Raw genomic sequence first — 55,059 nt, forward strand, 5'->3', positions numbered from 1 at the left:
GCTCCGAGGCGCCGCTCAACGACCAGCCCCAGCTCGCCTACTTCCTGGCCAACGTGGTCGGGATGCTGGTGAGCTTCCGGGGCACCCGCGACTGGGCCTTCCGCAACCGCAGCACCCGGCACGGCGACGGCGGCCGGACCGCCTTCGTGGTGATCAACCTGGTCACGATGCTCATCCCGATGGGCTTCCTGATGATCAGCCGCAACCTGCTGGGTCTCGACGACCCCGTCTCGGACAACATCGCCGCCAACGTGCTCGGCCTCTTCGCCGGCACCCTGGTGCGCTTCGCGCTGCTGCGCCAGTACGTCTTCCCGCGCAGCTTCACGGTCACCGACCAGGCGAGGGTGAGCGCCCCGGAGCAGGTCTCAGAGACCTGACCACAGGGCGGGCCAGGCGACGCCCAGCCGGGCCGCCAGGTCGCGCAGCAGGGGCAGGCTGACCCCCACCACGTTGTGGTGGTCGCCCTCGATGCCGGCGACGAAGGCTCCGCCGAGGCCGTCCACGGTGAAGGCGCCCGCCACCTGGAGCGGCTCGCCGGTGGCGACGTAGGCCGCGATCTCCTCGTCGCTGACGTCCGCGAAGTGCACCGTGGTGCTGGCGGTCGCCTCGGCGGTGCGCCCGGTCGCCGTGTCGGCCAGGCTGTGGCCGGTGTGCAGCACCCCGCTGCGCCCGCGCATCTCCCGCCACCGGGCGGTGGCCTCGGGCGCGGTGCCCGGCTTGCCCAGGGCGCGCCCGTCGAGCTCCAGCACCGAGTCGCACCCGAGCACCAGCGCCCCGGCGGGCACCTCGGGCCGACCCAGCACCGCCGCGCACTTCAGCGAGGCCAGGCGCAGGGCCAGCTCGGCCGGCGGGAGCCCGGTGACCTGGTCCTCGTCGACGCCGGAGACGACCACGGTGGGCTCGATGCCGGCCCGGCGCAGCGTGTCCAGCCTTGCCGGCGAGGCCGAGCCCAGCACCAGCGCCCTCGCCGGCCCGGCGGCCGGCACGGTGGGGGAGCTCACCGGCTCAGTGGGGCAGCCCGCTGCTGCGCCAGCCCCCGGGGCCGTGCGGCAGGGTGCGCCGCACCAGCCGGGCCGGCGCCGACCACTGCGGCCGCTCGCGGGCGGCCACGGGCACGCCGCCCATGGCGGAGAGGACGGCGACCAGCGCCGCCACCTCCTCGGGCGTGGCGTCGGGGTTGACCACCCGCAGCACCGGGGCGGCCGGTGCCGGGGTGGCGTCCTGGTCGGGGGTCACGTCGGGGGTCGGGTCGGCCATCAGAGCGGGATGTTCCCGTGCTTCTTGGCCGGCAGGGTCTCCCGCTTGGAGCGCAGGAGCCGCAGCGCCCGGACGATCTCGATCCGGGTCTCGTGCGGCGGGATCACCGCGTCGATGTAGCCGCGCTCGGCGGCGACGTAGGGGTTGGCCAGAGTGGTCTCGTACTCGTCGATCAGCTCGGCCCGCTTGGCCTCGACGTCGCCGCCCTCGTCCTCGATCTTCTTCAGGGTCTTGCGGTGGACGATGTTGGCCGCGCCCTGGGCCCCCATCACCGCGATCTGGGCGGTGGGCCAGGCGATGTTCATGTCGGCTCCGAGGTGCTTGGAGCCCATCACGTCGTAGGCGCCGCCGTAGGCCTTGCGGGTGATGGTGGTGACCAGCGGGACCGTCGCCTCGGCGTAGGCGTAGATCAGCTTGGCGCCGCGGCGGATGATGCCGTCCCACTCCTGGTCGGTGCCGGGCAGGAAGCCGGGCACGTCGACGAAGGTCAGCACCGGCAGGTTGAAGGCGTCGCAGAACCGCACGAAGCGGGCGGCCTTCTCGGAGGCGTCGATGTCCAGGGTGCCGGCGAACTGCATCGGCTGGTTGGCGACCACCCCGACGGGGCGGCCCTCGACGCGGCCGAAGCCGACGATGATGTTGGGCGCGAAGAGCTCCTGGACCTCCAGGAACTCCTCGTCGTCGAGCACGGCGGTGAGCACGTCGTGCATGTCGTAGGGCTGGTTGGGGGAGTCCGGGATCAGGGTGTCCAGCGCCCGGTCGGTGTCGTTGACCTCGAGGTCGGCCGGGTCGTCGTGGACCGGGGCCTCGTCCATGTTGTTCTGCGGCAGGTAGGAGAGCAGCGCCTTGACGTAGTCCAGGGCGTCGGCCTCGTCGGAGGCCATGTAGTGGGCGTTGCCGGACTTGGTGTTGTGGGTCCGGGCGCCGCCCAGCTCCTCCATCGAGACGTCCTCGCCGGTGACGGTCTTGATCACGTCCGGGCCGGTGATGAACATGGCCGAGGTCTTGTCGACCATGATGGTGAAGTCGGTGACCGCGGGGGAGTAGACGTGGCCGCCGGCGCAGTTGCCCATGATGAGCGAGATCTGCGGGATGACCCCGGAGGCGTGCACGTTGCGCTTGAAGATCTCGCCGTAGAGGCCGAGCGAGACCACGCCCTCCTGGATCCGCGCCCCGGCACCCTCGTTGATGCCGATGATCGGGCTGCCGGTCTTGATGGCGAGGTCCATGATCTTGGTGATCTTCTCGCCGTAGACCTCGCCCAGCGAGCCGCCGAAGACGGTGAAGTCCTGGGAGAAGACGCAGACCTGGCGGCCGTCGATGGTGCCATAGCCGGTGACCACGCCGTCGCCGTAGGGACGGGTCTTCTCCAGGCCGAAGGCGGTGGAGCGGTGGCGCGCCAGCTCGTCGATCTCGACGAACGACCCCTCGTCGAAGAGCATCTCGATGCGCTCGCGGGCGGTCTGGCGGCCCTTGGCGTGCTGCTTCTCGATGGCCTTCGCCGACCCGGAGTGGACGGCCTCGTCGATCCGTCGGTCGAGATCGGCCAGCTTGCCCGCCGTGGTGTGGATGTCGATCTCGGGGGTGTTGGTTGCTTCGGCGCTCACCGGTAGGTCTCCTCGGCTGTGCTGGGTCGGGGGGTGTGCTCTCAGGCGGTGTGGGTCAATGTAGTCCTCATGTCCGAGCGACCCGCACCGCGCCCAGCACTCGATCCCGACCGCTTCCTCGCTCTGCCGCCTCCGCTGCGGGTCGAGGTGGTCGCCGAGACGCCCTCGACGAACGCCCTGGTGGCCGACCGCGCCCGGGCCGGGGAGGCCGCCGGCCTGGTCGTGGTCACCGAGCACCAGAGCGCCGGCCGGGGCCGGCTCGACCGGGTCTGGCACACCCCGCCCCGGGTGGCGCTCACGTTCTCGGTGCTGCTGCGTCCCGAGATCGGACCGGAGTCCTGGCCGTGGGTGCCGCTGCTGACCGGGTACGCCGTGCAGGCGTCGCTGGCCGACCGGCTCCCCGACGTGGCACTCAAGTGGCCCAACGACGTGCTGGTCGCGGAGCGCAAGATCGCCGGCATCCTGGTGGAGCGGATCGAGACGCCCACCGGGCCCGCCGCGGTGGTGGGGGTCGGGATCAACGTCAACCAGACCGCTGCCGAGCTCCCGGTGGAGACCGCCACCTCGCTCTGCGCCGAGCTGGGGGAGACCTTCGACCGCTCCGACCTGCTCGTCCAGGTGGTGCTGTCGCTGCACGCCCTGGAGCCGCTGCTCGCCGAGACCGCCGCCCTGCGGCCCGCCTACGCCGACGTGTGCGCGACGCTGGGGCGCACCGTCGACGTGCACCTGCCCGGTGGCGAGGTGGTACGGGGGGAGGCACTGGACCTCGACGCCTCCGGTGCGCTGGTGGTCAGCAGCGGCGACGGGACCTGGACGGTGAGTGCCGGCGATGTCGTCCACGTCCGAGCCGTCGGATGACATGATCGCGCCATGGCATTTCCCAGCAAGCTCCTGAACGACGGCGAGCGCGTCGTCGTCTCGACCCGGACCCACCCCAAGGCCCTCATCGGGCCCGTCCTGGCGGTGGTCGTGCTGGTCGCGGCGGTGGTGGTGCTGGGCGGCCTGGTCAACGACCTGGCCAACGACACCGTGGCGACCGTGCTGGGGGTCGCCGGAGGGGTCGCCGCGGTGCTGCTGTTCGGCTGGCTCACCCTGCTGCCGCTGCTGCGTTGGCTGACCACCACCTACACCTTCACCAACCGTCGCTTCATCAAGCGCAGCGGCATCATCGCCAAGGAGGGGCGGACCATCCCCCTCAACCGGATCAGCGGGGTGGACTTCGAGATCGGCGTGATCGACCGGATCTTCGGGTGCGGCACCCTGATCGTCAGCGACGCCAGCGCGCAGGGACGGGTCGACGTGCACGACGTCCCGCGGGTGGAGGAGATCCAGCTCCAGGTCGCCGAGGAGCTGCACCGGCTCTCCGACCGCCGTGACGACGGTGCCTGAGGCGGAGGAGCCGCAGATGAGCGACCCACAGCGTCCCAGCCGGGAGCGGCTGGAGGAGACCATCCTCGGGCGTGCCCCGGAGTTCACCGCCGTCGAGGTGGCCGCCGAGGCCGGCGTCACCCTCGACCAGGTCAGACGCCTGTGGCGGGCGCTCGGCTTCCCCGAGGCGGTGGGCGAGGCGATCTTCACCCGCTCCGACGTCGAGGCCGTCTCCCGTCTCTTCTCCACCGTCGACAGCGGGACCCTCGGCTTCGACATGGCGGTGGCGCTGACCCGGGCCCTGGGGCAGACCATGTCCAAGCTGGCCGACTGGGAGGTGGCCACCCTCGCCGGCCGGGTCGAGGAGCTCGAGCAGGGGGAGGACGCCACCGGCTCCCGGATGGGCTCGGCGATGAGGCTGGTCGACGAGGTCAACCCGGCCTTCGAGGACCTGATCATCTACGCCTGGCGGCGCCACCTGGCCGCCGCCGTCTCCCGGATGGAGGCGATCGGGGCCGGCGACGAGGACCTGCACACGACCCACGTCACCGTCGGCTTCGCCGACATCGTCCACTTCACGGCGCTCTCCAACAAGCTCACCCAGACCCGGATCGGCGACCTGGTGGAGATCTTCGAGGCCCGCTGCCACGACGTGGTCTCCAACGCGGGGGGTCGGGTGATCAAGTCGATCGGCGACTCGGTCCTCTTCGTCACCGACACCGCCGTGAGCGCCTTCGAGATCGCCGAGGGGATCATCGCGGTGATCGGGCGCGACCCGCGGATGCCCGACGTGCGGCTCGGCCTGGCCTCCGGCTCGGTGGTCACCCGGATGGGCGACGTCTTCGGGCCGCCGGTCAACCTCGCCTCCCGGATGACCGCGGTGGCCCGGCGCAACCGGATCATCGTCGACGCCGCGACCGCGGAGCTGCTGCCGGACTCGGAGTTCGAGACCCGCCGGCTGCCGGCCCGCCCGGTGCGCGGCTTCGGCGTGGTGGAGCCCCTCGCGGTCCGCCGCCGCTGATCCCGACTGGTCTGGACCACCGGGAACCAGCTGGTCGAATCCCCAGCGGATCGGGCCGGGATTTCCTACGGTCAGGAGGTGATCGTGGTGCAGGACGTCTGCCTAGACCCCGTCGCCCGGCGGGTCACGCGCGCCGGTGCGGAGGTCAGGCTCTCTCGGATGGAGTTCGACCTGCTCCATGCGCTGATCTCGCGCGCCGGCTGCCTGGTGACTCGGCAGGAGCTGATGCAGCAGGTGTGGGGGGCCACCTTCTACACCTCCTCGAAGACCATCGACGTCCACCTGGGGTGGGTCCGCCGCAAGCTGGGCGACGACAGCCGGAACCCGCGGCTGATCACCACGGTCCGGGGCCGGGGGCTCCGCTTCGAGACCGGCCAGGACGCCTCCGCGGACGTCCGCCCGGAGGGGCGCAGCGCCTCGGGCTAGGGTGCTGCCCGTGCCGACCCCGCTCGCTCCGACCCTCGCCGTCATCGGTGGTGGCCAGCTGGCCCGGATGATGGCCCAGCCCGCGATCGCGCTGGGCCTGCCGCTGCGGCTGCTCGCCGAGGCCGACGGGGTCTCGGCGGCCCAGGTCGTCGTCGACCACCTCGTCGGCGACCACCGCGACCTCGACGACCTCCGCGCGGTGACCCGCGGCTGCGCCGTGGTCACCTTCGACCACGAGCACGTGCCCACCGAGCACCTGCGCGCGCTGTCCGCCGACGGGCTCGCCGTCCGCCCCGGCCCCGACGCCCTGGTGCACGCCCAGGACAAGGCGGTGATGCGGGCCCGGCTCGACGAGCTCGGGATCCCGAGCCCGCGGCACGCGCTGGTGATGAACGCCGAGGACGTGGCCGGCTTCGGCTTCCCCTGCGTGCTCAAGACCACCCGGGGCGGCTACGACGGCAAGGGCGTGTGGGTGGTGCGCGGCCCCGAGGACGTCGCCGCGGCGTTCGACGCCGCCGACCGGGCCGGCGTCCAGGTGCTCGCCGAGGAGCTCGTGGACTTCCGCCGCGAGCTCTCCGCGCTGGTCGCCCGCTCGCCCAGCGGCCAGGCCGCCGCCTACCCGGTGGTGGCCTCCACCCAGGTCGACGGCGTCTGCAAGGAGGTCGTCGCGCCGGCCCCCGACCTCGACCCCGAGCTCGCCGGCCGCGCCCAGCAGGTGGCGCTGACCGTCGCCGGGGCCCTGGACGTCACCGGCATCCTCGCCGTCGAGCTCTTCGAGACCACCGACGGCCGGATCCTGGTCAACGAGCTGGCGATGCGTCCCCACAACACCGGCCACTGGACCCAGGACGGCGCGGTCACCTCGCAGTTCGAGAACCACCTGCGGGCGGTGATGGACCTGCCGCTGGGCTCCCCGGAGCCCCGGGAGCGGTGGACGGTGATGGTCAACATCCTGGGCGGCCCCCAGGACGCGGGCCGGCTCTACGACGGCCTCAACCACGCGCTGGCCCGGGACCCGCGGCTGCGGGTCCACCTCTACGGCAAGGACTGGCGGCCGGGTCGCAAGGTCGGCCACGTCAACGCCTTCGGGGACGACCTGGAGGACTGCCTGGAACGCGCCCGCCACGCCGCCGCGTGGTTCGCCGGAGAGCTGGGAGACGAGAGTGAGTGAGCAGAGCGTGGACGAGCAGAGCGTGGACGAGAAGGGCGCCGTGACCCCCCGGGTCGGCATCGTGATGGGCTCGGCCTCGGACTGGCCGGTGATGGAGGCGGCCGCGCTCGCCCTCGACGAGTTCGGCGTCGCCCGCGACGTGGAGGTGGTCTCCGCCCACCGCATGCCCGAGGAGATGGTGGCCTACGGCCGGGGTGCCGTGGAGCGCGGTCTCTCGGTCATCGTGGCCGGCGCGGGCGGGGCGGCCCACCTGCCCGGGATGCTGGCCTCCCTGACGCCGCTGCCGGTGATCGGGGTGCCGGTCGCGCTGCGCTACCTCGACGGGATGGACTCGCTGCTCTCCATCGTGCAGATGCCGGCCGGCGTCCCGGTGGCGACGGTGGCGGTGGGCAACGCCCGCAACGCCGGTCTCCTCGCCGTGCGGATGCTGGCGGCCGGTGACCCGGTGCTCAGGCAGCGGATGGTCGACTTCCAGGCGGCGCTGCGCGAGGAGGCGATGACCCGCGGCCGGGCGGTCCACGAGGCAGCCCGCGGCGACAAGCCCCGCGCCGGCTTCTGACGGCCGTGTCCCGCCTCGTCGGACTCGACGTGGCGCGCTGCCTCGCCCTGCTGGGCATGGTGGCCACGCACGTGCTCGAGCCGCGGACGCCGGACGGCGACCTCGCCCTCGCCCAGGAGCTCGCGGGAGGTCGAGCCTCGGCGCTCTTCGCCGTGCTGGCGGGGGTGAGCATCGCCCTGGTCACCGGCCGCCGGCGGCCGCCGCGGGGCGCCGCGTGGGCGTCGGCGGCGGCGAGCCTGGTGGTCCGGGCGGGGCTGATGGCCCTGGTCGGCCTCGTGCTGGCCGAGCTGGACAGCGGGATCGCGGTGATCCTGACCTACTACGGCCTCCTGTTCGTCTGCGCGCTGCCCTTCCTGGGGCTGAGCTCGCGGGCGCTCTTCGGGTGGGCGGCCGTCTGGGTCGTGGCAACGCCGGTCCTCTCCCACCTGCTGCGGCCCGCGCTGCCCCAGCGCGGGTGGGCGAGCCCGTCGTTCGAGCAGCTGGCCGACCCCGGGCAGCTGCTCGGCGAGCTGGTGCTCACCGGCTACTACCCGGTGCTGCCCTGGATCGCCTACCTGCTGGTGGGGATGGGCGTCGGTCGCCTGGACCTCGCCCGGGCCCGGGTGGCCGCGGGCGTCGCGGGCGCGGGCGCGGTGGCCGCCGTGGTGGCGTGGGTGGCCTCCGACCTGGCCACCCGGCGCGGCGACGTGGTCGAGGCGCTGCTGGCCGAGCCGTCGGCGCTGGGCCCGGAGCCGGCCTCCCGCGAGGCGCTGCTCGACCAGGTCGCGGGCGGCATGTTCGGCACCACGCCGACGGGCGCCTGGCAGTGGCTGCTGGTGCGGGCGCCGCACAGCGCCACCCCCTTCGACCTGCTCCACACGATCGGCTGCGCCCTGCTGGTGATCGGGCTGGCGCTGCTGGTGGTGGAGCGGCTGCCGGCCGCCGGGCGCCGGGGGGTGGCGGTGCTCTTCGGCGCCGGCACCGCGACGCTGACCCTCTATGCGCTCCACGTGGCGATGCGCTCGGAGTGGCTCTGGCCCGCCGACGGTCCGGACAGCTTCCGGTGGCACGTGCTGGTCCTGGCCGGTGCCGGGGCGGTGCTGGTGGCGCTGGGGCGGCGCGGCCCCCTGGAGGCGGTGGTGGGAGCCGCGGCCCGGGGAGCCGGTGCCACGGTGAGCGCCGTGGCGAGGCCGCGAGCGACCTGAGGGCGACGCTCCTGGCGGGGGCACGAATGGCCCGGGGGGTGCACGGGGTACGCAGGGGTCATGGATGCCAACCACGACGACAAGCCCCGCTCCGGCGAGGACGACAGCACCGAGGCCGAGTCGGGAGCCAAGCCTGCCGACCGGTCCGAGGGCCAGTCCGAGGGCCAGGTCTCCGAGGTCAGCTCGATGGCCGAGGCGGGGGAGGTCTCGCCGGGCGACTCGGTGGCCGGCGCCCCCGACCACTCCGCCGGCGACGACCGGGCCCAGGAGGGGACGCAGGGACCGGACGCGCCGCCGCGCCACGGGATCCCCGAAGAGTCCAACGAGTCCTCCCGGTGACCCGACCGTGAGCGAGAACCGGCGGGTCCTCGAGGCGCCGCCCGAGCAGGTGTGGCGGGTGCTGTGCGACGGGTGGCTCTACCCCCTCTGGGTGGTCGGCGCGTCCCGGATGCGCGAGGTCGACGACGGCTGGCCGGCCGCGGGCACGCAGCTCCACCACTCCGTGGGCAGCTGGCCGCTGCTCATCGACGACAGCACCGAGGTGGTGGAGTGCGAGGAGGGGCGCCGCCTGCTGCTCAAGGCGCGCGCCTGGCCGGCGGGTGACGCGATGGTGGAGATCGAGCTGCTCCCGGCCACCGGGACCTCCGGGCCGGCCACCGAGGTGGTGATGCGCGAGGACGCCCGCAGCGGACCCGCCGCGCTGGTGCCCTCGGCCGTGCGCCAGCCCGCCCTGGTCTGGCGCAACACCGAGTCGCTGCGCCGCCTGGCCTACCTGGCCGAGCGCCGCCGCTAGCCTGCCCCCATGAGCGGATCTGAGGTGGCACCGACGCTCCCAGCCGGCCGGGGCTGGGACGCCGTGGTCGTCGGTGCCGGCCCCAACGGGCTGGTGGCGGCCAACCGGCTGGTGGACGCCGGCTGGCAGGTGCTGCTGCTGGAGGCCCAGCCCACGATCGGCGGCGCGGTACGCAGCGACACCGACGTGCACGACGACTTCGTGCACGACACCTTCAGCGCCTTCTACCCCTTGGCGGGGGTCTCGCCGACGATCCGCTCCTTCGGGCTCGAGGAGCACGGGCTGACCTGGCGGCACGCCCCGGCCGTGCTGGGGCACCTGGTGGGGGACCGCTGGGCGCTGCTGCACCGGGACAGGGAGGTGACCGCGCGCAGCCTCGAGGCGTTCTCGCCCGGTGACGGCGCCGCCTGGCTGGCGCTGTGCCGGGAGTGGGACACCGTCGGCGACCGGCTCGTCGACGGACTGCTCTCCCCCTTCCCGCCGGTCAGGGCGGGCGTCGGTCTCGCGGCGCGACTGCCCCGCGTCGGGGGGCTGGAGATGGTGCGGACGCTGCTCACCCCGGCGCTCGACCTGGCCCGTGGACGGTTCGGCGGGGCGGGGGCGCAGCTGCTGCTCACCGGCAACGCCGGGCACGCCGACATCCCGCTGGACGCCCCGGGGTCGGGGCTGATGGCCCTGATGATGTCGATGATGGGCCAGACGGTCGGCTTCCCGGTGCCGGAGGGCGGGGCCGCGAAGCTCGCCGAGGCGCTGCACCGGCGCTTCACCTCCCGTGGCGGCACGACCCTGGTCTCGGCGGAGGTCTCCCGGGTGCTGGTCGAGGACGGACGCACGGTGGGCGTGGAGACCCTCGACGGGACGCGGCACCCGGCCAGGGCGGTGCTGGCCGACGTCGCCGCCCCGCACCTCTACGGCCGGCTGGTCGCGCCCGAGCACCTGCCCGAGCGGGTCCACCGGAGGATGCGGGGCTTCCAGCTGGACCCGGGGACCGTCAAGGTCGACTGGGCGCTGTCGGGGCCGATCCCGTGGCGCACCGAGCCCGAGCACGCCCCGGGCACGGTCCACGTGGCCTCCTCGGTGGAGGAGATGACCCGGGCGCTGACGCAGGTCCAGACCGGGGCCGTGCCGGCCCGACCGTTCATGCTCACCGGTCAGATGACCACCACCGACCCGACCCGGTCGCCCGCCGGGACCGAGTCCTTCTGGGCCTACACGCACGTGCCGCAGGACGTCACCTCCGACGCGGGGGAGGACGGCCTGACCGGGCGGTGGGACCACGACGAGAACGAGCGCTTCGCCGACCGGATGCAGGCCCAGCTCGAGGAGCTCGCCCCGGGCTTCGCCGACCTGGTGGTCGCGCGCCGGGTCCTCGGCCCGCACGAGATGGAGGCCCGCAACGCCAACCTCATCGGCGGGGCGCTCGGCGGGGGGACGGCCCAGCTGCACCAGCAGCTGGTCTTCCGCCCGGTGCCGGGCCTGGGGCGGGCCGAGACACCGGTGAAGGGGCTCTACCTCGCCTCGGCCTCCGCGCACCCCGGCGGCGGCGTCCACGGCGCCTGCGGCAACAACGCGGCGCGGGCCGCGCTGGCCCACGCCCGGGTGCGGTCGCTGCTCCCCTTCGGGCGCTGAGCCCGGCCCGCGGTCACCCGCGGGCCCGCCACTCGATGGCCGGGCAGGCGTCCATCACCATGGGGACGCCGGCCCGGGTGGTGCGCTCGAAGGCGTCGTGGTCGACGACGCCGAGCTGGAACCAGACGCCCCTGGCGCCCACCTGCACGGCCTCGTCGGCGAACCGCCCGGCCGCCTCCGAACGCCGGAAGACGTCGACCACGTCGATCTCGAAGGGCACCTCGGCCAGCGAGGCGTAGCCCTGCTCGCCCAGCACGACGGGGGCGTCGGGGTGGACGGGCACGATGCGCTTGCCGCGCTGCTGGAGCAGCGCGGCGATCGAGTACGCCGTGCGCGAGGGGTCGCCGGAGAGGCCGACGACGGCCCAGGTCTGGCACTCGTCGAGCATGAGGTCGACGTGTGCGGGATCGATCCAGGGGACGCTCATGGTTCCGAACCTAGCGGGCCGGGTACGGCTCGGGGACGAGGCGGAGAGCCCAGCTGACCAGAGGAGCCGACGATGAGCGACCAGGACACCGACCGGGAGCGGGTGCTCGAGATCGCCCGGAAGGCCCGGATCGCCATGGTGACCAGCCGCAGCGCGGACGGCCAGCTGCACTCCCGGCCGATGACGCCGCAGCTGGTCGACGACCAGGCAGCCATCTGGTTCCTCGCGGCCGCCGACACCGAGCTGGCTCGCGACCTCGCGACCGCCGCCGAGGTCAACGTGGCCTTCGCCGAGAGCGGGGCGTGGCTGTCGGTGGCCGGACGTGCCGAGCTGCTGGAGGACCGGTCGCGGATCGAGGAGTTCTGGAGCGCCGCCTCGCAGGCGTGGTTCCCCGAGGGGCCGGACGACCCTCGGCTGCGCGTGCTGAAGGTCGCCGGCGTCTCGGCGGAGTACTGGGCGGCGCCGGGAGGCCGGGTTGCCACCGTGGTCTCGTTCGTCAAGGCGAAGATGACCGGCGACACCCTCGACGCCGACCACGAGGAGGTCGACCTCTAGGCCGGGCACGCGGCGTCCGCGTGCCCGGGCCCGCGCTGCTCAGGCGTCGACGACGATGGCGATGATGAGCGGGCTGCGGCGGAACTTGCGGTGTGCCCACCGGCCGACCTCGCGGGTGATCATCTGCTCGAGGCGGTGGGCCTCACCGATGCCCTCGGCCGCGGCCCGGGCCAGTGTCTTCTCCACCACCGGGACCGCGTCGCGGAAGCTCTCCGGGTCGTGCACGAAGCCGCGGATCATGAAGTCGGGCTCCTCGGCCAGCTTGCCGGTGTCGGCGTCGACCAGGGCGAGCACCGTCACCACGCCCTCCTCGGCGAGCGTCCGCCGGTCCTTGAGGGTGTTCTCGGTGGCGCCGCCGACCGTCTGGGCGTCGACGTAGACGTTGCCGGCCGGGACCTTGCCGGTGATCGTCGCGTGGCCCTTGACCAGGTCGACGACCACGCCGTCCTCGGCCAGCACGACGTGGTCGGCCGGGACGCCGGTGCTGATCGCCAGGTCGGCGTTGGCCTGCAGGTGCCGCCACTCGCCGTGGATCGGCATCACGTTGGTCGGACGGACGATGTTGTAGCAGTAGACGAGCTCGCCCGCGCTGGCGTGACCCGAGACGTGCACCTTCGCGTTGCCCTTGTGCACCACCTTGGCGCCCCACCGGGTGAGCCCGTTGATCAGGCCGGAGATGGCGTTCTCGTTGCCGGGGATGACCGAGCTGGCCATCAGCACCGTGTCGCCCGGCGCCACCCGGATCTTGTGCTCACGGTTGGCCATCCGGGCGAGGGCGGCCATCGGCTCGCCCTGCGAGCCGGTGCAGACGATGGCGACCTTCTTCGGGTTCATCTTCTCGAGCTGCTCGAACGGGACGACGAGGCTCTCGGGGTACTTCAGGTAGCCGAGGTCGCGGGCGACGCCCATGTTGCGGACCATCGAGCGCCCGACGAACGCGACCTTGCGGCCGTGCTCCTGGGCGGCGTCGAGCACCTGCTGGATCCGGTGCACGTGGCTGGCGAAGCTGGAGACGATGATCCGGCGCGGAGCGGTGCGGAAGACGGTCTCGATCGCGGGGGTGAGGTCGCGCTCGGACATCGTGAAGCCGGGGACCTCGGCGTTGGTGGAGTCGGTCATGAACAGGTCGACCCCCTCCTCGCCGAGGCGGGCGAAGCCGCGCAGGTCGGTGATGCGCTCGTCGAGCGGGAACTGGTCCATCTTGAAGTCCCCGGTGTGCAGGACCAGCCCGGCCGAGGTGCGGATCGCCACCGCGAGACCGTCGGGGATGGAGTGGTTGACCGCCAGGAACTCCAGCTCGAAGGGCCCGAAGGTGATCCGGTCGCCCTCCTTGACGTGCTCGAGGACCGGCTTGATCTGGTGCTCCTTGAGCTTGGCCTCGATGAGGGCCAGCGTCAGGGTGGAGCCGACGACGGGGATGTCCTTGCGCTCGCGCAGGAGGTAGGGGACGCCACCGATGTGGTCCTCGTGACCGTGCGTCAGGACCACGGCCTCGACCTGGTCGAGGCGCTCCCGGATCCAGGTGAAGTCGGGGAGGATCACGTCGATGCCCGGCTGGTGCTCCTCGGGGAACAGGACCCCGCAGTCGACGATGAGCAGCTTGCCGCGGTGCTCGAAGACCGTCATGTTGCGACCGATCTCACCGAGGCCGCCGAGCCCGATGATGCGCAGGCCGTCCTTCGGGAGTCGCGGGGGCAGCTTGAGTTCGGGGTGGGGATGGCTCACAGCGTCACGCTAGCCGAGACGTTCTCCGGAGCACAGCCTGACCCCCACGCCTCCGCGGGTCGGGGGAGTGGACGCCCCGGGCGTCGGAGCGACCCGGCGGCGCCGCTCGCCCGGTCAGCAGGAACGTTCAAGCCACCGGCCCCCGCGGGGCGCGAGGGTTCTCGGCATGAAGACACTCACCCGCGCCGCCGCCCTCACCGCCGCCGCCCTCGCCCTGACCGCCACGACCTCCACCAGCGCCTCCGCGGTCCACCTCCCCGGCCACGTCGCCGTCCGCCCCACCCAGCTGACGGAGCCGTCGGTGGTCCTGTCCGGCGCCGCGCAGCAGCGCGAGCCCGCGGCCGCGCCCCGGATGGTCAGCAGGGTCGACTACGTCCGCTCCTGCGACGACGGCGGCATCTACCTGACGTACAAGAAGTCCCAGGACGGCCCCGCCTTCATCGAGGGGACCCGGGAGAAGTTCATCAACGTGGAGAAGGGCTACTCCGGGCCCGAGAGGCTCTACACGTGCGGCTTCGTGGTCATCGGCAGCCCCGAGGTCACCGGCACCGTCCGGAGCATCCGCGTCCCCCGTTGACCCGCCCCCCTCGCACCCCGCCGGTCCCCGGCGGGGTGCGAGGCCGTCTCAGGGGCAGGAGGTCAGCCACTCCCGGAACGGCATCTTCGTCGGGGTGAACCCGTTGAGGGTGCGTGCGGTCCGCGTGAAGTGGGCGCTGTCGGCGAAGCCGGCCGCGTGGGCCGCCTCCGTGGCCGTGGCTCCGGCGGAGAGCTCCCGCATCGCCAGCATGTAGCGGTGCCACAGCACGTAGCGGCGGATCGGCACGCCGACCTGCTCGCGGAACACGTGCTGGAGGCGGCTCTCGCTCATGTGGGCGATCCGGGTCAGGTCGCCGACCCCGGTGAGCACACCGCGCAGCGCGTCGGTCGTCTCCTCGCCCAGCAGGCACCAGGGGGCTCCGCGCAGGAGGTTCTCCCTGAGCAGGCGCCCCGTCCGGCTCTCCGACTCCACCCAGCCGATCGCCGTCAGCGCTCCCGCGCAGTCGAATCCGTGCTCGGCGGCGGTGTCGATGAGGAGTCCCGGCGCCTCGCGCCAGGACCCGGCATCAGACGCTGCGGACCAGCAGCAGGGCCAGGTCGTCGGCCAGGTCGTGACCGTGGAAGGCCCGCACCTGCGCACTGATGGCCGCGCCGAGCTCGGCGGGGGACAGGCCGCGGTTCTCCTGCAGGAGGAGGGCCAGCCGTTCGGTGCCGAACATGTCGCCGTCCCGGCGGGCCTCCACGAGGCCGTCGGTGAAGACGCAGAGCACCTCGCCCGGCGCCAGGTCGTAGGTGCTGTCGTGCAGCTCGGCCACGTCGAGCAGCGCGAGCGCCGTCCCGGTGACCCCCACCTCCTCGACCTCGCCGGTGCGGCGCAGGATCAGCGGCGGGTCGTGCCCGGCGAGCGCGAGCGTGACCCGGGTCCCGTGCTCGGAGGGGCACAGGTGACCGAAGACCAGGGTGCAGTGGCGCTCGCTCTCGGTCTGGGCGAGGAGCAGGCTGTTGACCTCGTGGAGGGTGTCGGAGGGAGGCCGGTCGGCGGCGGCCACGGCACGCAGGGTGTAGCGGGCGGCGGCGCTGACCGCGGCCGCCTCGGCGCCCTTGCCGCTGACGTCGCCGAGCACGAACCCCCAGGCGTTGGGGCACGAGCCGGTCGCGCCCAGCTCGAAGACGTCGAGGAAGTCCCCGCCGACCTCGCTGCCGTCGCCGGCCGGCTCGTAGCGGCTCGCCAGCTCGACCCCGGGGACCTCCGGCAGGCGGGGCGGCACCATGCTCGCCTGCAGGGACGCCGCGATCCGCGACTTGGCGGCCAGCACCCGCTGCAGCCTCTCCCGGTCGCGGACGCGCTGGGTGACCTCGGTGAGCACCACGACCTCGCCGGCCACCCGGCGGGAGTCGTCGCGCAGCTCGCTGCGCGAGACGTCGAAGGTCCGGGGCATCGACCCGGGCGGCACGTCGGTGAGGATCAGCTCGCCGGGGGTGGGCCCCGGGCCCAGGGCCCCCGGGAGGACGTCCTCGAGGCGCCGGTCGAGGATGGCGGACCGGCGTCCGGAGGTGAGGGCCACGGCGGCGGGGTTGGCGTCGACGACCCGGCCGAAGGCGTCGAGGACGAAGACGGCGTCGGCCATGCTGTCGAGCACCGCGCCGCGGGCCAGGGGCGTGAGGTCGACCAGCCGTTCGTGGAAGAGCCCCCACACCAGCAGCCCGCCCGTGACGGTGAACGCGAACGGCGTCAGGTCCATCCGGGCGAACCACCCGACCTGGAAGTTGTGCAGCAGGTTGGAGATCCACGGCAGCATCGCGCTGGCCAGGAGGACCAGGGCCATCCGGCGGTAGGTGCGGGCCAGCCGCACCATGCTGACCACGAAGAGCGCGGTGGCCCCCACCAGCAGCAGGTTGTTGTAGATCAGGACGCCCCAGAACGCCGGCCCGGTCTCGACCACGGGCAGCTCGTCGACCGAGGTGGTCTCCGGGTAGGAGCGGACCAGGTCGTGGGTGGCGGGGATCGCCAGCAGGGTCAGCACGACGACCGGCTCGACGCAGAGCAGCGCCAGCAGGCGCTTGGTCACGAGCCGGCCGTGGCCGGTGTACTGGAGCACGAAGGTGAGCCAGGCCGGAGCCAGCGTCTGGATGCCGACGTACTTCAGGATGCCCCAGAGCGTCTTGTCGGCCACGTCGTCGACCGAGAGCTCGACGGCGTAGGCGAGCCCCCACCAGGCGACCGAGACCAGCAGGACGGCGAGGCTCCAGCCCATCCGCGACTCCCGGCGCCACGCCACATAGGACGCGAGCGCGGCGGTGACGAGGCCGGCGAAGGCCATGAGCGCGGCGAACAGGAGGGTCAGCACTCGCGACTCCTCCCGAAGCGAAAGTCTTGTGCCACCTGTGCCCCAGGGACCCGAGCGGCCAGGCGCCCACGCTAGCGAGCGCCGGGGCCAGTGTCCCGCTCTTTGCCGGGCGGGGCGGACAGGACTCCGCGGGACGGCTCCCCCCGCCCGCTCACCGGGCGGAGGGAGCCGTCGGGCTCACGGCCGGTCGAAGCCGAACGTGTAGGTGCCGCGGCCCGAGTAGGACACGACCCGCCAGGAGTAGGTGCCGGCGGTGCCGGTGTAGGTGACCCGCTCGTCCGGCGCGGTGCTGGTGCCCCGGGCGACCACCACCCACGCGGAGCCGTTCCACCGCTCCAGGTAGAGGTCGAAGTCGACGCCCGTGGGGCCGTCGAGGCAGCCGACGTGGGTGCCGGCGACCGCGGTGAAGCCGCTGCTGCCCGGGAAACGGTCGAGGTCGCCGGCGCCGGTCAGCGAGCCGGTGGCCGTCTCGGGCAGGGCGGCGCAGCCCGTCGGTGTCGGCGTCGGTGTCGGCGTCGGCGTGGGCGTCGGGGTGGGCGTCGGCGTCGGGGTGGCGCCGCCGCCGCCGATGTTGAGCAGCCGGTTGGGCGAGCCCGTCCCGACGTTGGTCAGCACCCCGGTGGTGGCCGCGGAGACGAGCGCGCTGCTCACCGTGGCCGGGGAGGCGCCGGGGTTGGCCTGCAGGTAGAGCGCGGCGGCGCCGGCGACGTGCGGGGTGGCCATCGAGGTGCCGCTGATGGTGTTGGTGGAGGAGTCGCTGCTGATCCAGGCCGAGGTGATGCTCGAGCCCGGCGCGAAGAGGTCCAGGCAGGTGCCGATGTTGGAGAAGCTCGACCGGGCGTCGGTGCTCGTCGAGGAGCCGACCGTCAGTCCGGCGGCGACCCGCCCGGGGGAGCCGTTGCAGGCGTTGGCGCCCGAGTCGTTGCCGGCGGCCAGCGCGTAGGTGACCCCGTCGGCGATGGAGCGGCCGACCGCCTGGTCGAGCGCGGTGGAGACGCCGCCGCCCAGGCTCATGTTGGCCACGGCGGGGGTGCCGGCGGCGTGGTTGCTGGTGACCCAGTCGACGCCCGCGATGACCCCGGAGTTGGTGCCGCTGCCGTTGCAGTCGAGCACCCGGACCGCGACGAGGGTGACGTCCTGGGCGACGCCGTAGGTCTCGCCGCCGACGGTGCCGGCCACGTGCGTGCCGTGGCCGTTGCAGTCGTTGGTGCCGCGCCCGTCGTTGATCGCGGTGTAGCCGGACCGCGCCCGCCCGCTGAACTCCGCGTGGGTGGTGCGGATGCCGGTGTCGATGACGTAGGCGGTGACGCCGGCGCCGGAGGTGTTGTAGGTGTAGGAGTTGTTGAGCGGCAGGCTCCGCTGGTCGATGCGGTCCAGCCCCCAGGTGGCGGGGGACTGGGTCTCGGCGAGGGTGACCGGCAGGTCGGGCTCGATGTAGGCGACGCGCGGGTCGGAGCGCAGGGTCTCCAGCGCCTCGTCGGAGAGCTTGGCGGCGAAGCCGTCCAGGACGGTGCGGAAGGTCCTGGTGACCTTCGCGCCCTGGCTGCGGACCGCGCTGCGGACGTTGTCGACCTTGGTGGCGCTGACGCCGTCGTCGAAGACCACGATGTAGCGGTCGTCGGCGGCCGCCCCGAGGACGGGGGCCTTGGAGTCGTCGACGGCGGCTGCGGGCGTGGTGGTGGCTGCGGTGGCGCCGACCGGCGCCAGGCTCAGCCCGACGCCGGTGGCCACGGCCAGGAGGCCGAGGTGGAGGCGGGACGTGCGTGGGGACATTGTGGATCCTTCCCGAGGAAGACGGACGCGTCGAGCGTCGTCCGGCTCGGGCGAGGCCACAAGGGCGCCGGAGGGGTTAACAGTTAACTGGCCGCCCCTACCCGGCCGGCGCGGCCACTGCCGCGGCGAGCGGTTCGCCGTCCGGCTCCCAGCTCCACTCGATCCCGGTCGCCTGGCGGCAGGCGGTGCCGACCAGGTGGACCCGGTGGGCGCTGTCCAGGAAGAGCGGGGCCTGCTCCTGCGCGGTGCCGAAGGTCGAGCAGGAGGCCGGCAGCGCCGCACCGGAGAACTCGACCTCCAGGACGTATGCGGTGACCGGGAGTCGGAACTTGCGCCCGTACGACGCCTCGGACGGGCCGTCGGCGCCGGCGACGACCTCGTACTCGACGATCGCGGTCTCCCCGCGCAGCAGGGGCCGCAGGAAGACCAGCTCCGCGCCGACCACGCCCCGGTCCGGGTCACTGGCGGTGCGCCCCAGCCGGCACCCCCGCAGCGCCCGGATCGTCGGCAGGGTGGCCGACCTGTCGTCGTAGAAGTGCAGCACCACCCGGCGGTCCGGCCCGTCGGAGCGGGCCCGCAGGACCTGGCGGACGGTCAGCGAGACGTGTCGCCGGTCGGGCCCGACCAGCAGCCGGTCGTGGATGCTGAGCCGGTCGAGCTCGGTGTCCCAGCCGGGGTCCAGCCGCTCCAGCACCCGCTCGTGGCGCGCACCGGGCCACAGGGTGTCCAGGTCCACCGCGGGCGAGCGGCGGCGTCGGGCCGCCGGCATGCCGAGGGTCGCGTGCAGCGTGCCGGGCGCCAGCTCGAGCACCGTCTCGAGGTGGGGCAGCGCGGCCAGGGAGCTCTTCCGCTCCGGACGGCTCCGCCCGGACTGCCAGTAGCTCAAGGTGGCGACGCTGACCGAGACGCCGCGTTGCTGGAGATGGTCGCGGATCCGCTCGAGACCGAGCCCGCGACGCTCGATGGCGTCACGGAGCACGTCGGCGAAGCTGCCTCCCGAGGACACCCGGACATTCAAGACGCCCTCGACCGGAGCCGCAACGCCGACCGGTGGGTCGGCGAGGTCATGCTCCGCGAGGAACCAAAGCCCGGGCCCGCGCGTTGAGCGCCTCGACATCTCCTCACCGTGAAAAGAGCCATGGAGCCTCAAAGTACGACCCCCTCCCGTCCCAGACCCGTCCTCGTGCAGGACACCGTGACCCGAGGGTCGAGCAGGTGAGCGCGCTCCTGACGCTGGCAGCCGGGCTCCTGGTGGTGCTGCTGATCACCGTCGTCACGGGCTACTTCGTGGCCCAGGAGTTCGCCTACATGTCGGTGGACCGCTCCCGGCTGGGCGCCCGGGCGGCCGACGGCGACGCGGCCGCCGGCCGCGCCCTCCAGGTCACCGGGCGCACCTCCTTCATGCTCTCCGGTGCACAGCTCGGCATCACCGTGACCGGACTGCTGGTGGGCTACGTGGCCGAGCCGCTGATCGGGCGGTCGCTGGGCACGCTGCTCGGCGGCGTCGGCGTGCCCACCGCGGTCGGGGTGGCGGTCGGCACGATCCTGGCCCTGCTGCTCTCCACCGGGATCCAGATGGTCTTCGGGGAGCTCTTCCCCAAGAACCTCGCGATCGCGCGGCCCGAGCCGGTCGCCCGGTGGCTGGCCACCTCGACCCTGGTCTACCTCAAGGTGGCGGGCTGGCTGATCTGGGTCTTCGACCAGTCCTCCAACGTGCTCCTACGGATGCTGCGGATCGAGCCGGTGCACGACGTGGAGCACTCGGCGACCGCCCGCGACCTCGAGCACATCGTGGCCGCCTCGCGGTTGACCGGCGACCTCCCGCCGGAGCTGTCGATGCTGCTGGACCGGGTGCTCGACTTCCCCGGCGAGACGGTGGAGCACGCGATGATCCCCCGGGTCCGCGTCGACACCGTGCCCGCGGGGGCGACCCTGGCCGAGCTGAGGGAGCGGATGGCCGGCGGCCACTCCCGCTACCCGGTGCTGGACGAGGACGAGCGGATCGTCGGCGTCGTCCACCTGGCCGACGTCCTCCGCGTGGACGGCGACGGCGGGGACGGGTGTGCTCGCGACCTGGCGCGGCCCGCGTTGATGGTGCCGACGCTGATGCGGCTGCCCGACGCGGCGCGCGAGCTCTCCCGCACCCGCAACCAGCTCGCCTGCGTCCTCGACGAGTACGGCGGGTTCGACGGCGTGCTGACGGTGGAGGACCTCGCCGAGGAGCTGGTCGGCGAGATCACCGACGAGCACGACCGCGCCCCCGCCCCTCAGGTCACCTCCGAGCCCGGCCGCCAGGCGTGGACGGTGCCCGGTGGGTCCCACGTCGACGAGGTCGAGCGCTCCCTGGGCCGCGACCTGCCCGGCGGCGACTACGAGACGCTCGGCGGGCTGGTCATCGCCCACCACGGCCGGTTCCCCGAGGTCGGCGACGTGGTCCGGGTGCCCCTCCCCATCGACCCGGGGAGCTGGGCCGGGCCCGAGGACCCCGTGATCGAGATCGCGGCGCTCGAGGTGCTCGAGGTCGCCGACCACATCCCCACCCTCGTCCGGATCACCCTGGACCACAGCGCCGTGGAGGCAGAGCAGTGACCGACAACCCGTGGATCGTGGTCGCGGCCACGGTCGCGATCATCGCCCTGAGCGCCTTCTTCGTCGCCGTCGAGTTCGCGCTGATCGCGGCGCGCAAGAACCGCATCGAGGACGCCGCCGCCACCAGCAGGTCGGCGCGCGCCGCCCTGCGCAGCCACTCCGAGCTGACCCTGCTGCTGGCCGGCTCGCAGCTGGGGATCACCGTCTGCACGCTGGCGCTCGGCGCCCTCACCAAGCCCGCCGTCCACCACTGGCTCACCCCGGTCTTCGAGGGCTGGGGGCTGCCCGCGTGGGGTGCCGACGCGACGGGGTTCGTGCTGGCGCTGGCCATCGTGACCTTCCTCCACCTGGTGGTCGGTGAGATGGCCCCCAAGTCGTGGGCGATCGCCCACCCCGAGCGCTCCGCCATCATGCTGGCGCTCCCCATGCGGGCGTTCATGTGGGCCACCCGCCCGGTGCTGCGCGCCCTCAACGAGTCCGCCAACTGGTGCCTGCGCCGGGTCGGGGTCGACCCCGACGAGGACGCCTCGACCGGACAGGACCCGGCGGCGCTGCGCCACCTGGTGGAGCACTCGGTCAACGTGGGCGCCCTGGACGCCAGCTACTCGGTCCAGCTCGCCGGCGCCCTCGACCTGGAGACGATGACGCTCGCCGACCTGGTGGAGCCCGCCCCGCTCAGCTGCGTGGGGGCCGACGCCACGGTCGCGGACGTGCAGGCCGTCTCCCGGGAGTCCGGCCACCTCCGGATCCTGGTGCGCGGCCCCGGCCCGCAGGGCGAGGAGTACGCCGGCATGGTGCACGTGCGCGACACCCTGGTCCGGCCCGGGACGGAGCCGGTCGCTCCGCTGGTGCGCCCGGTGCGGACCCTGCCCCGGACGACGAGGATCTACGAGGCGCTCGCCCACATGCGACGTACCAGCAGCCAGCTGGTGCTGGTGGAGCGGGACGGCGCCACCGTGGGTGTGATCACCATGGCGGACCTGCTGGCCCGGCTCTTCCCCCACACCCGGAGCGCCTGAGCTCCCGGGCCGCACCTCACCCGTGGGTGGGCGGCCCGGCGATCTCGCGGAGCGCGGGGAGCATCTCCTCCAGCGACCGGGTCGTGCGCAGCACCACCAGGGACCCGGCCGGCCCGGGGGAGGGGTCCGGGGCGGAGCCGTGCAGCCGGAGCACCTCGTCCATCGCGGCCCGGAACTGAGCCTCCACCGCGGGCCGGTCGAGCTGACCGCGCAGCCAGCGCCGCAGCACGTGGTTGTGCGCGGTCACCACGGCGTTGGCCATCAGCTCGGCCCGCAGGGCGGTCTCGGGGGTGCTGCCGAGCCAGTCGTGGAAGAAGTCGCGGAAGGTCTGCTGGTACTGCCGCTGGCTGGCGATCTCCCGGGCCCTCAGCGTCGGCACGCTGCGCGTGAGCCGGTAGCGGATGCGTGCCCGGTCGCCCTCCTCGAGGTAGTGCTGGAGGACCAGGCGGGCCGCCTCGGTGACCGCGACCGGCGCGGTGGCGTCCGTCGCGGTGGCGAGCCTGTCGCGCACCGCTCCCAGGACCACCGCGTGGTCGGGGAAGATCACGTCCTCCTTGGACTTGAAGGCCCGGAAGAAGGTGGTGCGCCCGACCCCGGCGCGCTCGGCGACGTCGTCGACGGTCGTCTCCTCGAAGCCTCGCTCGTCGAAGAGGGCGAAGGCGGCCTCGATCAGGCGCTCCCGGCTTCTGCTCATGGATCCATCCTGGGGGGCGGTACTCAGTACCGTACCATCGGGATGCAGTCCCTACCTGAATGAAGAGAGACCCATGAGCAACCCTGACTTCGACCTCTACCAGCTCTCCGAGGAGCACCAGGCGATCCGCGACGCCGTCCGTGCCGTCTGCGAGGCCAAGATCGCGCCGTACGCGGCCGAGGTCGACGACCAGATGCGCTATCCCCAGGAGGCGCACGACGCGCTGGTCGCCTCCGACTTCTTCGCCCCTCACGTGCCGGAGGAGTACGACGGCGCCGGTGCCGACGCGCTCGCCACCTGCCTGGTCATCGAGGAGGTCGCGCGGGTCGACGCGTCGGCCTCCCTCATCCCGGCGGTCAACAAGCTCGGCTCGATGCCGCTGATCCTCGGCGGGGACCACGACCTCAAGAAGCGCTACCTGACCCCGCTGGCCCAGGGTCGGGGCGGCTTCTCCTACGGCCTCTCCGAGCGCGACGCCGGCTCCGACACCGCCGCGATGCGGACCCGCGCCCGGCTCGACGGCGACCACTACGTGCTCGACGGCCAGAAGTCGTGGATCACCAACGCCGGGGTCTCGGAGTACTACACCGTCCTCGCGGTCACCGACCCCGAGGGCTCGCGCGGCAACAACGTGAGCGCCTTCATCGTGGAGAAGTCGGACGAGGGATTCACCTTCGGGGAGAAGGAGCGGAAGCTCGGCATCAAGGGCTCCCCGACCCGCGAGCTGCTCTTCGACGGGGTGCGGATCCCCGCCGACCGGATGATCGGCGAGCCCGGCACCGGCCTCAAGCTCGCGCTGCGCACCCTGGACCACACCCGCGTCACCATCGGCGCGCAGGCGGTCGGCATCGCCCAGGGCGCGCTCGACTTCGCGGTCGGCTACGTCAAGGAGCGCAAGCAGTTCGGCAAGCACATCGCCGACTTCCAGGGCATCCAGTTCATGCTCGCCGACATGGCGATGAAGCTCGAGGCCGCCCGGCAGATGGTCTACGTCGCCGCGGCGAAGTCGGAGCGCGACGACGCCGACCTGGGCTTCTTCGGGGCGGCCGCCAAGTGCTTCGCCTCCGACGTCGCGATGGAGATCACCACCGACGCGGTCCAGCTGCTCGGCGGCTACGGCTACACCCAGGACTTCCCGGTCGAGCGGATGATGCGAGACGCCAAGATCACCCAGATCTACGAGGGCACCAACCAGGTGCAGCGGATCGTGATGGCGCGCAAGCTGCTCGCGGGCTGACCCGGTCGACGCCCTGACGTGCGCCCGCGCACGTCAGGGCGTCAGGGGGTGGCGACTCAGTCGACCACCGAGCCGACGATCTCGGCGATGCGCTTCTCGGTGTCGGCGTCCACCGTCTCGAAGAACCACGCAGCCGGCATCAGCTGCCCGTCCGCGCCGCCTGCCGCGCGGAAGGGAGCCTTCTCCGTGATCGCGAGGTTCAGCCGCTCGTCGTTGCGCAGCGTGACCAGCGCGGGCGTGCTCGCCGACTTCGCGTAGGCCGGCATCCCGTACCAGAGGCGGGGCTTGAGGGCGGGGGCCGCCGTCATGATGACCTCGTGCACGCGCTGCATCGTCGAGCGCGTCGGCTCGTCCATCTCCGCGATCTTGTCGGTCACCTGCGTCAGGTTCTTCTCGTCCTTGGGGGACATGTCAGGTCCTTTCCGTCTGCCGGTGCCGGGGCACCGGTGGAGTCATGTCGGCGCAACAGGGCGCCGCACCCCATCCGGACATGTCCTGGGCCCGGTGCTCGCCACCTGCCCAGTGCTCTCCGCGATGATTCACGTGGTCTGCCACGTGGAAGCGCGGTCGGTGATACCAACCTCGGTCAGGCTAACCGATCCCACCGTGCCGGTCCTGCCGTTCGTCCATCGTCGTCCGGGTCGCCTGTGTGCACCGCCTGCGTAGGGTCGTGCGCATGCACACACGGACCCTGGGAACCTGGCAGGTCGGCGCCGTCGGGCTCGGCCTGATGACCTTCACGCAGAGCGGGGAGCAGCCGCGCGAGCAGCTGCTCGACACCCTCCGGACGGCGCTCGACAGCGGCGTCACGCTGCTCGACACCGCGGATGCCTACGGGCCGAGCGAGGCCGGGGAGCAGGCGCAGGGCGTCAACGAGACGCTGGTCGCGAGCCTGCTCGACGAGCTCGGCGTCCGGGACCAGGTGGTGCTGGCCACCAAGGGCGGCCACCTGCGCACCGACGGGGGCGGGTGGGCGACGAACAGCCGCCCGGAGCACCTGCGGGCCGCCGTCGACGCCAGCCTGCGCCGGCTCGGGGTCGAGCAGATCGCCCTGTGGCAGCACCACCGTCCCGACCCCCAGGTGCCCTACGCCGAGGTGATCGGCACGCTCGCCGAGATCGCCGCCAGCGGCAAGGTGGCGAGCATCGGGCTCTCGAACGCGGACCCGCAGCAGATCCGCGACGCCCACGCCGTGCTGGGCGACTCGCTGGTCAGCGTGCAGAACCAGTTCAGCCCGGCGTTCCGCTCCAGCCGGCCCGAGATCGAGGTCTGCGCCGAGCTCGGGCTGGCCTTCCTGGCGTGGAGCCCGCTGGGGGGCCTGGGCGGCGCCAAGGAGCTCGCCGCCCAGCACCCGGCCTTCGCCGAGGTGGCCGAGCGACGCGGCGTCTCCGCGCAGCAGGTCGCCCTGGCCTGGGAGCTGGCCCAGGCACCGGTCGTCATCCCGATCCCGGGGGCGAAGCGGCCCGAGTCGATCAGGGACTCCGCCGCGGCCGCCGACCTCGTGCTGGAGCCCGAGGAGATCGCCGCGCTGGACGCAGGCTGACGGCCTGACCGACTGTCCAGGGCGCATCGCGCGCTGGCGGTGATCGAGGCCGCACGCCGGGGCCCCTCCCCCCACGGACTGGGGCCCCGGCTGGTGGTGCGACCTCGACCACCAGGCTCAACGAGCCAGGGCGGGAAAGGCTACGGGCGACCTCTGGACCAGCACAGCGGCTGCGTTCCACGCCGTCACCAGGCAGGAGGCGGCGTCGGTCGCGGCCTCACGTAGGCATCGCCCGGGCCAGCACGGCGTCCAGGTCGAGCCCTGGCGGCAGGGTGCCGAAGACGTGGCCCCAGTCGCGGTCGAGCCGTGAGGCGCAGAACGCGTCGGCGACCGCGGCCGGGGCATGCCGCACCAGCAGCGAGCCCTGGAGCACCAGCGCGAGCTGCTCCACCACCCGACGGGCCCGCAGCTCCAGGTCGTCGGCCGACGAGAGCTCCTTCTTGAGCCGGGCCAGCGCGTCGTCGAAGCGGGAGTCCGCCCCGCCCGCCTGCTCGACCTCGGCGAAGTACGCCTCCACCGTGTGCGGCTCGCGCGCCATCGCCCGGAGCGCGTCGAGCGCGGCGACGTTGCCCGAGCCCTCCCAGATGGAGAGCAACGGCGCCTCCCGGTAGATCCGGGCCAGGTCGAACTCCTCGATGTAGCCGTTGCCGCCCAGGCACTCCAGCGCCTCGCCGACGGCGTACGGCGCCCGCTTGCACACCAGGTACTTCGTGACCGCCAGCGCCAGCCGGCGCAGCGCCGCTTCGCCCTCGTCGCCGCGCACCGCGCGGTCGGTGGCGCCGGCGAGGCGGGTCATCACCGTGGTCGCGGCCTCGGACTCGACGGCCAGGTCGGCGAGCACGTTGCGCATCAGCGGCTGGTCGAGCAGCGGGCGGCCGAAGGCTGAGCGGTACCGGGCGTGGTGGGTGGCGCGGACCAGGGCGTTGCGCATCGCCGTGCTCGAGCCGATCACGCAGTCGAGCCGGGTCATGTTGACCATCTCCACGATGGTGCGCACGCCGCGTCCCTCCTCGCCGACCAGCCAACCGACCGCGTCGTCGTACTCGATCTCCGAGGAGGCGTTGGAGCGGTTGCCCAGCTTGTCCTTGAGCCGGATCAGCCGCATCGCGTTGCGCTCGCCGCCGGGCAGCACCCGGGGCACCAGGAAGCAGGAGAGCCCGCCCGGGGCCTGGGCCAGGGTGAGGAAGAAGTCGGACATCGGGGCGCTGGTGAACCACTTGTGCCCGACCAGCCGGTGGGTGCCGTCGGGCTGCGGCGTCGCGGTGGTGGTGTTGGCGCGGACGTCGGAGCCGCCCTGCTTCTCGGTCATCGACATGCCGGCGATCAGCCCGCCCTTGGTGGCGGGGTCGCGCAGCGAGGGGTCGTAGGTCCGGGTGGTGAGCAGCGGCTCGTACGCGGAGGCGAGCTGTGGGCTCTCGCGCAGGGCCGGGACCACCGCGTAGGTCATCGAGATCGGGCAGCCGTGGCCCGCGTCCACGTTCCACACCATGAACTTCGCCGCCCGGGCCACGTGGGCGCCGGGGCGGTCGTCGGCCCAGGGCGCGGCGTGCAGGCCGTGCTCGACGGCGGTGCGCATCAGCTGGTGGTAGCTGGGGTCGTAGACCACCTCGTCGATCCGGTGGCCGTAGCGGTCGTGGGTGTGCAGGACGGGGGAGTGGCGCTCGGCCTGCCGGCCGAGCTCCTGGGACTCCGCGGTGCCGGCCAGCCGGCCGAGCGCGGAGACCTCGGGCAGCGCCCAGCCGGCGCCCTCCCGCTCCAGGCCCTCACGCAGGGCGGGATCGGCGCTGGTGTCGTGGCCCTCCAGCGGCGGCACCTGGTTGGTGACCTCGTGGGTGGTGGTCATGGCGGGCTCCCTCCGGCGGTGCGCTGACGCCTCACGACTCCGATGAGGAGTGTGGGCTCAAACGTAATGTCTGCCCCTCGATCCGCCCGCTGTGGTGGGCGACACAGGCCTGTGCGTCGCGTGCCGGGCGGGGGAGTGGGTACGACGCGGGTCCACCGCTCCGCCCAGCCGAGAGGGACCACCATGGCCGCCACCGCCACCCCCGACGTCGTCGACCTGCTCCTGGAGCAGCACCAGCAGATCCGCGACCTCTTCGCCGCCGTGCGGGCCACCGAGGGTGAGGAGAAGCAGGACAACTTCGAGCGCCTGCGCCGGCTGCTCGCCGTCCACGAGACCGCCGAGGAGCTGATCACCCACCCGCGCGCCCGGCTCACCGAGGGCGGCAACGACGTGGTCGACGCCAGGCTGGAGGAGGAGACCGCCGCCAAGAAGCTGCTCGCCCGGCTCGACGGGATGAAGGTCACCGAGCACGACTTCGACGGGTTCTTCGCCGAGCTGGAGACCGCTGTCCTCGACCACGCGGCCGCGGAGGAGCAGGAGGAGTTCCCGCTGCTGCGCGCGGAGATCGACCCGGCCCAGCTGGAGAAGATGGCCACCGCCGTCAAGATCGCCGCCGCGCTCGCGCCCACGCACCCGCACCCGTCGGTCGGCTCCTCGATGACCACCAACCTGATGGCCGGCCCGATCGCCTCCCTGGTCGACCGCACCCGCGACGCCGTCAACCAGGTGCTCGGCCGCCCCGCCTGAACCGACTCCCGCCAGACCCGGGCGCCGGCCCCGGCCGCCGGACCCGGGCGCCGGACCCGGGCGCCGGCCGGGGAGTCGTGGATCACGCCCGGTCCCGCCCGGGGGTGCCCCGGCCGCGGCTAGGCTTCGTGCCGTGCAGGCTGCCGCTCTCGTGCCCGCCCCGGGAGGCCTCGTGCTCTGGGGCCGGGCGGGCGTGCTCGGCGCCGCGGCCCTCGGCACGGGTGTGCTCTCCCACGTGGCCGGCGGAGGGCGCCTGCCGTCGGCCGCGACCCTGGGGCTGCTGCTGGCCGGTGCGGTGCTGCTCGCCTCCCGGCTGGTCCGGGTCCGGCGTACCCCCGCCGGCCTGGTGCTGCTGGTGCTCGCCGGGCAGACCGCCGGCCACGCCCTGCTCTCCGGGCTCGCCGGACACCAGGGCGACGCGGCGCCGGCGGCGTCGGTGACGGTCCCGGTGGCCCCGGTGCCGGGCGAGACGACCGGGAACCTGCTCGACCTCTACACCGCGAGCTATGCCCCGCCGCCCGGAATCGCCGAGGGCTCGGCGCTCCCGGGCGGGTGGCTCGGCCACCAGCTCGACCACCTCGTCGCCCAGGGCCCGGCCATGGTGCTCGCGCACCTCGCCGGTGCCGCGGCCCTCGGCCTCTTCCTCGCCGTCGGCGAGGGGGCGCTGTGGCGCCTCCTGCTGCTCGCCGGCGCCCGTGCCCAGGTCGCCGTCGCCGCCTGGCGCCTGGTGCTGGCCGCCGACGGCGTGCGCCTCGGCGTCGGCGTGGCCGGCTCCCGGCTCGGCCCGTGCCCCCCGCAGCCACGCGTCTCCCAGGTGCTGGCCCGGCACGGCCCGCGCCACCGGGGGCCACCTCTCCTCCTCGCCGCCTGACCCCCCGGGACGTCCGTCCCGGCGGCCAGGCACGCCACGCCCGACCGCGTCCGCGGCCGGGGGATCCAGCCAGCGCGTCCGCGAGGAGAGCTTCGATGAACCACCTGCCTACCCACCACGCCCACCCGGCCGGCCGGCTCGGGCCGATCCGCCGCTCCCGGCTGCGCCGCACCGTCCCGGTCTCCCTGCTGGCGGTGCTGCTCGGCGCCGGGCTGACGGCCTGCGGCGAGGACGACGGGGACGCCGCCGACCCGGTGAGCCAGTCCCAGGCCGCCACCCCGGCCGCCGAGATGCTCGAGGTGCAGGACCCCTGGGTCCGCGGCACCGTCGGCACCAAGGACCCGTCGATGACCGCGGCCTTCATGGTCCTGGACAACGCCGGTGACACCGACATCACCGTCACCGGCGCCTCCAGCCCCGTCGCCGGCCGCGCCGAGCTCCACGAGATGGCCGCGGTCGACGGCGAGATGGTGATGCGCCGGATCGAGGGCGGCCTGACCCTGGCCCCCGGACGCGGCCAGCTGCTCCAGCCCGGCGGCAGCCACGTGATGCTGATGGACCTCACCGAGGAGCTCGAGGCCGGTGACGAGGTCGAGGTGGTCCTCGAGCTCTCCGACGGCTCCACCCTGGAGGTGAGCGCGCCGATCAAGGAGTTCACCGAGGAGGCCGGGAACTACCACGACCACGGCAGCCACGACCACGGCGACGACGGCCACGGCGACGACGGCCAGGGCGAGGGCGACCACCACGGGGACAAGAGCCCGTGAGCTCCGCCATCGGCCGCCGCCGGCTGCTGGGCTACGCCGGGGCCGCGGTCGCCGGGGCCGCCGCGGGCGCCTCGGCGGGGGTGGTCGGCGTCCAGGCGCTCGACGACGGCCAGGAGGCGGGCGATGCCCGTGGCCGGGGGTCGGGCTCCGACGCGTTGCCGCGCGTCATCTCGCCGCACGGCGAGCACCAGCCCGGGGTGGCCGTCCACCTCTCGGGGGCGACCGAGCTGGTCGCCCTCGACCTGCTGCCCGAGCTGCGCCGCAGCCGGGACCGCGACGCCCTGGCCCGGCTGATGCGGGTCTGGACGGGCGACGTGGAGTCGCTCACCGCCGGGCGCGGCGCCCCGGGCGACACCACCCCGTGGCTGGCGGCCGTGGCCGACCTCACCGTCACCGTCGGGCTCGGCCCGTCGCTGCTGGGCCCCGGGTGGGGCATCGCGGCGCCGGCCGGGTTCGCGCCGGTGCCGCCGATGCGCCACGACCGGCTCCAGGAGGAGTGGAGCGGGGGAGACCTGCTGCTGCTGGTCACCGGCGCCGAGGCGACCACCGTGGGTCACGCCGTACGCCGGCTGGTCGCCGACGCGCGTCCCTTCGCCACCCTGCGGTGGCGCCAGCAGGGCTCCTGGCGTGGTCGCGACGAGCGGGGCCGTCCGGTCACCGGCCGCAACCTCTTCGGCCAGGTCGACGGCTCGGCCAACCCGCGACCCGGGACCGCCCTCTTCGACTCCACGGTGTGGATCCGCGAGGGGGCGTGGGCCGGCGGCACCACCCTGGTGGTCCGCCGCATCCGGATGGAGCTGCCCACCTGGGACGAGCTCACCCGCGACGAGCAGGAGGCCTCGGTCGGGCGCCGCCTCGACGACGGGGCGCCGCTGACCGGCGGGCACGAGCGCAGCGACGTCGACCTGACCGCCCGGGACGGGGACCGCTGGGTGGTCGCCAAGGACGCGCACGCCCGGCGTACCCACCACTCCACCCACGGGGGGCGGCGGATCTTCCGCAAGGGGGCCAACTACGAGCTGGTCGGGCCGGGGGGCTCCGAGACGGGGCTGCTCTTCCAGAGCTTCCAGCGCGACCTCAGCGACCAGTTCGTGCCGATCCAGCAGGCGATGGACGTCTCCGACGCCCTCAACGAGTGGACCACCGCGGTCGGTTCGGCGGAGTTCGCGATCCTGCCCGGCTTCGAGGAGGGCCAGTGGCTCGGCCACCAGCTCCTCGGCTGAGCGGGGCGCCCGTGGTTGGGGCGGCGGGGGAGCATGGTGGGGTGGATGACGCATCGAGCACCGCTCCGCCGCCCCCCGGTCACCCCCTGCCGCCCGAGGGACCGATCCCGATGCCGGTCGGGGTGCGGCTGGTCGGGGCGGTGATGCGCCGCGGCAAGGCCTTCTCCGTCGCCCACATGGACGAGGCGGCCCTGGCGCGGGTGCAGCGGCTGGCGCTCCCCGACCGGGGGCCCGCCAACCTGGTGCTGGGGCGGCTGCCGCGCGACGTCCAGGTGGAGCGAGCCTCGCTGCCCGGGCCCCAGGGCGACCTGCCGCTGCGGATCTACCGTCCGCGCGGGGCCACCGGGACGTTGCCGGTGGTGGTCGCCTTCCACGGCGGTGGCTTCTCCCTCGGCAGCGCCCGGCAGGGCGACTGGCTGCACGGCCGGGTCAGCGCCGGCGTGGGCGCCGTGGTGGTGGCCGTCGACTACCGGCTCGCGCCGACCCACCGGTTCCCGGCCGCGGTGGAGGACTGCTGGGCGGCGTTGGAGTGGACCCACGCCCAGGCCGCCGAGCTCGGCGCGGACCCGGACCGGCTGGCGGTGATGGGTGACAGCGCCGGCGGCAACCTGACTGCGGTGACCTCCCTGATGGCCCGCGACGCCGGCGGCCCGCCGATAAAGCACCAGACCCTGATCTATCCGGCCACCGACCTGACCGAGAGGCTCAAGGACGACCGCTCCTACCGGGAGAACACCCTGGCGGTGGTGCTGAGCAACGAGGACCTCGAGGTCTTCCACGGCCACTACGTCGACGACGGCGCCGACCCCGACGACTGGCGGCTCTCCCCGGTCCTGGCCCCCGACCACTCCGGTCTCCCACCCGCCCTGGTGGTGCTGGCCGGTCGGGACCCGCTGCGCGACAGCGGCCTGCGGTACGCCGAGAAGCTGGCCGCCGCGGGGGTGCCGGTGCGGGTGGAGGAGTTCCACCGGATGCCGCACGGGTTCCTCGCGATCCCCTACCTCGCGCGGGACGCCCGCGCCGCCGCTGCCGCGATCGTCGCCGCGCAGCGGGAGGCGCTGAGCCGCTGAGCCTGCTGGGAAGCAGGCCCTGGACCCATGTCGGTCCCCGGCCCCACGGAGCGGCACAGCGGCCGCACCGTGGGGCCTCGTGTGGTTCGGGTCAGCTGCCCTTGACCGTGAAGGGCGACGACGTCGCGATGCCCAGGTCCTGGATGCTGGAGACGGCGCGCAGCGTCGTCTTCCCCTTCCAGGTGTGCTTGTAGCGCAGCTGCGCCTTGCCCGAGCTCTTCGTGTAGCCCTTCGCCTTCGGCACCGAGACCCACTTCGAGCCCTTCTTGCGCTGCAGGTAGACCCGGGCGCCGTCGGTGCCGAAGTAGCCCCCGGTCGGGCGCTCGTCGGTCACCGAGACGTTGACCTTCACCTTCTTCCCGCGCTTCACCTTCTTGGTCGGTGTCTTGGCGGTGACGGCCGTTCCGGGCAGCCGCATGTCGAAGGTGAAGGGAGGGACCTCGGTGGTCGTCGTGACGGGTGCCCCGGTGCGGTTGGGCCAGAGGGTGAGCGAGTAGGAACCGGTGACCGTGTAGGTGCCGGGGATGTCGGTTCCACCGCAGAACTGCTCCGTGTCGACGCCGGTGGTCGGGTCGCCGTGGCTGATGTAGAGGGAGCCGGCGGCGGTGCCGTCCGGGGCCTGGACGGTCAGCGCGATGTTCCAGCTCAGGTTGTCCAGCGGCGGGGAGATGGAGTAGCTGAAGGGGTGGTCGACACAGTCGGTGAAGAGCACGCCGGGTCCGGCGCTCACGGTGACCGCGTTGGGGTCCGCCTGGGCGGGGGCGCTGAAGGCACCCGCCGCGAGGACTCCGGCGAGGAGGGCGGATGAGCGACGTAGCAACCTAGGCATGGAGGAGCCCTTTCAGACGGAGTGAGGACCGGGGCATACCCGGGTGGGCCAGGGGCAAACCTGCTTTGCCCGGACGGTCTAGCCGGGCGGTGAGGCGCCTCGACCCTGGAGCCGCGGCAGAGCGGCCTCCTTGCGACACCTAGTCAGGCGACCGGATCGCGGCCCAGCCGGTGATGTCGCACTGAGCGTGCTGGTTGCTTCCGGCAGCGACGACGGTTCCGTCCGCTTGCAGTCCGAGGGTGTGGGTGGATCCGGCCGCCACTGCCACGATCCCGCGCCAGTCGGCCACGTCGCACTGGCCGGAGTCGTTGCCACCCACGGCCACGACTCGGCCGGCGGTGGTGACTGCGACGGTGTGGTGGCTCCCAGCTGCCACTGTCACGACGTCCCGCCAGGTACCGACGTCACAGGCGCCCGTCGATCGGTCCCCGACCGCGAGGACGCGTCCGTCGTCGGTGAGACCGACGGTGTGAAGGTAGCCCGCGGCGACGGCGGCAACGTCACGCCAGGTGTCGACCGCGCACTGGCCCCGGCGATCGTTCCCCACGGCGACGGTCGTCCCATCGGCCCTGAGGCCCACCGAGTGCCAGTCGCCACAGGCCAGGGCGACAGCCTCACGCCAGCGGCTCACGTCGCACGCTCCGTCGCGGAGCCGTCCCGCAGCCACCACGGTGCCGTCACCGAGGAGCCCCAGGGTGCGGCGCCAGCCCGCGGCGACAAGGGTCACGCCGCGCCATGACGCGACGTCACACTGTCCGTCGCCGTTCCAGCCCGTCGCCACCACAGTGCCGTCCGCGCGGAGGCCGACGCTGTGCGACCGTCCGGTGTTCGACGCCGTGTGCACGTCTCCCGCAGCTACGCCGACCACCTGGACCCAGTCCTCGACTCGACACTCACCGGACGCCCCCGTGCCGGCCGCCACCACGGTGCCGTCAGCACACAGACCCAACGAGTGTCGTGGTCCACCGGCGAGGACAGGACTGCTCACCGGCACAGCATGACGGATCACCGGACGTCGGGCGGTCCACCCCGCTCCAGGCCCCAGGACCGATTTCGCATGCTTGTCCGGTCTCTGAGAAGTGCGCGTTCAGGGGAGCCTGCTTGTCGGTGGTCGTCTGTTGACTGGTGGGTGTCGGGAGGGCATCGGGGTCCTCCGGTACGGCACGGGGAGGGGGTCCGCGATGTGGGAGCAGGCAGGTGGTGGCCACCCGATCACCCGGGCGGTGGGGCTCATCGACGCCGCCCTCGACCTGGCCGCGGCGGCCGATCCCATGTACCTGTCGGCGCTCGCGCAGCGGGAGGCGTTGCTGGACCTGACCCGGCTGGTCGACGGGGTCGAGGCGCTGCGGATGCGGGTCATCGGCACCGTCGGCGCCCCCGGTGGGGTGGCTGAGGGCGACGGTGCGAGGTCGGTGGCGGGGTGGCTCGATGCCCGGGCCAGGACCGGGTACGCCGCCGGCCGGGCTGCGGAGAAGCTCGCCGACGCGGTCTCCTCCCGCTGGCACCTGGTCGGCGCCGGTCTCACTCGGGGAACGGTGAACCTGCCCCAGGCCCGGGTGATCGTGAAGGCCCTCGACGACCTGATCACCGACCCGCTACCCGGCGAAGAAGTACCCGCCGACGTCCTTGCGAGCGCGGAGGCGCATCTCGTGGACGCCTGCGCCCGGTTCAACCCCCGCGAGCTCGAGGCCCTCGGGGCGAAGATCCTGCACACCGTCGCCCCCCAGACCTGCGAGGAGCACGAGCGCAGGCTGCTGGAACGCGCCGAGCAACGCGCCAACGCCGCGACCCGGCTCACCATCCGCCGCCGCGGCGACGGGGCCTCCACCCTGTCCGGCGTGATTCCCGACCACGCCGCAGCCCGGCTCAAGACCTATCTGTCGGCCTGGACCTCACCCACCCAGGACGACGGCAAGGACGCCGGCGCCGCCACAGGGTTGCACCCCTTCGCCCACGTCGATCCGGCCACCGGGATGCGGTTGCCGCAGGAGCGGTTGCACGGGATGGCGTTCTGCGCGTTCCTCGAGGCCGCCGACCCGAAGCGGATCCCCGCCCACGGCGGCGCCGCCACCAAGGTCCTCGTCACGATCGACTACGAGAAGCTGCGTGACCTCACCGGCACCGGGCAGATCCTCACCAACGGTGAGGACCTCACCGAGGTCACCGCCCACAACGTGCGGCGGCTGGCCTGCCAGGGCGACATCATCCCCGTCGTGCTCGACAGCACCGGGGTGCCGTTGGACATGGGGAGGGCCACCCGGTTCTTCACCTCCGCTCAACGCGACGCCCACATGCTCAAGCACCACACCTGCCAGACCACCGGCTGCTCGGTGCCCGCGCCCTGGTGCGAGGCCCACCACGGCGGCCCCGACCCCTGGGCCGGCGGCGGCCGCAGCGACCTCAAGGAGCTCGTCCTCCTCTGCCCCTGGCACCACCACCGCGCCCACGACCCCGGCTACGCCACCCGACGTCACGCCGACGGCGACATCCGGTTCCACCGCCGGACCTAGGAGGACCAAGCACGGGTTCAACGCCGTCGTGACCAGTTCCTCCTGCGCCAGGTGCCGTCCGCGACGCGGACCCGATGGTGTGGGGCAAGGCGGGGCCTACGACGACCCCGTCCGGGCACGTCCGGCACACTCCAGGAGTGTCCGACCCGCTGCGCGACCTGCTCGCCGCACCGCCCGACCTCCCGGTCGCGGCGGGCCTGGCCGCCCTCGTCGAGGCGCTCCGGACCAGCGGAGTCGCGGTGGTCCAGGCACCGCCCGGCACCGGCAAGACGACCTTGGTCCCACCCGCGGTCGCCGACGTGGTCACCGGGCGGGTCGTCGTCACCCAGCCCAGCCGCATCGCGGCTCGCGCCGCCGCCCGTCGACTGGCACAGCTCCTCGGCGAGCCGGTGGGGGAGACGGTCGGGTACGCCGTCCGTGGGGACCGGCGCACCAGCGGGCGCACCCGGGTCGAGGTCGTCACCACCGGACTGCTGCTCCGGCGGATCCAGCGCGATCCCGAGCTGGGCGGCGTCGGCGCCGTGGTCCTCGACGAGGTGCACGAGCGACACCTCGACGCCGACCTGACCCTGGCGCTGCTCATCGACGTCCGGGCCAACCTGCGAGACGACCTGGCCCTGGTGGCGATGTCGGCCACCGTCGAGGCCGAACGGACGGCCACCCTGCTGGGAGGTCACGCTCACGCGGGGTCCGACCCTGCGCCAGCAGAAGGCCGAGCCGCGCCGGTGGTCCGCGTCCCGGGCGCCTTGCACCCGGTGCGGGTGGTCTGGTGCCCGCTGCCGGCGGGGATGCGCCGTACCGACGACCGCGGGATCACCCCGGCCTGCCACGACCACGTCGCGGCGACCGTGCGTCGCGCGCTCGCCGAGCACGAGGGTGACGTGCTGGTCTTCGTGCCGGGGGTCGCGGAGGTCGGGGCGACCGTACGTCGCCTGGCCGGCGTGGACGCGGCCGTGCACGCCCTGCACGGACGTCTCTCCGCCGCCGAGCAGGACCTGGCGCTGCGCGAGGGACCGGGGCGACGGGTGGTCGTCTCTACCGCCGTGGCCGAGTCGTCGCTCACGGTGCCGGGGGTCCGTGTGGTGGTGGATGCCGGGTTCTCCCGCGAGCCGCGCACCGACCACCGTCGCGGGCTGGCGTCGCTGGTGACCGTCGCGGTGAGCCGGGCGGCGGCCGAGCAGCGAGCGGGGCGGGCCGGACGGCTGGGGCCGGGCGCCGTGCTGCGCTGCTGGTCGGAGGCGGAGCACGCGCACCTGGCCGCCCACCCGGAGCCCGAGATCGCCACCGCCGACCTGACGGCCTTCGCCCTGGAGGTGGCGTGCTGGGGGAGCCGCGACGTGCGTGACCTGGCGCTGCTCGACCAGCCGCCGGCGCACGCGCTGTCGGCTGCCAAGGACGTGCTGGTGGACATCGGGGCGATGACCGAGGACGGGAGGGCCACCCCGCGGGGGCGGGTGATCGCCGGCGTGCCGGCCGACCCGCGGCTGGCGCGGGCCCTGATCGACGGGGCACCTCTGGTCGGGGCCAGGCGGGCCGCCGAGGTGGTCGCGATGCTCAGCGAGGACGTGCGTGCCCCCGGCGGAGACCTGGTGGCTGCCCTCCGGTCGCTGCGCGCTGATCGACGTGCCGGGTCGTGGCGCACCCAGGTCTCCAGGCTGGAGGCGATCGTGCAGCAGCAGGGTGGCGAGCAGCAGGGTGGCGAGAAGCAGGGTGGCGCCCGAGCGCTGACCGATGACGTGGCCGTCGGGCTGGTGGTGGCCCTGGCGCACCCGGACCGGATCGCCCGCAAGCGCGCCGGCGCCTCGAGCTACCTGATGACGTCCGGGACGGGCGCGGCGCTCGATCCGCGTGACCCCGGGCCGTTGGCCGGCCTGGAGTGGCTCGCGGTCGGTGACGCGGAGCGGCGGGCAGGCCAGCGTGACGCCCGGATCCGGGCAGCAGCCCCACTCACCGAGGACCTGGCGCTGGAGGCGGCGGGGTCCCGGTGGACCGAGGTGGACGAGGTCTCCTGGACCGGCGGGCGGGTGCTGGCACGCCGACGTTCGTTGCTGGGGGCGATCGAGCTGGGTTCCGTCCCGCTCAGCGACCCACCGGTGCAGGCGGTGACCGACGCCATCCGCGAGGCCCTGAGGAGCGAGGGGATCGGTCTCCTCAGCTGGTCGGAGTCGGCCACGGCGCTGCGCGCCCGCCTCGCCTTCCTGCACCGTGCTCTCGGCGACCCGTGGCCCGACGTGAGCGAGGAGGCGCTGACGCAGCACCTCGAGTCGTGGTTGGGGCCCCAGCTGGCGCGGGTCCGCTCGGCGGCGGACCTGCGCCGCATCGACGTCGGCGCGGCGCTGCGGAGCCTGGTGCCGTGGCCGCAGGCAGGCCGGCTCGACGAGCTGGCCCCCGAACGCGTGGAGGTCCCCAGCGGGTCGAGCGTGCGGATCGACTACGGCCACGAGCAGCCGGTGCTCGCCGTCCGGCTGCAGGAGGTCTTCGGCTGGACCGACGTGCCCGTCCTGGCGGACGGCCGGGTCCCGCTGCTCCTGCACCTGCTCTCACCCGCTCGGCGTCCGGCCGCCGTCACGGCAGACCTGGAGTCCTTCTGGGACAACGGCTATCCCAGCGTGCGTGCCGACCTGCGCGGGCGCTATCCCAAGCACGCCTGGCCCGAGGACCCACGCAGCGCGCCGGCCACCGCACGGCCGAACAGACCCCGACGGTGAGCGCTGAGAGCCACTAGCCTCGACGGTCCCGGCCGCCGTACCACTCGACGCTCATGGGCGTCGAGAAGGAGGAGCTCCGCGTCATGGTCAGTCCCACCACCGAGCACCACGTCTCCGTCCCGCTGCTGCGGACCTCGTGGGAGGCGCTCACGTTCGTCCACTGGCGCGTCGCCCCGGAGTCGGTCCAGGCGCTGCTTCCCTCCGGGTTGGAGGTCGACGTCTACGACGGGTCCGCGTGGGTGGGCCTGACCCCGTTCGTGATGGGCAACATGCGCCCCCTGGGTCTTCCCGATCTCCCGGGCGACCTCCGTCTTCCGGGATCGCCGAGGTTCCCCCGCCTGGCCGACGTGACGAGCACGCCGGAGACCAACCTCAGGACGTACGTGAGGGGACCTGACGGACGTGACGGCTTGTGGTTCCTCTCCATCGACGTCGGCAGTGCCGCCGTCGCGGCCGCCGTCCGAGCGGCGGTCGGGGCTCCGTACCACGCCGCCCGGATGTCGGTCGACCGGGACGAGCGCTCAGTCACCTACACGGGCTCCCGGAGGCGCTCTCCCGTGGCCTTCCGGCTCCAGGTCGAACCGGGGGAGGCCGTCGTGCCCTCGGACCTCGACATCTGGGTGACCGGTCGTTGGCGCGCCTACACCCGTCACCTCGGTCGCCTGCTGGTCACGCCCGTCGAGCACGAGCCGTGGCCCCTGCGCGAGGCGAGCCTGCGGTCACTGGACCAGAACCTCGTCCGCTCCGTCGGCCTGCCCGACCTGGGCGAGCCGGCGCTCGTGCACTACTCCGACGGGGTGCAGAAGGTTCGGCTGGGCCGACCCGCGGTCGTCGGCTAGACCCGTCGCCGCGGAGCCTGTCCCCGGGTGAGCCGGGGGCTGGTCGCGCGCCCCGGGTGCGGTCACGATGAACAGGTGCTCGGACTCGAGATGGTCGTGGTGCTGGGAGTCGCGCTGGTGGCGTGCGGCTCGCTGGCGCGCCGCTACCCGATCGCCCCGGCGGTCCTGCTGGTGCTCGTCGGCGTGCTCGTGGGGTTCGTGCCGCGGCTGCGCGAGGCGCACCTGCCGCCGGAGGTCGTCCTCCTGCTCTTCCTGCCCGCGTTGCTCTACTGGGAGAGCCTGACCACGTCGCTGCGCGAGATCCGCAGCAACCTGCGCGTCGTCGTCCTGTCCAGCACCGCGCTGGTGCTGGCCACCGCCGGCGCGGTCGCCTGGGCGGCGCACGCCCTGGGGATGGAGTGGGGCCCGGCATGGGTGCTGGGCGCGGCGCTCGCGCCGACGGATGCGACGGCGGTCGGCGTCCTGGCCCGCGACCTGCCTCGCCGTACGGTCACGGTGCTGCGCGCCGAGAGCCTGGTCAACGACGGCACTGCGCTGGTCCTCTACGGCCTGGCGGTCGGTGTCACCGTCGGCGAGGAGACTCTGACCGGCTGGCACGTCACCTGGCTCCTGGTGCTCTCCTACTGCGGCGGCGTGCTGGCCGGGGGACTGGTCGGTCTGCTCAGCTGGCAGGTCCGCCGTCGGCTGGACGACCCGATGCTCGAGGGCATCGCGATGCTGGTGACCCCGTTCGCGGCGTTCCTCGCGGCCGAGGCGATCGGAGCATCCGGGGTGCTGGCCGTCGTGGCGTGCGGGCTGTTCATGAGCCAGGTGGCTCCCCGGATCACGAACGCGGCCACCCGGCACCTCGTCACGCCGTTCTGGACGCTCTCCACGACGGTGCTGAGCAGCTCGCTCTTCGTGCTGATCGGGCTCTCGGCGCAGTCGGCGTTCCGCGGGCTCACCAGCACCTCGGTGCGCGAGGCGCTGGTCTACACGCTCGTGGTGGCCGCCGTGGTGATCGGCGTGCGGTGGGTGTGGACCTACACCACGCCGTACCTCGTCCGGCTCGTCGACCGCCGGCCTGTGCAGCGCGCCCGGCGGGTCGGGGCACGGCAGCGGACGGTCACCGCGGTGGCGGGCTTCCGCGGCGCGGTCTCCCTCGCCGCGGTGCTCGCGGTGCCACGCACGCTGGAGTCGGGAGCGCCGTTCCCCGAGCGCGACCTGATCGTGGTCGTCGCCTGTGGCGTGATCGTGCTGACCCTGCTGCAGGCGCTGCTGCTCCCGGCGGTGGTGCGGTTCGCCCGACTGCCCCGCGACGACTCGGTCGCCGAGGAGATCCAGCTCGCGGAGGTCTCCACCCTCGACGCGGCGATCGACGCCCTCGACGCCACCGCCGCCGAGCTCGGCACCGCCGAGAAGGTCGTCGAGCGGGTACGCCGTGAGCTCGACATCCAACGCCGGCTGCTCGGCGCCGCCGGGGCCGAGGGCCACCCGCTGGTGCGGCACGACGACCAGCACACGACCCTGTCGCTCGCCCTCCTCGCCCGCCGCCGGGAGGCGCTTCTGGCGCTCCGCGACGAACGGCGGATCGACGACATCGTGCTGCGCCGGGTCCAGGCGCGGCTCGACATCGAGGAGGTGCGGCTCTCGCGCGCGAGCCCCTCGGAGTGAACGCCGTCCCCGGACCGCCGTCCCCAGGCAGGCCGTCCCATCGTCGCCCGCGACAGGAGCCGGCCGGGCGTGCGCATGGAATGCTCCCGTCATGGGGGAGACCGAGACACGCGTCGGCCAGAACCGCCCGTGGAGGTCACGGGAGCTCGTCCTCGCGTGCTGCGCTGTCGGGTGCCTCCTGCTGCCCAGGCTCGGACTCCTCCTGGTCGTGCGGGGCGTCGTCGTCCCGCTCTCAGGGCTGGCGGTGCTCCTGGCCGTCGCCGCACTGGTGACCCGCCGCCTCGCCCGTCGCAGGAACACCCGGAGCGCCCCGCGGGGCACCCTGCTCGTCACCGTGCTGGTGCTGGTCGCGGGACTGCTCAGCACCGCCTCGGCTGCCGTGTTCACCACCTACTCTCTGCACCCCGCCGCTTCGCCGCAGGGTTGTCGGGTCGTGGCGGCGGAGCACGCCTGGTTCATGTCCGGGGGCGGTGCCGTCTACCTGCTCCGCGGGACGACGGGTCTCGCCCGTCGGGTGGGGGAGTACAAGACCGACGACGGGGACAAACCGTTCGCCTACGGCACCGCCGACCTGAGGTGGGACGGTGAGGCGGCGATCGTCGAGGGGCCGTTGTGGAGCGTCGACGGCGACGCCGTGGCGTACAGGTGCTGAGCGTGGTGCCAAGTGCCCGGCGCCGTGTCCTGCGGCACGATGAACGCGGGATCCCACGGGGCCCGGTCGAAGGCGAGCGCCTCGGACCAGAACGCGCCAGCGCGTTCGATGGCGGACACCTGCAGCACGACCGCTCCGAGTCTCAGCATGACCAGCACGCTGGCAGGCTGAGCTCGGGTTGGCGACGCTGTGACCCTTGCCACATGGGTTTACAAACCCTATCTTTTTGTCAAACCTCGGCTGCGCACAGGAGATTCGATGACCCCGGACCGGATCCCCCACAGCACCGTCTCGCCTGAGTCCACCAACGGTTGGCGTGACCGCAAGCGTCGGCTCTGGCTGATCGGGCTCGTCGTGCCGTCACTGGCCTTCCTCGGCTACGGGATGTACGGACTGACCGGCTGGGGCGTGTGGCTGTGGCTGGGACCGATCGTGATCCTGGTGATCGTGCCCGCCATCGACCTGGTGGTCGGGCTGGATCGCGCCAACCCGCCCGACGACGTCATCGAGGCGCTGGAAGCCGATCGCTACTACCGCTGGATCACCTACCTCTTCCTGCCCCTGCAGTACGTCGGCTTCGTCGGCGCGATGTACCTGGTGATGCGCGGGGACCCCTTGGGTTGGACGCCTGAGCTCGGGTCTGTCGACAAGGTCGCCCTGAGCATCTCGATCGGCTGCATCGGCGGGATCGGCATCAACACTGCCCACGAGCTGGGCCACAAGAAGGAGTCGCACGAGCGCTGGCTCTCCAAGATCGCACTCGCCCAGGTCGCTTACGGCCACTTCTACATCGAGCACAACCGTGGCCACCACGTCCGGGTGGCGACGCCTGAGGACCCGGCGAGCAGTCGGCTGGGTGAGAGCTTCTACGAGTTCTGGCCGCGGACGGTGGTGGGTTCGCTGCGCTCGGCCTGGCGGCTGGAGAAGCGCCGCTACGCGCGTCGCAGCCAGCACCCGTGGCGGCTCGGCAACGACGTGCTGAACGCCTGGCTGATGACCGCGGTGCTGTGGGGCGCCCTGATGCTCTGGCTCGGGCCAGGCGTGCTGCCCTACCTGGTGCTCCAGGCCTTGGTGGGGCTGAGCCTGCTCGAGGTCGTCAACTACATGGAGCACTACGGGATGCTGCGGCAGAAGGTCGGCGTGGGGGAGCGGGAGCGCTACGAGCGCGTCGACCCGAGCCACAGCTGGAACTCCAACAACATCGCCACCAACGTGCTGCTCTACCACCTGCAGCGGCACAGCGACCACCACGCCAACCCGACCCGGCGCTACCAGGCGCTGCGTGACTTCGCGGAGTCGCCGGTGCTGCCCACCGGATATGCCGGGATGATCCTGCTGGCCGCGTTCCCGCCGGTGTGGCGCCGGGTGATGGACCCGCGGGTGCTGGCCCACTTCGACGGCGACGTGACCCGGGCCAACCTGAGCCCCCGGCGCCGCGACGCCTACCTGCGCCGCTACGCCGTACCGGAGGCTCGCCCGACCAGTGCTCGCCCGGGCACCGACCTCGCGTGGAGCGGCGACGGCAAGCAGGGCGCCGAGGTACTGGCCGCACGCTGCCCCGGGTGCGGCTACACCTACGAGGTGGCGGCCGGGGACGAGCACGAGGGTTTCGCGGCCGGCACCGCCTGGGCCGACGTCCCCGCCACGTGGAGCTGCCCGGACTGCGGGGTCCGGGACAAGGTCGACTTCGTGCCGGTGGACCCGGCGGAGGCGGTGTCGAGCGGCGCGCCGGTCCCCAGGCGTTTCATGCGCGGTTCCTAGACTCACCCGGGTGACCTCCCCGACGGCAGCACCGACGCTCCGGCAGCGCCTGGTGGTGAGCGCGGTCGAGCTGACCACCGCCCACGGCTGGTCGCACGTGACGATGGCTCGGCTCGCCGGCGAGGTGGGGGTGAGCCGCCAGACCGTCTATGACCAGATCGGCACCAAGCAGGAGCTCGCCGAGGCGGTGATCTCGGCCGAGCTGACCCGCTTCCTCGACGCCGTCACGCGCGCCTTCGACCGCTCGCCCGACGACCTGGTCACGGCCGTGGAGGGCGCCTGTCACGACGTGCTGGTGCTGGCCCAGGACAACGCACTGCTGCGCGCCATCGTCTCCGCGACCCACGGCACCGACACCGAGCTGCTGCCGCTGCTCACCACGCACTCCGCGACCTTGCTCCAGACCGCGCAGACGGTGGTGGCCGAGCGCGTCGCCGAGTACGACGTCGCGCTTGACCCGGTGCGGCTGGCCACGGGCATCGAGGTGATCGTGCGGGTGGTGCTCAGCCACGTGATGCAGCCCTCGGCTTCGCCGGCTCGGACCGCGGCCGACCTGAGCTGGATCGCTGGGCGCGTGCTGGCCGCTCAGTGACTCACAGGTCGTGGTGCTGCGCGAAGGTGAGAACGTGGCCTCCCTGGTCGTGATCGCTGGCTAGCGTCCCCGGGCCAGGATCTCGGTGACCACCTGGGTCTTGGCGTCGGCATAGGCGTTCATGTCCGGCCAGTCCCGCTCGGCCAGCGAGCGCTTCGTCCGTTCGTAGAGGGCCCGGTCGGCGTCATCTGCGCGTAGGCGGCCACGCAGCACGAGGTAGTCGTCGATGTCGGGATGCCCGACCTCCAGGATGTGCACGTGCACGTCCCGCGCGGGGGTCCGCACCAGTCGGTGGCCCGGCTCCCGGGCCCGCAGCTGGTAGCCGGAAGCGAGCAGCTGGTCGAGGTAGTCCTCTTCGGCGGTGATGTCGGGCACCACCAGGAGGATGTCGATGATCGGCTTGGCGGCCAGGCCCGGCACCGAGGTGGAGCCAATGTGTTCCACCCGTACGGCGTGCTCGCCGACGGCCTCCCGGATGCGGGCCCGGTGCTCCTCGAAGGTCGCCGGCCACGTGGCGTCGTACGGGTGGAGCACGATCTCGCGCTTCTCCACCCCGCCGACGAGCTCGACCTCGGAGACGTCGGGGTGGCGGTGCTGGTCGTCAGGCATCTGGTGAATCTACCGGTGCCAGCGCCCCAGGGAACGCGTCAGTCGCCGCGAGGTGCGGACGTCACCAGGCGGGGAGGTCCCGTCCCCAGGGCCGCGCCGGGGCGGGGTAGTCGTCGAAGCCCGGGACAGCGGGTCGAGCCGTCGTCATCGCGTCGTGCGTGACGGTCGCGGCGGGTACGGCGGGCGCCGGGTGGTCCGGCGTACGACCCGGCGCGTCGAGCAACGCCGACCGCTTCCCCTGGCCGGTGTCGAGGTGCTGCCACTCGATCTCCGGCAGGTGCGGCGGGTCGATCCGCAGCACGTCCGCACCCAGCAGCGCCAGGGTTCGTGTGCAGACCGGGCCGGCGAGCACCCGGGTCAGGTCGAGCACCCTGACGCCGCTGAGCGGGCGGGCGCCGCCGACCAGCGTCGCCTGCCGGGAGTCCTCCCTGGTGCGGGTCCTCACGAGCGGACCTTCGGTGGCACGCCGGCCGGGCTCGCTGCCCGCCACTCCTTCTCGGAGCGGAACCGGACGATCAGGGCTCCTGTGGCCGCGGCCGCGTCCTCCAGCTCCTGACCGCGGCGCTCGCCGAGGGCGGCCGCCGCGGCCTCCCGGCCCGCGTCGGGCCCGTGGGCGAGCAGCGCGAGCAGGCGAGCGGCGTGGTGCGGGTAATCGGCGTGCGTGCGCACCCACCCGTCGGCGCAGGCGAAGAACCCTGAGAGTGGGGCGAACCCCTCGAACGACCTGCCCTCGACCCCGAAGAGCAGCAGACCGTAGCGCCGCTGGCCGCGGCCGCGCTTCCTTGACACGGAAGAGGTCAGCGCTCCCTCGAAGAGTAAAGAATGTTTGACATGCCTGGCAGTGCTCCCTAGTCTCCGACGTGTCAAACATCTTTGACACATGAAGTCGACATGGCGTCGGTGCGGGGGGAGGAACGGATGGCGTACGAGGAGAAGCGGGCCTGGATCATGGCGGTGGTGGCAAGCACCGCCTACGCCCTGTACCTCGGTCGGGTGGGGCCGCAGCTGGCCGAGGGATCGGCTGCGACCGTGCCCTACGCGACGGCACTGCTGTGGAGCGTGGGCGGCGCGATCCTCGCGCAGATAGTCCTCAACGTCGTGGCGGGCATCGGGTTCGACACGCGTGCCCGCAAGGACCGGCGGGACGTGGAGATCCACCGCGCCGGGGAGTACGTCGGCCAGTCGTTCGTGATCCTCGGCGCCGTCGCCGCGCTGGCGATGGCCCTGGCGGAGTGGGAGCCCTTCTGGATCGCGAACGTCATCTTCCTCGGCTTCACGCTCTCCGCGGTGGTGTCCTCGGCCGCCAAGATCGTCGCCTACCGCCGGGGCTTCCACACATGGTGAAGCCCACCCGCGTCACCAACTCGATCCGCTCCCTGCGGGCCGCTCACGGCGACCTGACCCAGGCCGAGCTCGCCCGCCGGATCGGCGTGACCCGCCAGACCGTCATCGCCATCGAGCAGGGCCGCTACTCGCCGTCCCTGGAGATGGCCTTCCAGATCGCGGCCGTCTTCGGGGTGCCGCTCACCGACGTCTTCGACCACCCCGGCACCGAGGAGGAAGCATGATGCGAGCCATCGTCCAGGACGGCTACGGCCCGCCCGAGGTGCTGAGGGTGGGGTCCGTGCCCGTCCCAGTACCGCGGGACGACGAGGTCCTGGTCCGGGTGCGGGCCGCCGGGGTCGATCCCGGTGTCTGGCACGTGGTCACCGGGCTTCCGTACGGCGTCCGGCTCGGCTTCGGCCTGCGCCGACCGCGGCAGCCCGTCCCCGGCCTGGACCTGGCCGGCGTCGTGACCGCCGTGGGCTCCCGGGTGCGGGGCCTGGTCGTCGGCGACGAGGTGTTCGGCACCGGCCGGGGCAGCTACGCCGAGTACGCCGTGGCCAAGGCGGACAAGGTGGCCCGGATGCCCACCGGGCTGGCCTTCCAGGAGGCGGCCGCCGTACCCATCTCCGGGCAGACGGCCCTCGCAGCCGTGCGCAAGGCCGGCGACCTCGAAGGGCGGCGGGTCATGGTCCTCGGTGCCGGCGGCGGCGTGGGCATCTTCGCCGTGCAGCTGGCCAAGGCCGAGGGCGCTCACGTCACCGGGGTGTGCAGCGCCGGCAAGGCCGACTTCGTCCGCTCCCTCGGAGCCGACGCGGTCATCGACTACACCGTCGCCGACCCCACCACACCGACCTCCGCGGCGCCGGCGTACGACGTGGTCATCGACACCGCCGGCAACCGGAAGCTCACCCGGCTCCGCCGTGCCCTGACACCGCGCGGCGTGCTGGTCCTGATCGGTGGCGAGGCGGGGGAGGGTCGACTGCTCCAGGGCTTCGACCGGCAGCTGCGCGCGCTGCTCTGGTCGCCCCTGCTCCGCCAGCGCCTGGTGCCGGTGATGGGCACGCAGCGCACCACGGACCTCCAGACCCTCGCCGGACTCATCGACACCGGACGGATCAGGCCGGTGATCGACCGGGTGTTCCCGCTCGAGGACGCCGCGGCAGCCGTCGCGCACGTCGGCAGTGGCCACGCCCGCGCGAAGACGGTTCTCTCACTCGGCTGAGCGAGATCGCGCCGCAGCGCAACGAGCCATGAGCGGCCGCTGTCAGGACGGGCCGGCGCCGTTGCTCAATCCTCGTCTTCGCTCCGGGGCGCGCTCTGGTCAGTGCGGTCGGAGACGTCCAACACGGTCCCGGTAGCGTCCGGGGGTGCCCAGCTCCCGTCGCTCTCCCGCCCGCCGCCGGGGTGGTTCCTCGCGTCGGGGTGGGGCGCGCCAGGCGCCAAGGCCGCTGCCAGCCGCCGGGCCGGGGGAGCGGCTGTGGGTGCTCGACGTCCCCTACGGGACCCAGGTCGACGACGCCTCCTGGCACCCGGCGGTCAAGATGCACCTCTACGTCGGCCGCGCGCTGCCCGCGCACCTCGCGCCGTACGCCCCGGGCCCGTACACGCTGGGCCGGTTCCTGGAGAACACCCTCAACCCCGACGACCCGAGGCCCAACCCCGAGCCGACCGACGCGCTCGAGCCCCGGCAGATCCAGTTCGAGGCGGCCGACGCGATCGCCGAGCGGGCCGCCGCCGGTGGACGGCTCTTCCTGCTGGCCGACGAGCCGGGGGTGGGCAAGACGATCTCGGCCGTCCTCGGCGCCACCGCGGTGGGCGACCTGCGGGGCGCGAGCCGGGTGCTGGTGGTCGCCGACCGGCCCGCCGCGATCACCATCGGCCACTGGTGCCGGACGATCACGGCGCTGGGCGACGGCGGCCTGGACTGGGTGGTGATCACCTGGGACCGGCTCGACAAGGTCACCGACCACACCTGGGACGTGATCATCGCCGACGAGGCGCACGCGCTGCGGCGCACGACGACCAAGCGGTGGAAGCTGTGGGCGAGGATCTCCGGGCACGGCAAGGCCCACGACAAGGCGCCGTTCGTCATCGCCACCACCGCGACGCCCGGGCACACCCCGCTCGAGCTGCCCTACCTCGCCCCGGCCTACGCCCAGGTGCTCGGTGAGCCGATGAAGCAGTGGTCTTCCGTGGCCCAACCCGCCGCCACCTTCGCCGAGGCCCTGGAACGCCACGGCGTCGGCGTGGAGCGCGGCCGCTACGGCGCGACGTGGACGAGCGACCCGGCGCGGCGCGCCGCGGACCTCAAGCTGGTCCGCGGCTGGCTCACCGACGTCCGGCCGCAGGCGATGCTGCACCGGGCCGCCCCGTGGGGGCCGGTGCCGATCTCCGGGATGCCGGTGGCCCTCACCCCGGCCGAGCGGACGGCGTACGAGGCGGAGTGGGGGGAGTTCTGCCGGGAGATGGAGATCGCCCGCCGCGGCCGCAACGTCGCCAAGGGCCGGGCCGCGCTGCTGCGGTTCCGGCAGAAGGCCGGGCTGATCCGCGTCGACTCGACGGTCGCCTGGATCGCCCAGCAGGTCCAGGCCGAGCGGCAGGTGGCGTGCTCGGTGGAGTTCGTCGCGACCGCCGCCGCCCCGATCGCCGACCGGCTGCGTGACTCGGGCATCGAGGTCGCCACGATCTACGGCCGCGACCGGTTCGACCCCGAGGCCGAGCGGCTGCGGTTCCAGACCGGCGAGGCGAAGGTCTGCGTCTTCACCACCGTCGCCTCGATCAGCCTGCACGCCGGCGAGACCCTCGCCGACGGCCGGCAGGCCAGCACCGAGCCGCGGGTCGGGGTCTTCCACCAGGCCCGTTTCTCCGGCATCGCCGGACGGCAGGTGACCGGGCGCACCCACCGCGACCACCAGGTCTCGCCGTGGCACATCGCCTACGCCGAGGGCACCGTCGAGGAGCAGGTCGGCAAGGTGATGGTCGAGCGGATCGCCGCGGCCTCCGACACGGTGGGCAGCGACACCAGCGGCCTCGCCGACCTCGCCGAGCTCCTCGGCGCCGACTGGCTCCCCGCCACGACCCTCACCGAGGACGGCGCCTGACGAGTCAGGAGGTCCTGTCCCAGCCAGACATCGCTCTGCGTTCCAGGGCAGGGCTCGGCGTGCCAGAGTGGAGGCATGCGCACCATCGGGAACGTCCTGTGGCTCCTCCTCGCCGGCTGGTGGCTGGCGCTCGGCTACCTGGTCGCGGGCGTCGTCGCCTGCATCCTGATCATCACCATCCCGTTCGGCATCGCGTCGTTCCGGCTCGCCGGCTTCGTGCTCTGGCCGTTCGGCCGCACGGTGGTGTGGAAGCAGCAGGCCGGCCTCGGCTCGCTGATCGGGAACGTGCTCTGGGTGATCTTCTTCGGCTGGGAGCTGGCCCTGGCGCACCTGGTCGCCGGCCTGCTGCTCTGCGTCACCGTCGTCGGCATCCCGTTCGGCGTGGCCTGCTGGAAGATGGTGCCGCTCTCGCTGCTGCCGCTGGGACGCGACGTGGTGCCGGTGGACGCGGTCTCGCGGGACCCGTACGGCGTCCCCGTGCGCTCCTAGGCTCGCGACATGGCTGACTTCACCTGGCTCCCCGCCAACCGGGCCGCGCCCGAGGACGTCGAGGCCGTCTTCGCCACGGGTGGGCCGGCCAAGTGTCGCTGCCAGACGTGGAAGGTGCCGGGCTGGATCTGGCGGGACACCACCCAGGAGCAGCGGGACGCCGCGCTGGTCGAGCAGACCGGCTGCGGCACCAGCGGTCCGACGTCGGGGCTGATCGGCTACGTCGACGGCGAGCCCGCCGGCTGGGTGGCGGTCGAGCAGCGGGAGAACTACCCCCGGCTGTGGAGCCGGAAACAGCCGTGGATGCGGATGGACCCCGAGCTGGAGGGCGTCTGGTCGGTGACCTGCTTCGTCGTCCGCCCGGGCCGGCGGAAGTCCGGGCTGACCTACGAGCTCGCCGCGGCCACGGTCGAGTACGGCGAGCAGGTCGGCGCGCACGTCCTGGAGGGCTACCCGATCGAGCCCCCGCCGGGGAAGTCGGTGATCTGGGACGAGGCGTCGGTCGGCCTGCTGCAGGTCTTCCTCGAGGCTGGCTACGAGGTGGTCGCCACGCCCACGCTGCGGCGGCGCGTGGTGCGGCGCCGACTGGCGGGGGGACCGTCGGCGTGACCCTGCCCTCCCTCTGATCGCGGGCCGGTGGGCGTCAGTCCGCACCGCCTCGGGGGCCTCCAGCTCCTCGCAGGGCACGGACGGCTTCGGGGACCGCTCAGTCCGCGGGGCGGAGCAGCTCGTCGAGCCGGTCGACCAGCTCGGCGACGTCCTCGACCACCACCCGGGCCCCGGCCGCCTCCAGCTCCGCGCGGGAGAAGCCCCCGCTGAGCACGCCGATGGTCGGCAGGTCGCGGGCGTTGGCGGCCTCCACGTCCCACACCGAGTCACCGACCATGACGGCGCGGCTGCCGGCCACCTTGTCGATCGCCACGTCCAGCAGCTCGGGGTCGGGCTTGGTCTCCTCGGCGTCCTCGGCGGTGGTGGTGGCGTCGACGAGGTCGTCGGCGTCCAGCAGCGCGGTGGCGTGCTCGGCGTGCCGGGGGATGGCCGAGCTGGCCAGCACCACCGTGAACCCACGCTGGCGCAGCGCCTGGAGCAGGTCGCGGGCGCCCGGCAGCAGGGTGGTCTGCTCGATGATCGCGTCGAACTCCTCCTCCCACGCCTCCCGCACCGCGTCGCCGTCGGCGTCCTCGACCCGCTGGCCGGCGGCGGCCGTGACGAGCCGGTCACCGCCCTTGCCGATCTGCCGGTGGATCCGCCACGCCGGCACGTCGTGGCCGAGGCGGGCGAAGGCCCGCACCCAGGCGACCGTGTGGTGGTAGTTGGAGTCGAGCAGGGTGCCGTCGATGTCGAGGACGACCGTGTCGACCTGCAGGGGAGTCTCGGACGGGGCAGTGTCGGTCATGGTGCCTTTCCGGTCGGGAGGCGTGCGGTCGGGAGGCGTGCGGTCAGGAGGCGTGCAGGGGAGGGGTGCCGAAGCCGGCGCCGTCGGCCATCCCCGCGACCAGGTCGCCGACCGCCTCGGGGCCGGTGAGCCGCGGCTGCCACTCCAGCTCGCGGCGGGCCCGCTCGGTCGACATCACCGGCAGGCGGCTCAGGGCGTCCCAGAGCCGCGGGTCGGCCGGGAGGGCCCGGGCCTTCCACCCGCCGGCGATCAGTCCGCGCAGCACCGCCTTGGGGACGGGCACGTGCCTGGCCTCGAAGACGGCCGCCAGGTCGGCGGCCTCGACCACGTCGGGAGCGGCGAGGTTGAAGGGTCCGGCCGCGCGGCGGACGACGATGCGGGCGACCGCGTCGGCCAGGTCGAGGGCGTGGATGGCCTGGAACGGCACGTCGGTGGGGAACGGCAGCACCGGGACCAGCGAGGGCCGCACCAGCCGCTGCGGTGCGAGCGGGCCGCCGAAGATGCGTCGCTGCTCCGAGGCGGCGCGGCGCTGGAAGACGAAGGCGGGGCGCAACCGGGCCACGGTGGCGTCGGTGCCGGCCTCGGCGGCGTCGAGCAGCCGCTCGACGTAGGCCTTCTCCCGGCAGTACGACGCCGCGGAGGTGCCGTGCGTCGGCCAGGACTCGTCGACCGGGGTGAGGTCGACCCGGGGCGAGTAGGCCGCGATCGAGGAGGCGGCGACCACCTGGGGCACCCGCGCCGCGGCGACCGCGGCGAGCACCCGGGCGGTGCCGACGGCGTTGGTCTCCCAGGTGGTCTCCGGGCGGTGGGTGGGGTTGAACATCCAGGCCAGGTGGATCACGCAGTCGGCCCCGTGGAAGAGGCCGGCGAGGTCGTCGGAGCGGACGTCGGCCTGGTGCCACTCGATCCGCTCGCCGGGCCGCTTGCCCTCCTCGGTGACCGGCAGGCGCCGGGCGAGCCCCCGCACCCGGGTGACGTCGGGGTCGGCCAGGAGGCGGTCGACGACGGCGGTGCCGATGTTGCCGGTGGCCCCGGTGACGACGACGTCCACCGCTCAGCCCGCCTGGCCATCGCGGAGCGCGGGGAGCAGGTCGGACTCGGCCCACTCGAGGAACTCCTCCTGGTGGTCGCCGCCGACCTGGATCAGCGCCAGGTCGGTGAAGCCGGCCTCACGCCACGCGGCCGCGGCCTCCACCACCGCGCCCACGTCGTCTCCGCAGGGGATCGACTCCGCGACGTCCTCGGGGCGGACGAACTGGCTCGCCCCGGCGAAGCCGGCGGTGCCGGGCAGCTCGGCGTTGACCTTCCAGCCGCCGCCGAACCAGCGGAACTGCTCGTGGGCGCGCTGCACGGCGGCGTCCTTGTCGCGGTCGAAGCAGATCGGCATCTGGCCGATCTTGCGCGTCCCGCGGGCGCCCGCGCCGTCCCACTTCGCCACCAGCTCGCCGGTCGGCTCCGTGGTGATCATGTGGTCGACCAGGGGAGCGAGCAGCTCGATCGACTGGTTGCCGGAGATCGCCGCCCCGATCGGCACCCGGGTCTCGGGGAGGTCCCACAGCTTGGCGGACTCGACGTCGAAGTGGACCCCGTGGTGGGTGACGTAGCCGCCGTCGAAGAGGCCGTTGATGATCTCCAGCGCCTCGACCAGCATCTCGTGGCGGACGTCGACGGCCGGCCACGCCTGACCCACGACGTGCTCGTTGAGGTTCTCCCCGGAGCCGACGCCGAGGGTGAACCGCCCCTCGGAGAGCAGCTGCACGGTCGCCGCCTTCTGCGCCACCACCGCGGGGTGGTAGCGGAAGGTCGGGCAGGTCACGTAGGTCATCAGCTCGACCCGGCTGGTCACCTGGGTCACCGCGCCGAGCATCGCCCAGGCGTAGCCGGAGTGGCCCTGCTCGTCGAGCCAGGGGAAGTAGTGGTCGCTCATCACCTCGAAGTCGAAGCCCGCCTGCTCGGCGAGCCCGGCGTGGCGGACCAGGTCGGAGGGGGAGGCCTGCTCGGTCATGAGGGTGTATCCGATGCGCATGGCTGACCCGTACCCCCGCACTGGGCCGCCATGCGGCCCGGTGCGGGGTGCGCGCTCAGGGCTGGAAGACCACCTTGAACGTGCCGTCGGCCTTGGTCTGGAAGTCCTTGTAGGCCTGGGGAGCGGAGTCCAGCGGCAGGTGGTGGCTGGCGAAGTGCTCGAGCCCGAGCGGGTCGGCGTCGTCGAGGGCCAGCGGCATCAGGTCGTCGAGCCAGCGGCGCACGTTGGCCTGGCCCATCCGCAGCTGGAGCTGCTTGTCGAACATGTCCATCAGCGGCAGCGGCTGGGTCTGGCCGCCGTAGACCCCGCTCAGCGAGACCGTGCCGCCGCGGCGCACCGCGTCCAGCGCGGTGGTGATCGCCGCGGCCCGGTCGACGCCGACGCGCTGCATCAGGCTCGCGGCCAGCTTGCGGGGGAGCAGCCCCAGCGCCTTCTGGCTCATCTCGGCTACCGGCGAGCCGTGCGCCTCCATCCCGACCGCGTCGACCACCGAGTCGGCGCCGCGGCCCGAGGTCCGCGAGCGGACCTCCTCGGCGATGTCGTCGACGGCGTCCATGTCGAGGATCTCGGCGCCGGCCGCCGCGGCCCGGGCCAGCCGCTCAGGCACCCGGTCGACGCCGATCACCCGCAGGCCCAGGTGGATGCCGATCCGGGCCGACATCAGGCCGATCGGCCCCAGGCCCAGGACCAGCAGGGTGCCACCGTCGGGGACGTCGGCGTAGGCGACGGCCTGCCACGCGGTGGGGGCCACGTCGGAGAGGAAGAGGAACCGGTCGTCCGCGGGGCCGTGCGGCACCTTGATCGGGGAGAACTGCGCCTGGCGCACCCGCAGCAGCTCGGCCTGGCCGCCGGGCACCGAGCCGTAGAGCTTGCTGTAGCCGTAGAGCTCGGCGCCGGAGCCGTACTCGCGGACCTGGGTGGTCTCGCACTGGGTGAAGAGCTGGCGCTCGCACATCCAGCAGTGGCCGCAGGCGATCTGGAAGGGGACCACCACCCGGTCGCCGACCTGGAGGTTGCCGACCTCGCTGCCGACCTCCTCCACGATGCCCATCGGCTCGTGACCGACCACGTCGCCGGGCGTCATGAAGGGCGACAGCGGCTGGTAGAGGTGGAGGTCGGAGCCGCACAGGCCGGTGGAGGTGACCTTGATGATCGCGTCGGTGGGTTCCTCGATCCTGGGGTCCGGCACCTCCTCGACCCGGATGTCCTCGGTGCCCTGCCAGGTGACTGCCTTCATCGAAACTGCTCCTCGCGTCCGTGGTGCGTACGTCGTCCCAGATGACGTACCCGCGGTACGGGCGGGGATGCGTGAGGGCCTCGGATGCGCGCGGGGCCCCCGACCGGTACGCGCTAGCCCTCGAAGATCCGCGGCAGCTGCGAGGCACGGCCGGTGAAGCGCGGCGCGCGCTTCTCCCGGAAGGCGGCGACGCCCTCCTTGCCGTCGCCGATGCTGGTGTGGAACATGGCCAGCGAGTCGGCCAGGTGGGCCTCGAGCGGGTGCGGGGCCGCGCTGCCGGCGTAGAGGAGCTGCTTGGCCAGCGCCAGCGCGACCGGCGAGCGGTCGACCACGAAGGAACGCGCCAGCTCCAGCGCCGCCGGCACCAGGGCGTCCGGCTCGTGCACGGAGCGCACCAGCCGGCCGGCGTGCGCCTGCTCGGCGGAGAGGATCTCGGCCGAGTAGATCCACTCCAGCGCCTGCTGGACCCCGACGATCCGGGGGAGGAACCAGGTGGAGCAGGCCTCCGGGACGATGCCCAGCCGGCCGAAGACGAAGCCGATGCGGGCCCGGGTGGAGGCCAGCCGGAGGTCGGCGGCCAGCGTCATGGTGGCGCCGATGCCGACCGCGGCCCCGTTGATCGCCGCCAGCACGGGCTTGGGGCAGGCGTGCATCGCCAGGGTCACCTTGCCGCCGGTGTCGCGGACGCCGGCGGCCCACTCCTCGTCGTCGAACCGCTCGCGCAGCTCCTCGGGCGTGGGGTCCAGCGACTCGTCGAGGCCGAAGACGTTGCCCTCGGCGCTCAGGTCCATCCCGGCGCAGAACGCCCGGCCGGCCCCGGTGACCACCACCGCCCTGACCTCGTCGTCGAGCGCGGCGGCGGTGAAGAAGTGCTCCAGCTCGGCAGCCATGGTGACGGTGAAGGAGTTGAGCGCCTCGGGCCGGTCGAGGGTCAGCAGGGCGACCCCGTGCTCGTCCAGCTCGACCGTGAGGGTCTCGAAGGAGGTGGCACCCGCCGAGGCGCCGGTCACCGCTGGAGCCCCGAGGGGGTGCAGAGCTCGGCGGGGACCGACTCGGTGTCGTCCTCGATGATGTGGGTGAAGAGCCGCTGCGAGCGCTCGGGGTCCCAGGTGACGGCCAGGTCGCGGATCGGGATGCCGCAGGTCAGGCCGCTCTCGCCGTCGACCTTCGTCATGGCCAGACCGAACTGCGCGATGGCCAGCGGGCTGCTGCCCTCGCCGACCCGGAACGACTCCGCGGTGGCCGTGGAGAGCCCGTAGTAGCGCAGCGGGTTGAGGACGCTCCACGGGGACAGGGCCTTGCCGCCCACCGCCGCGACGACCTCGCGCTGGTGCTCGGCCCGCTTGAT

General features: G+C 73.3%; 58 protein-coding genes (2 of these 58 only partly in view). 35 read left to right on the forward strand and 23 right to left on the reverse strand.

Annotated elements, in window-relative coordinates; translation table 11 throughout:
* A protein-coding gene (locus AC4BGE_RS09550; protein WP_490569282.1) for a GtrA family protein crosses the window boundary here: on the forward strand, positions 1-377 show its 3' portion. It extends 118 nt beyond the left edge of the window; the window shows 377 of its 495 coding nt (coding positions 119-495); the start codon falls outside the window, past its left edge; the stop codon is at positions 375-377.
* Here the strand turns inward: AC4BGE_RS09550 and AC4BGE_RS09555 are convergent.
* The 3 genes from AC4BGE_RS09555 to AC4BGE_RS09565 are packed head-to-tail and all read right to left on the reverse strand — an operon-like array spanning position 366 to position 2,864.
* Positions 366-1,001 (reverse strand): Maf family protein, encoded by a 636-nt coding sequence (locus AC4BGE_RS09555; RefSeq protein ID WP_490569281.1) that lies wholly within the window; start codon positions 999-1,001, stop codon positions 366-368. The genes AC4BGE_RS09550 and AC4BGE_RS09555 overlap by 12 nt on opposite strands.
* Positions 1,002-1,005: 4 nt before the next feature.
* Positions 1,006-1,257 (reverse strand): acyl-CoA carboxylase subunit epsilon, encoded by a 252-nt coding sequence (locus AC4BGE_RS09560; RefSeq protein WP_490575127.1) that lies wholly within the window; start codon positions 1,255-1,257, stop codon positions 1,006-1,008.
* Positions 1,257-2,864, reverse strand: coding sequence for an acyl-CoA carboxylase subunit beta (locus AC4BGE_RS09565; RefSeq protein WP_490569279.1), 1,608 nt, complete (start codon positions 2,862-2,864; stop codon positions 1,257-1,259). The genes AC4BGE_RS09560 and AC4BGE_RS09565 overlap by 1 nt, the downstream gene beginning before the upstream one ends.
* 69 nt (positions 2,865-2,933) lie before the next feature.
* On the opposite strand from AC4BGE_RS09565, the gene AC4BGE_RS09570 reads away from it, so the two are divergent.
* The 10 genes from AC4BGE_RS09570 to AC4BGE_RS09615 all read left to right on the forward strand — a co-directional run bounded on the left by AC4BGE_RS09570 (position 2,934) and on the right by AC4BGE_RS09615 (position 11,015).
* Positions 2,934-3,722, forward strand: a complete 789-nt coding sequence (locus AC4BGE_RS09570) for a biotin--[acetyl-CoA-carboxylase] ligase (RefSeq protein WP_490575128.1) — start codon at positions 2,934-2,936, stop codon at positions 3,720-3,722.
* Between the two features lie 12 nt (positions 3,723-3,734).
* Positions 3,735-4,253 (forward strand): PH domain-containing protein, encoded by a 519-nt coding sequence (locus AC4BGE_RS09575; RefSeq protein ID WP_490569277.1) that lies wholly within the window; start codon positions 3,735-3,737, stop codon positions 4,251-4,253.
* A gap of 16 nt (positions 4,254-4,269) precedes the next feature.
* Positions 4,270-5,253 carry an adenylate/guanylate cyclase domain-containing protein gene (locus AC4BGE_RS09580; protein WP_490569276.1) on the forward strand — a complete coding sequence of 328 codons (984 nt, stop codon included), beginning with the start codon at positions 4,270-4,272 and terminating at the stop codon, positions 5,251-5,253.
* A 159-nt stretch (positions 5,254-5,412) separates the two neighbouring features.
* On the forward strand, positions 5,413-5,679 hold the full coding sequence (locus AC4BGE_RS09585; protein WP_490569275.1) for a winged helix-turn-helix domain-containing protein: 267 nt from the start codon (positions 5,413-5,415) through the stop codon (positions 5,677-5,679).
* 10 nt (positions 5,680-5,689) lie between these two features.
* Positions 5,690-6,850 (forward strand): 5-(carboxyamino)imidazole ribonucleotide synthase, encoded by a 1,161-nt coding sequence (locus AC4BGE_RS09590; RefSeq protein ID WP_490575129.1) that lies wholly within the window; start codon positions 5,690-5,692, stop codon positions 6,848-6,850.
* Positions 6,851-6,914: 64 nt separating this feature from the next.
* On the forward strand, positions 6,915-7,409 hold the full coding sequence (purE, locus tag AC4BGE_RS09595; RefSeq protein ID WP_490575284.1) for a 5-(carboxyamino)imidazole ribonucleotide mutase: 495 nt from the start codon (positions 6,915-6,917) through the stop codon (positions 7,407-7,409).
* Positions 7,410-7,414: 5 nt separating this feature from the next.
* Positions 7,415-8,593, forward strand: coding sequence for a heparan-alpha-glucosaminide N-acetyltransferase domain-containing protein (locus tag AC4BGE_RS09600; RefSeq protein WP_490575130.1), 1,179 nt, complete (start codon positions 7,415-7,417; stop codon positions 8,591-8,593).
* Between the two features lie 60 nt (positions 8,594-8,653).
* Complete coding sequence (locus AC4BGE_RS09605) at positions 8,654-8,932, forward strand: hypothetical protein (RefSeq protein ID WP_490575131.1); 279 nt, start codon at positions 8,654-8,656, stop codon at positions 8,930-8,932.
* 7 nt (positions 8,933-8,939) lie between these two features.
* Positions 8,940-9,386 (forward strand): SRPBCC family protein, encoded by a 447-nt coding sequence (locus AC4BGE_RS09610; RefSeq protein ID WP_490575132.1) that lies wholly within the window; start codon positions 8,940-8,942, stop codon positions 9,384-9,386.
* Positions 9,387-9,395: 9 nt separating this feature from the next.
* Positions 9,396-11,015: a phytoene desaturase family protein gene (locus AC4BGE_RS09615; protein WP_490569270.1), complete on the forward strand. Its 1,620-nt coding sequence runs from the start codon at positions 9,396-9,398 to the stop codon at positions 11,013-11,015.
* Positions 11,016-11,028: 13 nt separating this feature from the next.
* Here the strand turns inward: AC4BGE_RS09615 and AC4BGE_RS09620 are convergent, their stop codons facing one another.
* Entirely contained in the window at positions 11,029-11,442 is a 414-nt protein-coding gene (locus AC4BGE_RS09620; protein WP_490569269.1) for a CoA-binding protein, read from the reverse strand.
* Between the two features lie 72 nt (positions 11,443-11,514).
* Here AC4BGE_RS09620 and AC4BGE_RS09625 point away from each other — a divergent pair, with 72 nt between their 5' ends.
* Complete coding sequence (locus AC4BGE_RS09625) at positions 11,515-11,997, forward strand: pyridoxamine 5'-phosphate oxidase family protein (RefSeq protein ID WP_490569268.1); 483 nt, start codon at positions 11,515-11,517, stop codon at positions 11,995-11,997.
* A 39-nt stretch (positions 11,998-12,036) separates the two neighbouring features.
* Here AC4BGE_RS09625 and AC4BGE_RS09630 read toward each other — a convergent pair whose 3' ends face one another.
* Entirely contained in the window at positions 12,037-13,722 is a 1,686-nt protein-coding gene (locus AC4BGE_RS09630) for a ribonuclease J (RefSeq protein WP_490575133.1), read from the reverse strand.
* Positions 13,723-13,888: 166 nt separating this feature from the next.
* On the opposite strand from AC4BGE_RS09630, the gene AC4BGE_RS09635 reads away from it, so the two are divergent.
* Positions 13,889-14,299, forward strand: coding sequence for a hypothetical protein (locus AC4BGE_RS09635; protein ID WP_490575134.1), 411 nt, complete (start codon positions 13,889-13,891; stop codon positions 14,297-14,299).
* Between the two features lie 48 nt (positions 14,300-14,347).
* On the opposite strand, the gene AC4BGE_RS09640 is transcribed toward AC4BGE_RS09635, so the two are convergent.
* From AC4BGE_RS09640 to AC4BGE_RS09655, 4 genes are all read right to left on the reverse strand, one after another.
* Positions 14,348-14,731, reverse strand: coding sequence for a helix-turn-helix domain-containing protein (locus AC4BGE_RS09640; protein ID WP_490575135.1), 384 nt, complete (start codon positions 14,729-14,731; stop codon positions 14,348-14,350).
* A gap of 94 nt (positions 14,732-14,825) precedes the next feature.
* The gene (locus tag AC4BGE_RS09645; protein WP_490575136.1) at positions 14,826-16,607 is read right to left on the reverse strand and encodes a histidine kinase N-terminal 7TM domain-containing protein; all 1,782 of its coding nucleotides are present in this window, start codon (positions 16,605-16,607) and stop codon (positions 14,826-14,828) included.
* A gap of 177 nt (positions 16,608-16,784) precedes the next feature.
* Positions 16,785-18,380 (reverse strand): S8 family peptidase, encoded by a 1,596-nt coding sequence (locus AC4BGE_RS09650; RefSeq protein ID WP_490575137.1) that lies wholly within the window; start codon positions 18,378-18,380, stop codon positions 16,785-16,787.
* A 97-nt stretch (positions 18,381-18,477) separates the two neighbouring features.
* Entirely contained in the window at positions 18,478-19,386 is a 909-nt protein-coding gene (locus AC4BGE_RS09655; protein WP_490569262.1) for an XRE family transcriptional regulator, read from the reverse strand.
* Positions 19,387-19,595: 209 nt separating this feature from the next.
* On the opposite strand from AC4BGE_RS09655, the gene AC4BGE_RS09660 reads away from it, so the two are divergent.
* Both AC4BGE_RS09660 and AC4BGE_RS09665 read left to right on the forward strand, forming a co-directional pair.
* A complete protein-coding gene (locus AC4BGE_RS09660; protein WP_490575138.1) occupies positions 19,596-20,969 on the forward strand; it encodes a hemolysin family protein in 1,374 nt (457 codons plus the stop codon).
* Positions 20,966-21,988 carry a hemolysin family protein gene (locus AC4BGE_RS09665; RefSeq protein ID WP_490575139.1) on the forward strand — a complete coding sequence of 341 codons (1,023 nt, stop codon included), beginning with the start codon at positions 20,966-20,968 and terminating at the stop codon, positions 21,986-21,988. The genes AC4BGE_RS09660 and AC4BGE_RS09665 overlap by 4 nt, the downstream gene beginning before the upstream one ends.
* Before the next feature lie 16 nt (positions 21,989-22,004).
* On the opposite strand, the gene AC4BGE_RS09670 is transcribed toward AC4BGE_RS09665, so the two are convergent.
* Positions 22,005-22,682, reverse strand: a complete 678-nt coding sequence (locus tag AC4BGE_RS09670) for a TetR family transcriptional regulator (RefSeq protein ID WP_490569259.1) — start codon at positions 22,680-22,682, stop codon at positions 22,005-22,007.
* Positions 22,683-22,755: 73 nt separating this feature from the next.
* Between AC4BGE_RS09670 and AC4BGE_RS09675 the strand changes: the two genes are divergently transcribed.
* Positions 22,756-23,919, forward strand: a complete 1,164-nt coding sequence (locus AC4BGE_RS09675; protein WP_490569258.1) for an acyl-CoA dehydrogenase family protein — start codon at positions 22,756-22,758, stop codon at positions 23,917-23,919.
* A gap of 56 nt (positions 23,920-23,975) precedes the next feature.
* On the opposite strand, the gene AC4BGE_RS09680 is transcribed toward AC4BGE_RS09675, so the two are convergent.
* Positions 23,976-24,329 (reverse strand): hypothetical protein, encoded by a 354-nt coding sequence (locus AC4BGE_RS09680; RefSeq protein WP_490575140.1) that lies wholly within the window; start codon positions 24,327-24,329, stop codon positions 23,976-23,978.
* A gap of 266 nt (positions 24,330-24,595) precedes the next feature.
* On the opposite strand from AC4BGE_RS09680, the gene AC4BGE_RS09685 reads away from it, so the two are divergent.
* A complete protein-coding gene (locus tag AC4BGE_RS09685) occupies positions 24,596-25,462 on the forward strand; it encodes an aldo/keto reductase (protein ID WP_490575141.1) in 867 nt (288 codons plus the stop codon).
* Between the two features lie 217 nt (positions 25,463-25,679).
* Here the strand turns inward: AC4BGE_RS09685 and AC4BGE_RS09690 are convergent, their stop codons facing one another.
* Positions 25,680-27,305 (reverse strand): acyl-CoA dehydrogenase family protein, encoded by a 1,626-nt coding sequence (locus tag AC4BGE_RS09690; protein WP_490575142.1) that lies wholly within the window; start codon positions 27,303-27,305, stop codon positions 25,680-25,682.
* A 183-nt stretch (positions 27,306-27,488) separates the two neighbouring features.
* Here AC4BGE_RS09690 and AC4BGE_RS09695 point away from each other — a divergent pair, with 183 nt between their 5' ends.
* The 5 genes from AC4BGE_RS09695 to AC4BGE_RS09715 all read left to right on the forward strand — a co-directional run bounded on the left by AC4BGE_RS09695 (position 27,489) and on the right by AC4BGE_RS09715 (position 31,983).
* Positions 27,489-28,052: a hemerythrin domain-containing protein gene (locus tag AC4BGE_RS09695; RefSeq protein WP_490575143.1), complete on the forward strand. Its 564-nt coding sequence runs from the start codon at positions 27,489-27,491 to the stop codon at positions 28,050-28,052.
* A 133-nt stretch (positions 28,053-28,185) separates the two neighbouring features.
* Positions 28,186-28,923 carry a hypothetical protein gene (locus AC4BGE_RS09700; protein ID WP_490575144.1) on the forward strand — a complete coding sequence of 246 codons (738 nt, stop codon included), beginning with the start codon at positions 28,186-28,188 and terminating at the stop codon, positions 28,921-28,923.
* 95 nt (positions 28,924-29,018) lie between these two features.
* Positions 29,019-29,690, forward strand: coding sequence for a copper chaperone PCu(A)C (locus AC4BGE_RS09705; protein ID WP_490575145.1), 672 nt, complete (start codon positions 29,019-29,021; stop codon positions 29,688-29,690).
* On the forward strand, positions 29,687-30,913 hold the full coding sequence (locus AC4BGE_RS09710; protein WP_490575146.1) for a Dyp-type peroxidase: 1,227 nt from the start codon (positions 29,687-29,689) through the stop codon (positions 30,911-30,913). The genes AC4BGE_RS09705 and AC4BGE_RS09710 overlap by 4 nt, the downstream gene beginning before the upstream one ends.
* A gap of 41 nt (positions 30,914-30,954) precedes the next feature.
* Complete coding sequence (locus tag AC4BGE_RS09715; RefSeq protein ID WP_490575147.1) at positions 30,955-31,983, forward strand: alpha/beta hydrolase; 1,029 nt, start codon at positions 30,955-30,957, stop codon at positions 31,981-31,983.
* 91 nt (positions 31,984-32,074) lie between these two features.
* Here the strand turns inward: AC4BGE_RS09715 and AC4BGE_RS09720 are convergent, their stop codons facing one another.
* On the reverse strand, positions 32,075-32,812 hold the full coding sequence (locus tag AC4BGE_RS09720; protein WP_490575148.1) for a hypothetical protein: 738 nt from the start codon (positions 32,810-32,812) through the stop codon (positions 32,075-32,077).
* 139 nt (positions 32,813-32,951) lie between these two features.
* Positions 32,952-33,800, reverse strand: a complete 849-nt coding sequence (locus tag AC4BGE_RS09725) for an RCC1 domain-containing protein (RefSeq protein WP_490575149.1) — start codon at positions 33,798-33,800, stop codon at positions 32,952-32,954.
* A gap of 193 nt (positions 33,801-33,993) precedes the next feature.
* On the opposite strand from AC4BGE_RS09725, the gene AC4BGE_RS09730 reads away from it, so the two are divergent.
* The 7 genes from AC4BGE_RS09730 (at position 33,994) to AC4BGE_RS09760 (ending at position 43,527) form a co-directional block, all read left to right on the forward strand.
* Positions 33,994-35,322 carry an HNH endonuclease signature motif containing protein gene (locus AC4BGE_RS09730; RefSeq protein WP_490575150.1) on the forward strand — a complete coding sequence of 443 codons (1,329 nt, stop codon included), beginning with the start codon at positions 33,994-33,996 and terminating at the stop codon, positions 35,320-35,322.
* Between the two features lie 74 nt (positions 35,323-35,396).
* Complete coding sequence (gene hrpB / locus AC4BGE_RS09735) at positions 35,397-38,030, forward strand: ATP-dependent helicase HrpB (RefSeq protein WP_490575151.1); 2,634 nt, start codon at positions 35,397-35,399, stop codon at positions 38,028-38,030.
* Positions 38,031-38,083: 53 nt separating this feature from the next.
* Positions 38,084-38,869, forward strand: coding sequence for a YqjF family protein (locus AC4BGE_RS09740; RefSeq protein WP_490575152.1), 786 nt, complete (start codon positions 38,084-38,086; stop codon positions 38,867-38,869).
* 75 nt (positions 38,870-38,944) lie between these two features.
* Positions 38,945-40,522: a Na+/H+ antiporter gene (locus tag AC4BGE_RS09745; protein ID WP_490575153.1), complete on the forward strand. Its 1,578-nt coding sequence runs from the start codon at positions 38,945-38,947 to the stop codon at positions 40,520-40,522.
* A gap of 91 nt (positions 40,523-40,613) precedes the next feature.
* Entirely contained in the window at positions 40,614-41,174 is a 561-nt protein-coding gene (locus AC4BGE_RS09750; protein ID WP_490575154.1) for a hypothetical protein, read from the forward strand.
* Positions 41,175-41,432: 258 nt separating this feature from the next.
* Positions 41,433-42,935 (forward strand): fatty acid desaturase, encoded by a 1,503-nt coding sequence (locus AC4BGE_RS09755; protein WP_490575155.1) that lies wholly within the window; start codon positions 41,433-41,435, stop codon positions 42,933-42,935.
* 10 nt (positions 42,936-42,945) lie between these two features.
* Positions 42,946-43,527 (forward strand): TetR/AcrR family transcriptional regulator, encoded by a 582-nt coding sequence (locus AC4BGE_RS09760; protein ID WP_490575156.1) that lies wholly within the window; start codon positions 42,946-42,948, stop codon positions 43,525-43,527.
* 60 nt (positions 43,528-43,587) lie between these two features.
* Here AC4BGE_RS09760 and AC4BGE_RS09765 read toward each other — a convergent pair whose 3' ends face one another.
* The 3 genes from AC4BGE_RS09765 to AC4BGE_RS09775 all read right to left on the reverse strand — a co-directional run bounded on the left by AC4BGE_RS09765 (position 43,588) and on the right by AC4BGE_RS09775 (position 44,925).
* Positions 43,588-44,136 (reverse strand): GrpB family protein, encoded by a 549-nt coding sequence (locus tag AC4BGE_RS09765; RefSeq protein ID WP_490575157.1) that lies wholly within the window; start codon positions 44,134-44,136, stop codon positions 43,588-43,590.
* 61 nt (positions 44,137-44,197) lie between these two features.
* The gene (locus AC4BGE_RS09770; protein WP_490575158.1) at positions 44,198-44,581 is read right to left on the reverse strand and encodes a CoA transferase; all 384 of its coding nucleotides are present in this window, start codon (positions 44,579-44,581) and stop codon (positions 44,198-44,200) included.
* Positions 44,578-44,925: a hypothetical protein gene (locus AC4BGE_RS09775; RefSeq protein ID WP_490575159.1), complete on the reverse strand. Its 348-nt coding sequence runs from the start codon at positions 44,923-44,925 to the stop codon at positions 44,578-44,580. The genes AC4BGE_RS09770 and AC4BGE_RS09775 overlap by 4 nt, the downstream gene beginning before the upstream one ends.
* A 102-nt stretch (positions 44,926-45,027) precedes the next feature.
* Between AC4BGE_RS09775 and AC4BGE_RS09780 the strand changes: the two genes are divergently transcribed.
* From AC4BGE_RS09780 to AC4BGE_RS09805, 6 genes are all read left to right on the forward strand, one after another.
* On the forward strand, positions 45,028-45,480 hold the full coding sequence (locus AC4BGE_RS09780) for a hypothetical protein (protein WP_490575160.1): 453 nt from the start codon (positions 45,028-45,030) through the stop codon (positions 45,478-45,480).
* Positions 45,474-45,704 carry a helix-turn-helix transcriptional regulator gene (locus AC4BGE_RS09785; protein WP_490575161.1) on the forward strand — a complete coding sequence of 77 codons (231 nt, stop codon included), beginning with the start codon at positions 45,474-45,476 and terminating at the stop codon, positions 45,702-45,704. Before AC4BGE_RS09780 ends, AC4BGE_RS09785 begins: the two co-directional genes overlap by 7 nt.
* Positions 45,701-46,684, forward strand: coding sequence for an NAD(P)-dependent alcohol dehydrogenase (locus AC4BGE_RS09790; RefSeq protein ID WP_490575162.1), 984 nt, complete (start codon positions 45,701-45,703; stop codon positions 46,682-46,684). The genes AC4BGE_RS09785 and AC4BGE_RS09790 overlap by 4 nt, the downstream gene beginning before the upstream one ends.
* 259 nt (positions 46,685-46,943) lie before the next feature.
* Positions 46,944-48,563 (forward strand): DEAD/DEAH box helicase, encoded by a 1,620-nt coding sequence (locus tag AC4BGE_RS09795; protein WP_490575163.1) that lies wholly within the window; start codon positions 46,944-46,946, stop codon positions 48,561-48,563.
* Positions 48,564-48,638: 75 nt separating this feature from the next.
* The gene (locus tag AC4BGE_RS09800; RefSeq protein ID WP_490575164.1) at positions 48,639-49,052 is read left to right on the forward strand and encodes a YccF domain-containing protein; all 414 of its coding nucleotides are present in this window, start codon (positions 48,639-48,641) and stop codon (positions 49,050-49,052) included.
* A 9-nt stretch (positions 49,053-49,061) separates the two neighbouring features.
* Positions 49,062-49,661, forward strand: a complete 600-nt coding sequence (locus AC4BGE_RS09805; protein WP_490569236.1) for a GNAT family protein — start codon at positions 49,062-49,064, stop codon at positions 49,659-49,661.
* A gap of 97 nt (positions 49,662-49,758) precedes the next feature.
* Here the strand turns inward: AC4BGE_RS09805 and AC4BGE_RS09810 are convergent, their stop codons facing one another.
* The 6 genes from AC4BGE_RS09810 to AC4BGE_RS09835 form a co-directional block, all read right to left on the reverse strand.
* Positions 49,759-50,448 carry an HAD family hydrolase gene (locus AC4BGE_RS09810; protein WP_490575165.1) on the reverse strand — a complete coding sequence of 230 codons (690 nt, stop codon included), beginning with the start codon at positions 50,446-50,448 and terminating at the stop codon, positions 49,759-49,761.
* A gap of 43 nt (positions 50,449-50,491) precedes the next feature.
* A complete protein-coding gene (locus tag AC4BGE_RS09815; protein WP_490575166.1) occupies positions 50,492-51,499 on the reverse strand; it encodes an NAD-dependent epimerase/dehydratase family protein in 1,008 nt (335 codons plus the stop codon).
* A 3-nt stretch (positions 51,500-51,502) separates the two neighbouring features.
* Positions 51,503-52,474, reverse strand: coding sequence for a TIGR03557 family F420-dependent LLM class oxidoreductase (locus tag AC4BGE_RS09820; protein ID WP_490575167.1), 972 nt, complete (start codon positions 52,472-52,474; stop codon positions 51,503-51,505).
* 55 nt (positions 52,475-52,529) lie between these two features.
* Positions 52,530-53,711, reverse strand: a complete 1,182-nt coding sequence (locus AC4BGE_RS09825; protein WP_490575168.1) for an alcohol dehydrogenase catalytic domain-containing protein — start codon at positions 53,709-53,711, stop codon at positions 52,530-52,532.
* A 113-nt stretch (positions 53,712-53,824) separates the two neighbouring features.
* Positions 53,825-54,721: a crotonase/enoyl-CoA hydratase family protein gene (locus tag AC4BGE_RS09830; protein WP_490575169.1), complete on the reverse strand. Its 897-nt coding sequence runs from the start codon at positions 54,719-54,721 to the stop codon at positions 53,825-53,827.
* On the reverse strand, positions 54,718-55,059 hold the end of the coding sequence (locus tag AC4BGE_RS09835; protein ID WP_490575170.1) for an LCP family protein. Its footprint extends 906 nt past the window's final position; the window shows 342 of its 1,248 coding nt (coding positions 907-1,248); its start codon lies beyond the right edge, outside the window — the gene reads right to left on this strand; its stop codon occupies positions 54,718-54,720. Before AC4BGE_RS09835 ends, AC4BGE_RS09830 begins: the two co-directional genes overlap by 4 nt.

It is taken from the genome of Nocardioides sp. Z50_6 (assembly GCF_058215755.1).

What these genes read in the sequence shown, in the direction of transcription:
- AC4BGE_RS09560 (WP_490575127.1), bottom strand. Translation starts at nt 1,257, where the DNA reads ATGGCCGACCCGACCCCCGACGTGACCCCCGACCAGGACGCCACCCCG.
- AC4BGE_RS09570 (WP_490575128.1), top strand. Translation starts at nt 2,934, where the DNA reads ATGTCCGAGCGACCCGCACCGCGCCCAGCACTCGATCCCGACCGCTTC.
- AC4BGE_RS09575 (WP_490569277.1), top strand. Translation starts at nt 3,735, where the DNA reads ATGGCATTTCCCAGCAAGCTCCTGAACGACGGCGAGCGCGTCGTCGTC.
- AC4BGE_RS09580 (WP_490569276.1), top strand. Translation starts at nt 4,270, where the DNA reads ATGAGCGACCCACAGCGTCCCAGCCGGGAGCGGCTGGAGGAGACCATC.
- AC4BGE_RS09585 (WP_490569275.1), top strand. Translation starts at nt 5,413, where the DNA reads ATGGAGTTCGACCTGCTCCATGCGCTGATCTCGCGCGCCGGCTGCCTG.
- purE (WP_490575284.1), top strand. Translation starts at nt 6,915, where the DNA reads ATGGGCTCGGCCTCGGACTGGCCGGTGATGGAGGCGGCCGCGCTCGCC.
- AC4BGE_RS09605 (WP_490575131.1), top strand. Translation starts at nt 8,654, where the DNA reads ATGGATGCCAACCACGACGACAAGCCCCGCTCCGGCGAGGACGACAGC.
- AC4BGE_RS09615 (WP_490569270.1), top strand. Translation starts at nt 9,396, where the DNA reads ATGAGCGGATCTGAGGTGGCACCGACGCTCCCAGCCGGCCGGGGCTGG.
- AC4BGE_RS09620 (WP_490569269.1), bottom strand. Translation starts at nt 11,442, where the DNA reads ATGAGCGTCCCCTGGATCGATCCCGCACACGTCGACCTCATGCTCGAC.
- AC4BGE_RS09625 (WP_490569268.1), top strand. Translation starts at nt 11,515, where the DNA reads ATGAGCGACCAGGACACCGACCGGGAGCGGGTGCTCGAGATCGCCCGG.
- AC4BGE_RS09635 (WP_490575134.1), top strand. Translation starts at nt 13,889, where the DNA reads ATGAAGACACTCACCCGCGCCGCCGCCCTCACCGCCGCCGCCCTCGCC.
- AC4BGE_RS09650 (WP_490575137.1), bottom strand. Translation starts at nt 18,380, where the DNA reads ATGTCCCCACGCACGTCCCGCCTCCACCTCGGCCTCCTGGCCGTGGCC.
- AC4BGE_RS09670 (WP_490569259.1), bottom strand. Translation starts at nt 22,682, where the DNA reads ATGAGCAGAAGCCGGGAGCGCCTGATCGAGGCCGCCTTCGCCCTCTTC.
- AC4BGE_RS09675 (WP_490569258.1), top strand. Translation starts at nt 22,756, where the DNA reads ATGAGCAACCCTGACTTCGACCTCTACCAGCTCTCCGAGGAGCACCAG.
- AC4BGE_RS09680 (WP_490575140.1), bottom strand. Translation starts at nt 24,329, where the DNA reads ATGTCCCCCAAGGACGAGAAGAACCTGACGCAGGTGACCGACAAGATC.
- AC4BGE_RS09685 (WP_490575141.1), top strand. Translation starts at nt 24,596, where the DNA reads ATGCACACACGGACCCTGGGAACCTGGCAGGTCGGCGCCGTCGGGCTC.
- AC4BGE_RS09690 (WP_490575142.1), bottom strand. Translation starts at nt 27,305, where the DNA reads ATGACCACCACCCACGAGGTCACCAACCAGGTGCCGCCGCTGGAGGGC.
- AC4BGE_RS09695 (WP_490575143.1), top strand. Translation starts at nt 27,489, where the DNA reads ATGGCCGCCACCGCCACCCCCGACGTCGTCGACCTGCTCCTGGAGCAG.
- AC4BGE_RS09705 (WP_490575145.1), top strand. Translation starts at nt 29,019, where the DNA reads ATGAACCACCTGCCTACCCACCACGCCCACCCGGCCGGCCGGCTCGGG.
- AC4BGE_RS09720 (WP_490575148.1), bottom strand. Translation starts at nt 32,812, where the DNA reads ATGCCTAGGTTGCTACGTCGCTCATCCGCCCTCCTCGCCGGAGTCCTC.
- AC4BGE_RS09730 (WP_490575150.1), top strand. Translation starts at nt 33,994, where the DNA reads ATGTGGGAGCAGGCAGGTGGTGGCCACCCGATCACCCGGGCGGTGGGG.
- hrpB (WP_490575151.1), top strand. Translation starts at nt 35,397, where the DNA reads ATGGTGTGGGGCAAGGCGGGGCCTACGACGACCCCGTCCGGGCACGTC.
- AC4BGE_RS09740 (WP_490575152.1), top strand. Translation starts at nt 38,084, where the DNA reads ATGGGCGTCGAGAAGGAGGAGCTCCGCGTCATGGTCAGTCCCACCACC.
- AC4BGE_RS09750 (WP_490575154.1), top strand. Translation starts at nt 40,614, where the DNA reads ATGGGGGAGACCGAGACACGCGTCGGCCAGAACCGCCCGTGGAGGTCA.
- AC4BGE_RS09755 (WP_490575155.1), top strand. Translation starts at nt 41,433, where the DNA reads ATGACCCCGGACCGGATCCCCCACAGCACCGTCTCGCCTGAGTCCACC.
- AC4BGE_RS09765 (WP_490575157.1), bottom strand. Translation starts at nt 44,136, where the DNA reads ATGCCTGACGACCAGCACCGCCACCCCGACGTCTCCGAGGTCGAGCTC.
- AC4BGE_RS09780 (WP_490575160.1), top strand. Translation starts at nt 45,028, where the DNA reads ATGGCGTCGGTGCGGGGGGAGGAACGGATGGCGTACGAGGAGAAGCGG.
- AC4BGE_RS09785 (WP_490575161.1), top strand. Translation starts at nt 45,474, where the DNA reads ATGGTGAAGCCCACCCGCGTCACCAACTCGATCCGCTCCCTGCGGGCC.
- AC4BGE_RS09790 (WP_490575162.1), top strand. Translation starts at nt 45,701, where the DNA reads ATGATGCGAGCCATCGTCCAGGACGGCTACGGCCCGCCCGAGGTGCTG.
- AC4BGE_RS09800 (WP_490575164.1), top strand. Translation starts at nt 48,639, where the DNA reads ATGCGCACCATCGGGAACGTCCTGTGGCTCCTCCTCGCCGGCTGGTGG.
- AC4BGE_RS09805 (WP_490569236.1), top strand. Translation starts at nt 49,062, where the DNA reads ATGGCTGACTTCACCTGGCTCCCCGCCAACCGGGCCGCGCCCGAGGAC.
- AC4BGE_RS09810 (WP_490575165.1), bottom strand. Translation starts at nt 50,448, where the DNA reads ATGACCGACACTGCCCCGTCCGAGACTCCCCTGCAGGTCGACACGGTC.
- AC4BGE_RS09820 (WP_490575167.1), bottom strand. Translation starts at nt 52,474, where the DNA reads ATGCGCATCGGATACACCCTCATGACCGAGCAGGCCTCCCCCTCCGAC.
- AC4BGE_RS09825 (WP_490575168.1), bottom strand. Translation starts at nt 53,711, where the DNA reads ATGAAGGCAGTCACCTGGCAGGGCACCGAGGACATCCGGGTCGAGGAG.